This is a genomic window from Streptomyces sp. NPDC056479 (assembly GCF_042795335.1).
In the GTDB taxonomy this organism is placed as follows: domain Bacteria; phylum Actinomycetota; class Actinomycetes; order Streptomycetales; family Streptomycetaceae; genus Streptomyces.
Window position 1 is genome coordinate 23,309 of record NZ_JBHTRZ010000012.1, and the last position, 48,078, is coordinate 71,386.

The 48,078-nt window shown below is 70.2% G+C and carries 38 protein-coding genes; 25 read left to right on the forward strand and 13 right to left on the reverse strand.

Features of this window, described 5'->3' with window-relative positions; genetic code table 11:
- Positions 1-208 precede the first annotated feature (208 nt).
- Positions 209-790 (reverse strand): RBBP9/YdeN family alpha/beta hydrolase, encoded by a 582-nt coding sequence (locus tag ACFQ6S_RS37850; RefSeq protein WP_383419795.1) that lies wholly within the window; start codon positions 788-790, stop codon positions 209-211.
- Positions 791-818: 28 nt separating this feature from the next.
- A complete protein-coding gene (gene aroA / locus ACFQ6S_RS37855) occupies positions 819-2,054 on the reverse strand; it encodes a 3-phosphoshikimate 1-carboxyvinyltransferase (protein WP_383419797.1) in 1,236 nt (411 codons plus the stop codon).
- Between the two features lie 448 nt (positions 2,055-2,502).
- Here aroA and ACFQ6S_RS37860 point away from each other — a divergent pair, with 448 nt between their 5' ends.
- The 9 genes from ACFQ6S_RS37860 to ACFQ6S_RS37900 all read left to right on the forward strand — a co-directional run bounded on the left by ACFQ6S_RS37860 (position 2,503) and on the right by ACFQ6S_RS37900 (position 15,350).
- Entirely contained in the window at positions 2,503-4,371 is a 1,869-nt protein-coding gene (locus tag ACFQ6S_RS37860; RefSeq protein WP_383419799.1) for a glycoside hydrolase family 3 protein, read from the forward strand.
- A 169-nt stretch (positions 4,372-4,540) separates the two neighbouring features.
- Entirely contained in the window at positions 4,541-5,203 is a 663-nt protein-coding gene (locus ACFQ6S_RS37865; protein ID WP_383419801.1) for a hypothetical protein, read from the forward strand.
- A gap of 190 nt (positions 5,204-5,393) precedes the next feature.
- The gene (locus ACFQ6S_RS37870; RefSeq protein WP_383420258.1) at positions 5,394-6,182 is read left to right on the forward strand and encodes a serine hydrolase; all 789 of its coding nucleotides are present in this window, start codon (positions 5,394-5,396) and stop codon (positions 6,180-6,182) included.
- Between the two features lie 68 nt (positions 6,183-6,250).
- Entirely contained in the window at positions 6,251-7,282 is a 1,032-nt protein-coding gene (locus ACFQ6S_RS37875; RefSeq protein ID WP_383419802.1) for an esterase-like activity of phytase family protein, read from the forward strand.
- An 88-nt stretch (positions 7,283-7,370) separates the two neighbouring features.
- Entirely contained in the window at positions 7,371-11,099 is a 3,729-nt protein-coding gene (locus ACFQ6S_RS37880) for an ABC transporter ATP-binding protein (RefSeq protein ID WP_383419803.1), read from the forward strand.
- A gap of 105 nt (positions 11,100-11,204) precedes the next feature.
- Entirely contained in the window at positions 11,205-11,597 is a 393-nt protein-coding gene (locus ACFQ6S_RS37885; protein WP_383419805.1) for a hypothetical protein, read from the forward strand.
- A 109-nt stretch (positions 11,598-11,706) separates the two neighbouring features.
- Complete coding sequence (locus ACFQ6S_RS37890) at positions 11,707-13,959, forward strand: ArnT family glycosyltransferase (protein WP_383419807.1); 2,253 nt, start codon at positions 11,707-11,709, stop codon at positions 13,957-13,959.
- Between the two features lie 208 nt (positions 13,960-14,167).
- A complete protein-coding gene (locus ACFQ6S_RS37895) occupies positions 14,168-14,977 on the forward strand; it encodes an endonuclease I family protein (protein ID WP_383419809.1) in 810 nt (269 codons plus the stop codon).
- A gap of 118 nt (positions 14,978-15,095) precedes the next feature.
- On the forward strand, positions 15,096-15,350 hold the full coding sequence (locus tag ACFQ6S_RS37900; protein ID WP_383419810.1) for a hypothetical protein: 255 nt from the start codon (positions 15,096-15,098) through the stop codon (positions 15,348-15,350).
- Here ACFQ6S_RS37900 and ACFQ6S_RS37905 read toward each other — a convergent pair.
- Genes ACFQ6S_RS37905 through ACFQ6S_RS37915 form a run of 3 tightly spaced genes read right to left on the reverse strand, consistent with a single transcriptional unit; the run spans position 15,340 to position 19,522 of the window.
- Entirely contained in the window at positions 15,340-17,028 is a 1,689-nt protein-coding gene (locus tag ACFQ6S_RS37905) for a thiamine pyrophosphate-binding protein (RefSeq protein ID WP_383419812.1), read from the reverse strand. The genes ACFQ6S_RS37900 and ACFQ6S_RS37905 overlap by 11 nt on opposite strands.
- Entirely contained in the window at positions 17,025-18,005 is a 981-nt protein-coding gene (gene speB, locus ACFQ6S_RS37910) for an agmatinase (RefSeq protein WP_383419813.1), read from the reverse strand. Before speB ends, ACFQ6S_RS37905 begins: the two co-directional genes overlap by 4 nt.
- Positions 18,006-18,061: 56 nt before the next feature.
- Positions 18,062-19,522 (reverse strand): sodium:solute symporter, encoded by a 1,461-nt coding sequence (locus ACFQ6S_RS37915; RefSeq protein WP_383419814.1) that lies wholly within the window; start codon positions 19,520-19,522, stop codon positions 18,062-18,064.
- Positions 19,523-19,712: 190 nt separating this feature from the next.
- Between ACFQ6S_RS37915 and ACFQ6S_RS37920 the strand changes: the two genes are divergently transcribed.
- The 3 genes from ACFQ6S_RS37920 (at position 19,713) to ACFQ6S_RS37930 (ending at position 23,451) form a co-directional block, all read left to right on the forward strand.
- Positions 19,713-21,260 carry a PucR family transcriptional regulator ligand-binding domain-containing protein gene (locus ACFQ6S_RS37920; protein ID WP_383419815.1) on the forward strand — a complete coding sequence of 516 codons (1,548 nt, stop codon included), beginning with the start codon at positions 19,713-19,715 and terminating at the stop codon, positions 21,258-21,260.
- 74 nt (positions 21,261-21,334) lie between these two features.
- Positions 21,335-22,126 carry a phosphatase gene (locus tag ACFQ6S_RS37925; protein WP_383419817.1) on the forward strand — a complete coding sequence of 264 codons (792 nt, stop codon included), beginning with the start codon at positions 21,335-21,337 and terminating at the stop codon, positions 22,124-22,126.
- Between the two features lie 152 nt (positions 22,127-22,278).
- Positions 22,279-23,451, forward strand: a complete 1,173-nt coding sequence (locus ACFQ6S_RS37930) for an acyltransferase family protein (RefSeq protein ID WP_383419819.1) — start codon at positions 22,279-22,281, stop codon at positions 23,449-23,451.
- Between the two features lie 19 nt (positions 23,452-23,470).
- Here ACFQ6S_RS37930 and ACFQ6S_RS37935 read toward each other — a convergent pair whose 3' ends face one another.
- The 5 genes from ACFQ6S_RS37935 to ACFQ6S_RS37955 form a co-directional block, all read right to left on the reverse strand.
- Positions 23,471-24,337, reverse strand: coding sequence for an acyl-CoA thioesterase (locus ACFQ6S_RS37935; RefSeq protein ID WP_383419820.1), 867 nt, complete (start codon positions 24,335-24,337; stop codon positions 23,471-23,473).
- 65 nt (positions 24,338-24,402) lie between these two features.
- Positions 24,403-25,560, reverse strand: coding sequence for an acyl-CoA dehydrogenase family protein (locus ACFQ6S_RS37940; protein ID WP_383419822.1), 1,158 nt, complete (start codon positions 25,558-25,560; stop codon positions 24,403-24,405).
- Between the two features lie 122 nt (positions 25,561-25,682).
- Entirely contained in the window at positions 25,683-26,186 is a 504-nt protein-coding gene (locus ACFQ6S_RS37945; protein ID WP_383419824.1) for a pyridoxamine 5'-phosphate oxidase family protein, read from the reverse strand.
- 31 nt (positions 26,187-26,217) lie between these two features.
- The gene (locus ACFQ6S_RS37950) at positions 26,218-26,898 is read right to left on the reverse strand and encodes a DedA family protein (RefSeq protein WP_383419826.1); all 681 of its coding nucleotides are present in this window, start codon (positions 26,896-26,898) and stop codon (positions 26,218-26,220) included.
- An 89-nt stretch (positions 26,899-26,987) separates the two neighbouring features.
- Positions 26,988-27,605, reverse strand: coding sequence for a TetR/AcrR family transcriptional regulator (locus tag ACFQ6S_RS37955; RefSeq protein WP_383419828.1), 618 nt, complete (start codon positions 27,603-27,605; stop codon positions 26,988-26,990).
- A gap of 95 nt (positions 27,606-27,700) precedes the next feature.
- Here ACFQ6S_RS37955 and ACFQ6S_RS37960 point away from each other — a divergent pair, with 95 nt between their 5' ends.
- Genes ACFQ6S_RS37960 through ACFQ6S_RS37975 form a run of 4 tightly spaced genes read left to right on the forward strand, consistent with a single transcriptional unit; the run spans position 27,701 to position 33,356 of the window.
- The gene (locus tag ACFQ6S_RS37960; RefSeq protein WP_383419830.1) at positions 27,701-29,317 is read left to right on the forward strand and encodes a carboxyl transferase domain-containing protein; all 1,617 of its coding nucleotides are present in this window, start codon (positions 27,701-27,703) and stop codon (positions 29,315-29,317) included.
- Positions 29,318-29,328: 11 nt separating this feature from the next.
- Positions 29,329-31,257 carry an acetyl/propionyl/methylcrotonyl-CoA carboxylase subunit alpha gene (locus tag ACFQ6S_RS37965; RefSeq protein ID WP_383419832.1) on the forward strand — a complete coding sequence of 643 codons (1,929 nt, stop codon included), beginning with the start codon at positions 29,329-29,331 and terminating at the stop codon, positions 31,255-31,257.
- On the forward strand, positions 31,254-32,189 hold the full coding sequence (locus ACFQ6S_RS37970; RefSeq protein ID WP_383419834.1) for a hydroxymethylglutaryl-CoA lyase: 936 nt from the start codon (positions 31,254-31,256) through the stop codon (positions 32,187-32,189). Before ACFQ6S_RS37965 ends, ACFQ6S_RS37970 begins: the two co-directional genes overlap by 4 nt.
- 6 nt (positions 32,190-32,195) lie before the next feature.
- On the forward strand, positions 32,196-33,356 hold the full coding sequence (locus ACFQ6S_RS37975) for an acyl-CoA dehydrogenase family protein (protein ID WP_383419836.1): 1,161 nt from the start codon (positions 32,196-32,198) through the stop codon (positions 33,354-33,356).
- 127 nt (positions 33,357-33,483) lie between these two features.
- On the opposite strand, the gene ACFQ6S_RS37980 is transcribed toward ACFQ6S_RS37975, so the two are convergent.
- Positions 33,484-33,996, reverse strand: coding sequence for a hypothetical protein (locus tag ACFQ6S_RS37980; protein WP_383419838.1), 513 nt, complete (start codon positions 33,994-33,996; stop codon positions 33,484-33,486).
- A 319-nt stretch (positions 33,997-34,315) separates the two neighbouring features.
- On the opposite strand from ACFQ6S_RS37980, the gene ACFQ6S_RS37985 reads away from it, so the two are divergent.
- From ACFQ6S_RS37985 to ACFQ6S_RS38010, 6 genes are all read left to right on the forward strand, one after another.
- A complete protein-coding gene (locus ACFQ6S_RS37985; RefSeq protein WP_383419839.1) occupies positions 34,316-35,362 on the forward strand; it encodes an ABC transporter substrate-binding protein in 1,047 nt (348 codons plus the stop codon).
- A gap of 114 nt (positions 35,363-35,476) precedes the next feature.
- On the forward strand, positions 35,477-36,286 hold the full coding sequence (locus ACFQ6S_RS37990) for a siderophore-interacting protein (protein ID WP_383419841.1): 810 nt from the start codon (positions 35,477-35,479) through the stop codon (positions 36,284-36,286).
- Between the two features lie 141 nt (positions 36,287-36,427).
- A complete protein-coding gene (gene desA / locus ACFQ6S_RS37995; protein WP_383419842.1) occupies positions 36,428-37,870 on the forward strand; it encodes a lysine decarboxylase DesA in 1,443 nt (480 codons plus the stop codon).
- Positions 37,854-39,131 (forward strand): lysine N(6)-hydroxylase/L-ornithine N(5)-oxygenase family protein, encoded by a 1,278-nt coding sequence (locus tag ACFQ6S_RS38000; RefSeq protein ID WP_383419843.1) that lies wholly within the window; start codon positions 37,854-37,856, stop codon positions 39,129-39,131. Before desA ends, ACFQ6S_RS38000 begins: the two co-directional genes overlap by 17 nt.
- The gene (locus ACFQ6S_RS38005; RefSeq protein WP_383419845.1) at positions 39,128-39,682 is read left to right on the forward strand and encodes a GNAT family N-acetyltransferase; all 555 of its coding nucleotides are present in this window, start codon (positions 39,128-39,130) and stop codon (positions 39,680-39,682) included. Before ACFQ6S_RS38000 ends, ACFQ6S_RS38005 begins: the two co-directional genes overlap by 4 nt.
- On the forward strand, positions 39,679-41,451 hold the full coding sequence (locus ACFQ6S_RS38010) for an IucA/IucC family protein (protein ID WP_383419847.1): 1,773 nt from the start codon (positions 39,679-39,681) through the stop codon (positions 41,449-41,451). The genes ACFQ6S_RS38005 and ACFQ6S_RS38010 overlap by 4 nt, the downstream gene beginning before the upstream one ends.
- 127 nt (positions 41,452-41,578) lie before the next feature.
- Here the strand turns inward: ACFQ6S_RS38010 and ACFQ6S_RS38015 are convergent, their stop codons facing one another.
- On the reverse strand, positions 41,579-43,099 hold the full coding sequence (locus tag ACFQ6S_RS38015; RefSeq protein WP_383420260.1) for a beta-N-acetylhexosaminidase: 1,521 nt from the start codon (positions 43,097-43,099) through the stop codon (positions 41,579-41,581).
- Between the two features lie 143 nt (positions 43,100-43,242).
- Here ACFQ6S_RS38015 and ACFQ6S_RS38020 point away from each other — a divergent pair, with 143 nt between their 5' ends.
- Complete coding sequence (locus ACFQ6S_RS38020) at positions 43,243-44,100, forward strand: DUF4429 domain-containing protein (protein ID WP_383419849.1); 858 nt, start codon at positions 43,243-43,245, stop codon at positions 44,098-44,100.
- Between the two features lie 5 nt (positions 44,101-44,105).
- Here ACFQ6S_RS38020 and ACFQ6S_RS38025 read toward each other — a convergent pair whose 3' ends face one another.
- Positions 44,106-45,668 (reverse strand): purple acid phosphatase family protein, encoded by a 1,563-nt coding sequence (locus tag ACFQ6S_RS38025; protein ID WP_383419851.1) that lies wholly within the window; start codon positions 45,666-45,668, stop codon positions 44,106-44,108.
- Positions 45,669-45,843: 175 nt separating this feature from the next.
- On the opposite strand from ACFQ6S_RS38025, the gene ACFQ6S_RS38030 reads away from it, so the two are divergent.
- Together ACFQ6S_RS38030 and glmS are read left to right on the forward strand one after the other, a co-directional pair.
- On the forward strand, positions 45,844-46,101 hold the full coding sequence (locus ACFQ6S_RS38030) for a hypothetical protein (RefSeq protein ID WP_383419853.1): 258 nt from the start codon (positions 45,844-45,846) through the stop codon (positions 46,099-46,101).
- 14 nt (positions 46,102-46,115) lie between these two features.
- Positions 46,116-47,933 (forward strand): glutamine--fructose-6-phosphate transaminase (isomerizing), encoded by a 1,818-nt coding sequence (gene glmS / locus ACFQ6S_RS38035; protein ID WP_383419855.1) that lies wholly within the window; start codon positions 46,116-46,118, stop codon positions 47,931-47,933.
- Positions 47,934-48,078 lie beyond the last annotated feature (145 nt).

Genomic DNA, 48,078 nt, shown 5'->3' on the forward strand with positions numbered 1-48,078 from the left:
GACACGGCCCGGCACCCCGCACCACGCCCCGCACCAGCGCCCAGGCAGGCGCCCCCCGAAGCCACAAGGCCCGACAGTCACACCAGACGCACCACAAGCGGCACCGCCGAATCAAGACGCCAGCCCAGCCCACCGGACCACGCCCCACACCCGGCCCCCAGATCCACCTGAACGGCGCCCCCGAAGCCCCCGCCGCCGCCCCCGAAGATCACACCGGCCGCACCACCAGCGGCGCCGTCGGATCGAGGCACCACCCCAGCACCGCCGGCCACGACCCGTACCCCGCGTCCAGGTCCAGGTGGGCGGCGCCCGGGAGGAGGTCCGTGGGGACGGCGAGCGGTGTGCCGTAGAGGGTGTCGGCGCCTTCGGGGCAGTACGGGTCGTCGTCGCCGGCGACCAGGCGGGTGGGGCCGGGGAGCGTGAACTCCAGGGACTGCGGGGCGAACCGGGCGACCTCCGGGTGCCGGGCCAGCACACTCCCGGACGGCGGAGCGACGAGCAGGACACGGTCCACGGAGTCGAGCCCCGGCATTCCGCGCGCGGCGGCGTGCAGCCACACCACGGCGGACAGGCTGTGCGCGACCACCACCCGCTCGGCCCCCGCGTCGAGCCCGGCCAGGTGGCGCCCCAACTCCGCCAGCCAGACGTCCAGTTCGGGATCGTCGGCGTCCGGAAGCGGCGGATAGACGACCTGGTGGCCGAGTTCGGTGAGCCGGTCGGCGAGCCAGTGCTGCCAGTGGTCCTCGGGGCGGTGGTTCTGCCAGCCGTGGAGGATGAGGTAGGCGGTCATGGCGCCGATGGTGACACGCCCACCCGCCTCACAGCCGCGCCCGCAACGCCGCGAACGCCTCGTGAAAGTCCGGGAAGGTCTTCCGTACGCACCCCGGGTCGTCGAACGAGACACCCGGTGCCCGGAGGCCGGTCACCGCGAAGGACATCACGATGCGGTGATCGCCGTACGACTTGATCTCCGCGTCGTCCGCGACGGGCGTCCCCGGCCGGATCTCGATCCAGTCCGGGCCCGTGGCCACCTCCACCCCCAGCCGCCGCAGGTTCTCCGCGCACGCCTCCAGCCGGTCGCACTCCTTCACCCGGGTGTTCGCCACGTCCTCGATCCGCACGGGGCCGGAGGCGAACGGCGCGATGGCGGCCAGCGTCGGCATGGTGTCGGAGATGTCGCGCATGTTCACCGTGATGCCCCGCAGCTCCCCCGTGCCGCGCACCGTCGTCGCGTCCGGGCCCACGGACACCTGCGCGCCCATCCGCCGCAGTACGTCGACGAAGCCCAGGTCGCCCTGGAGCGCGCCCTCGCCCAGACCCGGGACCGTGACCTCGCCGCCCGTGACGGCCGCCGCCGCGAAGAAGTAGCTCGCGGTCGAGGCGTCGGGCTCGACGGCGTAGGTCGTGGCGCGGTAGCCGCCCGGCGGGACCACGAACACGTCCCCCTCCCTGTGCACCTGCACGCCGAACGCCCGCATCATCGCGATCGTGATCTCGACGTACGGCACCGAGACCAGGTCCGTGACGGTGATCCGCAGGCCCTCGCGGGTCAGCGGGCCGAGCAGCAGCAGCGCCGTCAGGTACTGCGACGACTGGCCCGCGTCCAGCGTCACCGCCCCGCCCTCGACACCGTTCGCCGTCACGGTCAGCGGGTGGTGGCCCTCCTTCTCCCCGTGCCGCAGGTCCACGCCCAGGTCGCACAGTGCCCGGGTCAGCGGGAGCAGGGGGCGGCGGCGCATCTGGGGCGAGGCGTCGAAGCGGTAGGTGCCGTGGCCGGCCGCGGCGAGCGTGGGCAGGAAGCGGGCAGTGGTCGCGCCGTCGCGGCAGTAGACGTCCGCCTCCGCGACCGCGGGGCCCTGCGGGCGGCTGTCGATCCGCCAGGTGTCCGGGGCCCGGCCGACCCGGTAGCCGAGCCGGGTCAGGCCTTCGGCGAAGCCCTCGGTGTCGTCGGAGCGGAGCGGCCGTACGAGGGTCGTGACACCGTCGGCCGCGGCCGCCAGGAACAGGGCGCGGGCGGTGATGGACTTGGAACCGGGGATGTCGACTTCGGGCATGCGGTCATCATCGACCGGACATCGCCCGCCCCGCCGGGACGTCCATGGGATGGACCCGCGCCGGACCTCGCAAAGACCTCACCCCGTCACCTCGGCACCTCCCCGCAGCCCACCCCCGTTGCCCACGCGTCACCCTGAACCCCGCCCTACCAACTTCGCCGGTTCCGGCCATCCCGGGGAACCCAGCCCCACCTCCGCCCGTCCAACCCGCGAGCTGCCGGAGAGTCACCGTGGTGCGGTGTCGGCCCTCGCTGCTGGCTGCGATCGCTGACCACCCTCTCCGCCGTGCCACGGCCGGCAGCACGCCGTCATCGGCGCGCCCCCCTCCAACTGCGCCGATGGCGGCCCCTTTTCGGTTACGGTCCATTCCCTTGACTGGCAGAAACTTCCCGGTTATTGGTGACTTCTGGAAGTTTCCTTCAGCGCACCACCTCCGGAAGGAGCGCACGTGCCCGACACCAGCACGGGAAGCAGGGGAAGCACAGAAAGCACGGAAAGCACGCGAAATACCGCAACACCCTCAAGACGTACGGTCCTCGCGGCCACCGCGGGCGTCAGCACCGCGCTGGCGCTCGGCGGGCAGGCCCAGGCGGCCACCCCCGACGACCGGAAACTGCGCGCCCTCATCGCCCGGATGACCCTGCCGGAGAAGGTCGGCCAGCTCTTCGTGATGCGGGTCTACGGCCACTCCGCGACCGCCCCCGACCAGGCCGACATCGACGCCAACCTCAAGGAGATCGGCGTCCGCACGGCCGCCGAGCTGGTCGCGAAGTACCGCGTGGGCGGCATCATCTACTTCACCTGGGCGCACAACACCCGCGACCCCCACCAGATCGCCGATCTGTCGAACGGCATCCAGCGGGCGTCCCTCACCCAGTCCCGCGGCCTGCCCGTGCTGATCTCCACCGACCAGGAGCACGGCATCGTCTGCCGGGTCGGCGAGCCCGCCACCCTCTTCCCGGGCGCCATGGCCATCGGCGCCGGCGGCTCGCGCGCCGACGCCCGCACCCTCGGCCGGATCGCCGGACAGGAGCTCAAGGCGCTCGGCATCCGGCAGAACTACTCCCCCGTGGCCGACGTCAACGTCAACCCGGCGAACCCGGTCATCGGCGTACGCTCCTTCGGCGCCGAACCGGACGCCGTGGCCGGCATGGTCGCCGCCGAGGTGGCCGGGTACCAGAGCGGGCGGCAGGTCGCCGCCACCGCCAAGCACTTCCCGGGACACGGCGACACCGCCGTCGACAGCCACTACGGCTTCCCGGTCATCACCCACACCCGTGAGCAGTGGGAATCCCTGGACGCGCCGCCCTTCCGGGCCGCCGTCCGCGCCGGCATCGACTCGATCATGACCGCGCACATCATGGTCCCGGCCCTCGACGACTCCGGCGACCCGGCCACCCTCTCCCGCCCTATCCTCACCGGCATCCTGCGCGAGGAACTCGGCTACGACGGACTGGTGGTCACCGACTCGCTCGGCATGGAGGGCGTACGGACGAAGTACGGCGACGACCGCGTCCCCGTTCTCGCGCTGAAGGCCGGCGTGGACCAGCTCCTCAACCCGCCGAACCTCGACGTCGCATGGAACGCGGTCCTCAAGGCCGTCCAGGACGGCGAGTTGACCGAGGCACGCCTCGACGAGTCGATCCTGCGGGTCCTGCGGCTGAAGGCGAAGCTGCGGCTGTTCGAGGAGCCGTACGTCAGCCAGGGCGGTGTCGACCGGAACGTCGGCACCCCGGCCCACCTCAAGGCCGCCGACCGCATCGCCGAGCGCACGACGACCCTGCTGGTCAACGAGGGGTCCCTGCTCCCGCTCTCCCGCCGGACCCACCCCAGGGTGCTGGTCGTCGGCGCCGACCCGGCCTCACCGTCCGGTACGACGGGACCGCCGACCGGTGTGCTCGCCGCCGCCCTCTCCGAACTGGGCTTCGCGGCGACCGCCCTGTCCACCGGCACGGCACCCTCCGCCGCCACCATCGCCCGTGCCGTCGCGGCGGCGGGCGAGGCGGACGCGGTGGTGGTGGGGACGTACAACGTCACGGCGGCCGGCTCCCAGCGGACGCTGGTCGCACAGCTCCTCGCGACGGGCAGGCCGGTGGTGGCGGTGGCGATCCGCAACCCGTACGACGTGGCGCAGCTGCCCGACGTCCGCGCCCTCCTGGCGTCCTACTCCTGGACCGACGTCGAACTGCGGGCGGCCGCACGGGTGATCGCCGGTCGGGCGGCGCCGCGCGGGCGGCTGCCGGTGCCGGTGCAGCGGGCGGACGATCCGACGCGGGTGCTGTATCCGGTCGGCCATGGCCTGTCGTACCGGCGCTGACAGCGCCGGATGACCCATTGGACGTAGCACCCGTATGACTCCGCGGACGTAGCGCGCGTACGCCACACAACGGGCGCACTCACCCCCAACCGACGCAAAGGACCCCGCACGTCTGGCGTGCGCCCACCGCGACGGGCCACGCTGGACGGGGGTACCCGGGGGGAGTGCGATGCGTGAGAGAAGTGCGGTGGGGGCGGCCTGGGCGTTGCTGGTGCTGCTCGTCGCGTTGCTGACGGGGTGCCAGGGCGCGTCGGGGGCGACGGAGGAGGAGGACGGACGGCTCGGGGTGGGCACGAGCGCGAGCGAGGACGGGCGGCAGGTCACCACTCCGCCCCGGCCCGCCGGCTACGGCGAGGTCTTCCTCGGCGTCGACGAGTGCAGTTCCTTCGGTACGACGAGCTTCACCGAGGTGCCCTGTGCCGGCGAGCGGGCGGCGGCACGGGTCGTGGCCCGGCACGACGGCCGGGTGGGTGACGGACCGCTCTGCCCCGGGACCACGGACTTCGTCCTGCACATCAGCGAACAGAGCCGGACCTCCGACGAGGACGGTGACGGCGCGATCCCCCAGGGGTACGCCTGCATGCGCAACCTCACCCCGCCCCACCCGGGCGACCCCGGCGGCGGAGGCGGCCCCCGCACGATCGTCGGCGACTGCGTCTACGACTCCGGCGACGGCCAGGTGCGCGAGACGTCGTGCGACGGCAAGGGCAAGCAGAATCCGGAGTACAAGGTGACGAAGTCCGTAGCCCAGCGCGCCGGCTGCCCGCTGTCGACGGCCCTGTACGTCCAACTGGGCGGGGAGAAGCCGGTCGGGTGCGCACGGCCGCTGTGACCGGCCGAACCGCCCCCGCGCCGGAAGGCCCGACGAGGTCCGCCACGGCCGCACCGGCCCCGGGCCCAGATTCACGGTGTGACGGGTCCGCTCACCTAGCATGTCGTCGATGCCCAAGTCACCCCGGTCAACAGGCGGTTCCAGACGTGCGAGAGCGGTCGTCGCGACAAGCGTGGGCGCCGGTGTCGTCATGGCGTCCATCGCCGCCGTCGTCCCCGCCGCCGCGGCCGCTGCCGACGTCAGCTGTACGTCCGCCAAGGCGGGCCTCGCCGACAAGTTGGAGCGGGACATCACCGCCGCTCTGACCAGACGCAAGGGCACCGTCGCGGTCGGCCTCCACGACCGCGCCACGGACACCGCCTGCGAGCTGAACCCCTCCCGCGCCTATGACTCGGCCAGCATCACCAAGGTCACCGTGCTCGCCACGCTGCTGTGGGACGCGAAGAAGGACGACCGCTATCTGACCGACCGCGAGGTGTCGCTCAGCAGGGCGATGATCGTCAAGTCGGACAACGCCGCGACCAGGACGCTCTGGAAGCAGCTCGGCATGAAGAAGATCAAGGGCTTCCTCGCCGCCGCCGGTATGACCCGGACCAGGGCCGGCGCGAAGGGCTACTGGGGCCTGAGCCAGATCACCGTCACCGACGAGCAGAGGCTGCTGGAGCTCATCACGACCCGCAACGAGGTGCTCAGCGACAACTCCCGCGGCTACCTCCTGAAGCTGATGAGCCAGGTCGTCCCCTCGCAGCGCTGGGGAACACCGCACGGCGTGCCGTCCGGTGTCTCCGTGGCGGTCAAGAACGGCTGGCTGGAGCGTGCCACCAACGGCTGGCGGGTGCACAGCGTCGGCGCCTTCAAGGGGCGCGGCCACGACTACACGATGACGGTGCTCACCCACGGCAACAGCACCATGAACTACGGCATCACGACCATTCAGGGCGTCGCCAGGGCCATTCACAAGGACCTGGCGACGAGCTGACCCGGAAGCGGGCCATGCTTCACGAGCCGGTCTCCCCCGCGTCACCGACCCGCCCTACGGTGACCCCCATGCGCCTGAGAACCGTAATCGCGACCGCCACCGCGGCCCTGGCGGCGGCCACCTGCCTGACCGTCGCCGGCCTCGCGAACGCCCACGCCAACGCGCAGGGCAGCCACGCCTGTTCCCCCTCCGTCTCTCTCGACCGCTTCTCCGACGCGCTCGACAAGACGACGTACGAGGGCACCTTCGTCGGCAACTTCTCCGCGCTCGCCGTGGACCGCGACGGCTCGCTCGCGGCCCTCTCCGACCGCTCCTCCCTCTTCGGCCTGGACGGCAGGACGCTCGCGCCGAAGGCCGTCGTGCCGCTCGCCGACGAGAGCGGCGCCGCCCTCGACTCCGAGGGCCTCGTCATCGACCGGGACGGCACCCGGCTGATCTCCTCCGAGACGGAGCCCTCCGTACGCCGCTACTCCCGCGACGGCAGGATCCTCGACCGTCTGCCCGTGCCGGACGCGCTGAAGGTCGCCCCCGCGGGCCGCGCCGTGTCCAACGGCACCTTCGAGGGCCTGACCCTGCTCCCCGGCGGCCGCACCCTGCTCGCGTCGATGGAGTACGCGCTCTCCGGTGACAGCGCGGGCATCGTCCGCTTCCAGACCTGGCGGCGGACCCTGGGCGGCCACTTCGAGCTCGGCCGCCAGTACGCTTACCGCACCGACACCGGCCTCGGCGTCCCCGAGGTCCAGGCGACCCCCGACGGCCGCCTCCTCGTCCTGGAGCGCGGCTTCACCGCCGGCGTCGGCAACACCGTCCGGCTGTATCTGGCCGACCCGCGCCACGCCACGGACACCAGCGGCGTCGAGAACCTCACGGGCCAGGACGGCGTCCGTCCGGTCAAGAAGACGCTGCTCACCGACATCGTGACCTGCCCGTCACTGGGAGCGACCGCCAAGCAGCCCCAGCCGAACCCGCTGCTCGACAACATCGAGGGCATGGCGGTCACGGGGTACTCGAAGGGCCGCCTGAAGGTGCTGCTGGTCAGCGACGACAACCAGAACGCCGCGCAGACCACGCGCTTCTACCAGCTGCGTGTCCGTATCTGATCGGTCGCCGAGCGCCACGGAGGGATGAAATCCCCCGCCGTCCGCGTTGGTGTCTTCCGGTAGATCAGGACGAACGGAGGGCACCGGCGTGGTGACGCAGCAGGGGTGGGCAAAACGACTGTGGGGCTATGCCTGGCGCTACCCCAAGGACGTCGTCCTTGCCCTCGGCTCCTCCCTCGCCGGCATGGCCGTCATGGCGATCGTCCCGCTGATCACGAAGGTGATCATCGATGACGTCATCGGCGACCACACCCGCGGCATGGCCGTCTGGGCGGGCCTGCTGATAGCGGCCGCGCTCGCGGTCTACGTCCTCACCTACGTCCGCCGCTACTACGGCGGCCGTCTCGCCCTCGACGTCCAGCACGATCTGCGGACCGACATGTTCGCGACGATCACCCGGCTCGACGGGCGACGGCAGGACGAGCTGTCCACCGGGCAGGTCGTCGGCCGGGCCACCAGCGACCTCCAGCTGATCCAGGGCCTGCTCTTCATGCTCCCGATGACCATCGGGAACTTCGCGCTGTTCCTGATCTCCCTGGTCGTCATGGCGTGGCTGTCGCTGCCGTTGACGCTGGTCGCCCTCGCGGTCGCCCCGGCCCTGTGGTGGATCGCCAGGCGCAGCCGGACCAAGCTGCACCCCTCCACGTGGTACGCCCAGGCCCAGGCCGCCGCCGTCGCGGGCGTGGTCGACGGCGCCGTCAGCGGCGTACGCGTGGTGAAGGGGTTCGGGCAGGAGGAGCAGGAGACCGGGAAGCTCCGGGAGGTCGGCCGGCGGCTCTTCGCGGGGCGGTTGCGCACCATCCGGTTCAACTCCAAGTACACCCCGGCGCTCCAGGCGGTCCCGGCCCTCGGCCAGGTCGCGATGCTCGCGCTCGGCGGCTGGCTGGCGGTGCGCGGGCACATCACGCTGGGCACCTTCGTCGCCTTCTCCACCTACCTCGCCCAGCTGGTCGGCCCCGTCCGGATGCTCGCCATGGTCCTCACGGTCGCGCAGCAGGCCCGCGCGGGCAGCGAGCGCGTCCTGGAGCTGATCGACACCGAGCCGTCGATCAAGGACGGCACCAAGACGCTGCCCGCCGACGCGCCCGCGACCGTCGAGTTCGACGACATCTCCTTCGGCTACGCAGATGAGCGCCCTGTTCTCGACGGGCTCAGCTTCGAGATCCGCCCCGGCGAGACCCTCGCGGTCGTCGGCTCCTCCGGCTCCGGGAAGTCCACGGTCTCCCTCCTCCTCCCGCGCTTCTACGACGTCACGCGCGGCGCCGTCCTCATCGGCGGCCACGACGTCCGCGAGCTGACCTCCGACTCGCTGCGGGCCGCGATCGGGCTGGTCCCGGAGGACTCCTTCCTCTTCTCGGACACGGTGCGTGCCAACATCGCGTACGGCCGCCCCGACGCGACCGACGAGCAGATCGAGGACGCCGCCCGCGCCGCCCAGGCCGACCGCTTCATCGCCGAGCTGCCCGACGGCTACGACACCAAGGTCGGCGAGCACGGCCTCACCCTCTCCGGCGGCCAGCGCCAGCGCGTCGCGCTCGCCCGCGCGATCCTCACCGACCCCCGCCTTCTCGTCCTCGACGACGCGACCTCGGCGGTGGACGCACGGGTCGAGCACGAGATCCACGAGGCGCTGAAGCATGTGATGGAGGGCCGCACCACCCTCCTCATCGCCCACCGCCGCTCCACCCTCGGCCTCGCCGACCGCATCGCGGTCCTCGACGCGGGCCGCCTCGCCGACATCGGCACCCATGACGAACTCCAGGAGCGCTCCGCCCTCTACCGCCGTCTCCTCACCGACCCCGACGAACTCGGCGGCGTCTCCCCCGGTCACGCCCAGCCCTCCTGTCCCCGGGAGGACACCTCCGTACGCGACGAACTGGACGCGGAGTTCGACGCCGAGCGCGGCGTGACCCCGCGGCTGTGGACCGGCGACCGCGAGCCCAAGGACCTGGCGCTCGCCGAGTCCCCGGCCACGCCCGAGCTGCTGGCCCAGGTCGAGGCGCTGCCTCCGGCGATGGACGTCCCCGGCATCGACGAGGCGCATGCGGTGCGTCCGGAGGAGTCGTACGGCCTCAAGCGGCTGCTGCGAGGCTTCGGGCGCCCCCTGCTGATCAGTCTCGGCCTGGTCGCCGTGGACGCCGGAATGGGGCTGCTGCTGCCCGTCCTGATCCGGCATGGCATCGACGACGGAGTCACGGCGGCGGCCCTCGGGGCGATCTGGGCGGCGGCCCTGCTCGGCCTGCTCGCGGTGACCGTCCAGTGGGCGGCGCAGATCGGCGAGACACGGATGACCGGACGCACCGGTGAGCGCGTGCTGTACTCCCTGCGCCTGAAGATCTTCGCCCAGCTCCAGCGGCTCGGACTCGACTACTACGAGCGGGAACTGACCGGCCGGATCATGACCCGGATGACGACGGACGTCGACGCGCTGTCGACCTTCCTGCAGACGGGCCTGGTCACCGCCTTCGTCTCCGTCGTCACCTTCTTCGGCATCATGGGCGCCCTGCTGGTGATCGACCTCCAGCTCGCACTCGTCGTCTTCGCGACGCTGCCGCCGCTGATCGTCGCCACCTACTACTTCCGCCGGGCCAGCGTGAAGGCGTACGAACTCGCCCGTGAGCGGGTGTCGCTGGTGAACGCCGATCTCCAGGAGTCGGTGTCCGGGCTGCGGATCGTGCAGGCCTTCCGGCGCGAGCGGGACGGCGGCGCGCGGTTCGCCGAGCGCAGCGACAGCTACCGCCAGGCCCGTATCCGGGGCCAGTGGCTGATCTCGATCTACTTCCCCTTCGTGCAGTTCCTGTCGTCGGCGGCCGTGGCGGCGGTGCTGATCGTCGGCGGCGGCCGGATCGACGACGCGACCCTGACGACCGGCGCGCTGGTGGCGTACCTGCTCTACATCGACCTGTTCTTCGCCCCCGTCCAGCAGCTCTCCCAGGTCTTCGACGGCTACCAGCAGGCCACGGTCTCGCTCGGCCGCATCCAGGAGCTGCTGCGGGAGCCGACGTCGACGAAGGCGGCCGAGGAGCCGCTGGAGGTGCTCTCGCTGCGGGGTGACGTCGCCTTCGAGGACGTGCACTTCAAGTACGGCGGTGCCGATGCGGGGGAAGCGGCGCTCAGCGGCATCGAACTGCGGATCCCGGCAGGTCAGACGGTGGCCTTCGTCGGCGAGACGGGCGCCGGCAAGTCGACGCTGGTCAAGCTGGTGGCGCGCTTCTACGACCCGACGGGCGGCCGGGTCACGGTGGACGGCACGGATCTGCGCTCCCTGGACATCACGTCGTACCGCCATCGTCTCGGGGTCGTCCCGCAGGAGGCGTACCTCTTCCAGGGCACGATCCGCGACGCCATCGCCTACGGCCGCCCCGACGCGACGGACGCCCAGGTCGAGGCCGCGGCCCGCGCGGTCGGCGCCCACGAGATGATCGCCACCCTGGACGGCGGCTACCTCCACGAGGTCGCCGAGCGCGGCCGCAACCTGTCCGCCGGCCAGCGCCAGCTGATCGCGCTGGCCCGCGCCGAGCTGGTCGACCCCGACATCCTGCTCCTGGACGAGGCGACGGCCGCGCTGGACCTGGCCACGGAGGCCCAGGTCAACCAGGCGACCGACCGACTCGCGGGCCGCCGCACCACCCTCGTGGTGGCCCACCGTCTGACGACGGCCGCACGGGCGGACCGCGTGGTCCTCATGAACGACGGACAGGTCGCCGAGGACGGCACCCATGAGGAACTGCTGGCACTGGGCGGGCGGTACGCCGAGCTGTGGCGGACCTTCCTCGGGGAGGCCGAGCCCGAGGAACCCGTCGGGGTGGGCCGGTGAGGGGGTCGGCCGCGGTGCGCGCGTGACGGTCGTGCAACCATCCGCCATACGCCGTGCGTCCGTACACCAGTACGCTCATTGCCGGGGTACGGGGAGGACAAAACAGTGGACAGAGGTGCGATACGCCGACGGCTGGCGGTCGGCCTGGCGTTGCTGACCGCGTCCGGAGTACTCGCGGTCGCGGCCCCGTCACAGGCACAGGCCGCCGCCCCCACCCGCTGCGAGGGGCGCAAGGTCAAGACGTACCCCTTCTCGACGGGCACCCTGTACGTCTACAAGCGGGGCGGCTATGTCTGCGCCATCACCCTGCCCAAGGACCCCGGCCGCAGGCAGTGGATGAAGGTCAGCGTCCAGGCGTACCGGGCCAGGCCGGTCGTGGACGAGGGCCTGCGCACCCGCCGGGCCGGCCCGGTCACCGTCCACGCGGGCCAGCGCTGTGTGTGGGTCAAGGGCCGGGTGGGGCGGGGGACGGTGAGCAAGGGCTGGATCCTGTGCTGAGCTCCTGACGGGAGCGGGCCGCTTGTCTTTGCGTCCTCCTTGGAGAACTCACAGGCAGGCGCAAGGTACGGCACAGCCCGCACCCACTCCCGCCGCACACGATGCTCTGGTGACATCAGCCACCGATCCCCACCCCCACACCACCGTGACCCCCGACGTGCCCCCGCCGGCCCCACCCGTGGCGCCCCCGGACAGGGCACCGGGCTGGTCGCTCCCCGCGCTGATCGCGATCCTGATCCTGGCGGCGGTGCTGTACTCCTGGAACCTCTCCGGATCCGGCCTCAACAGCTTCTACAGCGCGGCCGTACTGAGCGGCACACAGAGCTGGAAGGCGTTCTTCTTCGGCTCGCTGGACGCGGGCAACTTCCTCACCGTCGACAAGCCGCCGTTCGCTCTGATGGTCATGGGCCTGTCCTGCCGCGTCTTCGGCTACGGCACCTGGCAGATGATGCTGCCGATGGTCCTGGTCGCGCTGGCGACGATCTGGATCGTGCACGCCTCGGTGAAGCGGGTGTGGGGCCACGGCGCGGCGACGGTGGCCGCGCTGGTCCTGGCCCTGACGCCGATCACGGTCGCCATCAACCGGGACAACAACCCCGACACCCTGCTGGTCCTCCTGATGGCCGGCGGCGCGGCACTCGCGCTGCGTGCCGTCCACAACGGCAGGCTGCTGCCGCTGGTCGGCTCCGCGGTCTGCTTCGGTCTCGCGTTCAACACGAAGATGCTCCAGGGTTACATCGCCCTGCCCGCCGTCTTCGCGGTCTACCTGTACGCCGCGAAGCCGAAGCTGGTGAAGCGGATCGTCAACCTCCTGATCGCGGCCGTCGCCCTGGCCGTCTCCAGCTTCTGGTGGGCTGCGGCGGTCTCACTCGTGCCGGCCGACGACCGCCCGTACATCGGCGGTTCGACGGACGGCACGGCCTGGGACCTGATCATGGGCTACAACGGCTTCGGCCGGATCCTCGGCGGCGAGGGCAACGGCGGAGGCGGCGGGGGCGGAGGCGGCGGCTTCTCGGGGGCCGCCGGGCTCGGCCGACTGTTCAACGACATCCTCGGCGGCCAGATCTCCTGGCTCATCCCCTTCGCCGCGATCGCGTGCGTCGGCGGCCTCGTCCTGTGCGGCCGCGCCCCGCGCACCGACCTCACCCGCGCCGCGCTGCTGCTGTGGGGCGGCTGGACGGCGCTGCACTATCTGACCTTCGCCATGGCCGAGGGCACGATGCACCCGTACTATACGACCGCCCTCGCCCCGGGCATCGCGGCCCTGTGCGGAGGCGGCGGCGCGATGCTGCTGCGTGCGTTCCGCGCCGACAGGCGGTGGGCGTGGGTGCTGCCGACGGGACTGGCGGTCACGGCCGTCTGGGCCGTCGTACTGCTGAGGCGGGCCTCCGGCTGGAACACCTGGCTGTGGCCGGCGATCGCCGTCGTCATGGCGCTGGCGATCGTGGGGCTGCTGGTCTTCCGCTCCGCGTCGGGGATGCGGATACGGCTCCTTGCGGCATCCGTGGCCGCGGCGGTCGTCGCGGCGGTGGCGGGCCCGGCGGCGTACTCCTGGTCGGTGCCGTCCGGTTCGGGCGGCGGCATGGGCGGTACCAACCCGACGGCCGGGCCCTCGACGGGCAGCGGCTTCGGCGGCGGGCCCGGTGGGGGCGGTGGCCCCGGGGGTGGTGGCCGGGGCGGCTTCGACGGCGGCCAGAACGGCCAGGCCGGCGGTCAGAACGGCCAGGCCGGCGGTCAGAACGGCCAGGCCGGCGGTCAGAACGGCCAGAACGGTCAGCAGGGCGGCGGCTTCCCCGGCGGTCAGCAGCAGGACGGACAGGGCGGGCAGGTTCCCGGCGGCGCCGGTGACATGGGTGACATGGGCGGTACGCCGCCCAACGGCACCGGGAACAGCGGTACGGCCCCCGGCGGCACGGGCACCGACAACGGCGGCCGGCCCGGCGGCATGGGCGGCGGCGCGAGCGGCGAGCTGGTCGCCTATCTCAAGAAGCACCAGGACGGCGCCAAGTGGCTGCTCGCGGTGTCGAGTTCGCAGAGTGCGGCCCAGCTGATCCTCAGCAGCGGTGAGCCGGTGATCTCCATGTGGGGCTGGTCCGGCTCCGACAAGGCGATGACCCTGGCCAGGCTCAAGGAACTGGTGAAGAAGGGCGAGCTGCACTACATCCAGGTCGGCGGCGGGGGCATGGGCGGCGGCCCCGGCGGCGGCAGCGGTGTCAGCACCGAGGTCACCGAGTGGGTGCAGAAGAACGGGACGGCGGTGAAGGACAGCGAGTACGGCGGCACGGCCGGCTCGACCTCGGACTCCTCCTCCCAGAGCAGCCAGTCCACCCTCTACCGCCTGGACCGCTCCGACATCGGCTGACCCCGGCCGACTCCACGCTCAACGGCCTCCGGCACACCACCGGAGGCCGTTTTCGTCGCTTCAACTCGCGTAGACCTGGCCGGATTTGCCGCTTCACGTCACCCAATGGACACGTGCAAGCCCTCGACACCACCGCATGTCCATGCCACGCTCCCGTTTGCCGCCTCCATTCAACCCGCGTAGATCCCCGCGTAGATGGGAACCCCACATGCCGGCGACACATATACGCCACCGCCGCTGGAAGTCGGTGGCGCTGACGACGGCCGCCGTCCTGGTCGGCCTCACCACCCCCGCCCTGACGGCGACTTCGGCCTCCGCCACGACGACCGACTACGACTCGACGTACTACAAGAACGCGGTCGGCAAGACGGGCGCGAGTCTGAAGTCGTCCCTGCACACGATCATCAGCAGCCAGACCAAGATCTCGTACTCCGCGGTCTGGAACGCGCTGAAGGTCACCGACCAGGACCCGAACAACAGCAACAACGTGATCCTGCTGTACAGCGGTGTCTCCCGCAGCAAGTCCCTCAACGGCGGTGACGTCGGCGACTGGAACCGCGAGCACACCTGGGCCAAGTCCCACGGCGACTTCGGCGAGGCGACCGGCCCCGGAACCGACCTGCACCACCTGCGCCCGGCCGATGTCCAGGTCAACAGCATCCGCGGCAACCTGGACTTCGACAACGGCGGCAGCACCGTCACCAACGGCGGCGGCAGCAAGGTCGACTCCGACTCCTTCGAGCCGCGCGCCGCCGACAAGGGCGACGTGGCCCGCATGATCCTCTACATGGCCGTGCGCTACGACGGTGGCGACGGCTTCGCCGACCTGGAGCCCAACGAGAAGGTGGGCAACGGCAGCAACCCGTACATGGGCAAGCTCTCCGTCCTCAAGGCGTGGAACGAGCAGGACCCGCCGAGCGCCTTCGAGGAGAAGCGCAACCAGGCCATCTACGACACCTACCAGCACAACCGCAACCCGTTCATCGACCACCCGGAGTGGGTCGAGGCGATCTGGTAGGCCACCGGGCCCTGTTCAGCCGCCGTGACGCGCCAGAGGCCTCGTCGGCCCCTGGCGCGCTCGGTCACCACCTGTACAGCGGAATGACCTGCGGCGATCTCATGCCGTTGACCCGACCATGAAGAAGATCAGCGCGCTCGCCGCGCTCGCCATGGCAGCCCTCGTACTCGCCGCCCCGGCCCACGCCGACGACGGCGACCGGGGCCGTATCAAGATCGCCGGCTACTCCGCCCCAGGCCTCTGCAGGGAGGCACTCGCACTCATTCCGCTGGCCGCTCCGTGGACCGGCCCCGCGGTGGACGACGCCTGCGACAACCGCGACCACATCTACGTCACGCGTGACCAGGCCCCTGAGCCGGCCGTCACGCCGTGAGGTGCGTCGGCGCGAACATCCGTAGCACCGCCGGGAGGACGACCACCGAAGGCCCAGGCGTCTGAAGCGCCTTCGTCAGGTCGGTCTCCAGTGTCTCCGGGGTCGTACGGACCCCGGGGACGTCGAAGGACTCGGCCAGGGCCACATAGTCCGGCCGGTTCAGCTCGGTGGCCGTCGCCTCGCCGAAGGCGTCGGTCATGTACTCGCGCAGGATGCCGTAGCCGCCATCGTCGACGATGAGCCAGGTGACGTTGAGGTCGTACTGGCGGGCCGTGGCGAGCTCGGCGATCGAGTACAGGGCGCCTCCGTCGCCGGACACCGCGAGGACCGGGCGGGTCGGATCCGCCGCCGCGCCGCCGAGCGCCGCCGGGAAGCCGTAGCCGAGGCCGCCGGCGCCCTGGGCGGAGTGCATGTGGTTGGGGCCCTTGGCGTCGAAGGCCGACCAGGCCCAGTAGGCCAGGATCGTCATGTCCCAGAAGGACGGCGAGTCGGCGGGCAGGGCACGGCGTACGGACGCCAGGACCTGCTGTTCCAGGGTGAGTTCCTGGGCGTTGATGCGGTCGGCGACCTTCGCGAGGACCGTCGCCACGCGCTCGGGCGCGGTGGGATCCGTGCGCTCGGACACCGTCTCCAGCAGCGCCTGCAGCGCGAGCCGCGCGTCCGCGTGGATGCCCAGCGCCGGGTGGTTGGACTCCAGCTTGCCGAGGTCGGCCTCGATCTGGACGACCCGGCCGCGCGGCTTGAACGTGTGGTAATTGGAGGACAGTTCACCCAGTCCCGAACCCACCACCAGCAGGACGTCCGCGTCCTCCAGGAAGTCCGTCGTGTGGCGGTCCTCGATCCATGACTGGAGCGAGAGCGGGTGCTGCCACGGGAACGCCCCCTTGCCGCCGGGGGTGGCGACCACCGGGGCCTGGATCAGCTCCGCGAGCTGCCGCAGCTTGCCGCTCGCGTCCGCCCGTACCACTCCCCCGCCCGCGATGATCGCCGGACGGGCCGCCTTCGACAGCAGGTCGGCGGCCACGGCCGTCAGTTCGGGGCGCGGGGGCAGTTCCTCCGGGAACGCGTCGCCGCCCGTCACGACGGGGATCGAGGTCCCGGCCAGCAGCACGTCCTGCGGGATCTCCACCCACACGGGCCCGTGCGGGGCCGTGAGCGCCGACTTCCAGGCCGCCTCGATCGCGGACGGGATCTGGGACTGGGTGCGGACCGTGTGGACCGACTTCACCACGCCACGGAACGAGGCCGCCTGGTCGGGGAGTTCGTGCAGATAGCCGTGCCGGCCGCCGCCCAGGCCCGCCGTCGGGATCTGGCTGCTGATCGCCAGCACGGGGGCGCTCGCCGCGGCCGCCTCCTGGAGCGCGGCCAGTGAGGTGAGCGCGCCCGGCCCGGTCGACAGCAGCAGCGGGGCCGCCTCGCCGGTCATCCGGCCGTACGCGTCCGCGGCGAACCCGGCGTTGTTCTCCACCCGCAGGCCGATGTAGCGCAGATCGCTGCGGCGCAGGGCGTCGAACATACCCAGGGCGTGCTGGCCGGGGAGACCGAAGACCGTCGTCGTGCCGAGCGCCGCCAGCGTCTCCACGACCAGGTCCCCGCCGTTGCGGCCGGCGGGCGGATTCAGTGCCGCGGCAATCTGCTCCTCCGTCGGGCGGAGCACCAGGTCGTGGTCGTGAGTCACTTGGCTTCCGGGTCCTTCCTGGCCGCCGCGATCTGGCGGGACATGATCGTGGTCAGTTCGTACGCCGTGTGGGACGCGGCCACCGACGTGATCTCGGCGTGATCGTACGCGGGCGCCACCTCGACGACGTCGGCCGAGACCAGGTTGCAGGACGCGAGGCCCCGCAGGATCTCCAGCAGTTCGCGTGAGGTCATGCCGCCGGCCTCGGGGGTGCCGGTGCCGGGCGCGTGGGCCGGGTCGAGGCAGTCGATGTCGATCGAGATGTACAGCGGACGGTCGCCGATGCGCTGGCGCAGCTGGTCGGCGACCTCGTCGGCGCCGCGGCGGTAGACGTCCGCGGAGGTGACGATGCCGAAGCCCATCTTCTCGTCGTCGGTCAGGTCCTGCTTGCCGTACAGCGGGCCGCGGATGCCGACGTGGGAGAGCGCCTCGGTGTCGAGGATGCCCTCCTCCACCGCGCGCCGGAAGGGCGTGCCGTGGGTGTACTCGGCGCCGAAGTAGGTGTCCCAGGTGTCGAGGTGGGCGTCGAAGTGGAGCAGGGCTACGGGGCCGTGCTTCTTGGCGACCGAGCGCAGCAGCGGCAGCGCGATGGTGTGGTCGCCGCCCAGGGTCATCAGACGGGCGCCGGTGCCGAGCAGCTCGTCGGCGGCGGCCTCGACGGTCTCGACGGCCTCGTTGATGTTGAAGGGGTTCACCGCGATGTCGCCGCCGTCCGCGACCTGCGCCAGCGCGAACGGGGACGCGTCCTGCGCCGGGTTGTACGGGCGCAGCAGCCGGGACGCCTCGCGGATGGCGTTGCCGCCGAAGCGGGCGCCCGGCCGGTACGAGACGCCCGAGTCGAACGGCACACCGACCACGGCGACGTCGGTGCGGCCGACCTCGTCGAGGCGCGGGAGCCGGGCGAAGGTCGCGGGGCCCGCGTACCGCGGGATGCGGGAGGAGTCGACGGGGCCGCGGGGCGTCTCGTTGCTGCTCATGAGGAAATGCCTTCTTTCCTACGCTTCATCGCGTATGCGGATATATGCCTACGACTCTACTGGTGAGCCGGCACCGGTTCGGACACGAGTTCGGGATCCCGCCCGGCAAGGCGCTCACGCCAGGCGGCGAGCACGGCCGCGTCGGTGGGCTTCGTCATCAAGGAGACGGCGATGTACGCGGCGAGGGAAGACAGCAGGCCGTAGTAGACCGGTTCGTTGGCCAGGATGCCGTGGGTCGCCATCAGGGTGATCACCGCGACGCCGCCGACCACGACCGAGGCGAGCGCGCCCTGCGCGGTGCCGCGCCGCCACAGCAGACCGCCGAGGATCGGTACGAGCAGTCCGCCGACCAGGAGGTTGTAGGCGACGGTCAGCGCCTCGACGACGTTGTTGAGCGCGATGGCCGTACCGATCACGGCGAGGCCCATGATGAGGATGAAGGCGCGGTTGCCCTTCACCTCGTCGTGCGCTTCCTCGTCCGGGCGGACCGCGCCGCGCAGACGTGACCAGATGTCGTTGTTGGCGACGGTCGCGCAGGCGATGAGCGCGCCGGAGGAGGTGGACATCACGGCGGCGAGCGCGGCGGCCAGCACCAACCCTCTGACTCCGACGGGGAGTTCGTCCTTGACGATGGTCGCGAAGGCGTCGTCCGGGCTGCCGAGCTTGGGGTAGAGCACCTTGGCCGCGGTGCCGATGACGGCGCCGGCGAGGGCGTAGACGAGACAGTAGGTGCCGGCGACGGTGCCGCCCCACTTGGCGGTCTTGTCGCTGCGGGCGGTGAAGACGCGCTGCCAGATGTCCTGCCCGATCAGCATGCCGAAGGTGTAGATCAGCACGTAGGTGAAGATCGTCTCGCCGCCGATGCCCAGCGGGTCGAAGTACTCGGTCGGCAGCTTGGCCTTCATCTCGCTGAACCCGCCGGCCTTGACGACGGCGATGGGCAGCAGCAGAAGCAGCACGCCGATGGTCTTCACCACGAACTGCACCATGTCGGTGAGGGTGATCGACCACATGCCGCCGAGCGTCGAGTAGGCGACGACGATCGAGCCGCCGAGGACGATCGCGACGGTGCGGTTCATGTCGAAGAGGACGTCGAAGATCGTGGCGTACGCGATGGTCGACGTGACGGCGAGCATGAGGGTGTACGCCCACATCACGAGACCCGAGATGACGCCGGCCCGGCCGCCGTAGCGGAGGTCGAGCATCTCGGAGACGGTGTAGACCTTCAGGCGGGCGATGCGGGCGGAGAAGAAGACGGAGAGGGCGAGGAGCCCGAGGCCGATGGTGAACACCATCCAGGCGCCCGAGAGCCCGTACTGGTAGCCGAGCCCGACGCCGCCGATGGTGGACGCGCCGCCGAGGACGATCGCGGCCATGGTGCCGGAGTACATGGTCGGGCCGAGCCGGCGGCCCGCGACCAGGAACTCGCTCTTGGACTTGGCGCGGCGCATGCCCCACCAGCCCATGGCCAGCATGCCGGCCAGATAGACGACGATGACTGTGTAGTCGACGGCCATGTGGGGCCTCCTTTGCGCACATCCCGGTGGCGTGTCGTGCAAATGGGGGGTGGGGACGTTCGGCAGCGGCTCGCGGGGACATCCGCCCGTACCCGCGGCTGCCGGTCTGGAACGACAGTAGGTGGCCGGAAAGTGACTGCGAAGTGTACGTTTCATCCATCTGAAACTGCGCGAGTGTAGGAAACATCCAATGCCGGACCCCGCCGTTCCGCCCACTCCGCCGGTACCGCTCTCGGCGCTGCTGGCCCGCGAGGACCTTGGCCTGCGCCAGATCGCCGGGCCGACGGACACGGACACCGTGATCCACTGGGCCCACACCTCGGAGATGGCCGATCCGTACCCCTATCTGCTGGGCGGCGAGCTGCTGCTGTCGGCCGGGGTGCACATCCCCGAGGCGGCGGGGTCGGGGACCTACTTCGACGACTACGTGTCGCGGATCGTCGCGGCGGGCGGCGCCGCCCTCGGCTTCGGCCTCGCACCCGTGCACGACACCGTGCCGCGCGCCCTGGTGGAGGCATGCGACAGCTACCGGCTGCCCTTGCTGGAGGTCCCGCCGCAGACCACCTTCTCCGGCGTGGCCCGCGCCGTCTGGCAGCTCATGGCCCAGGCCCGCCATGCCGAACTGCGCCGCGTGACGGAGGCCCAGCAGGGCCTGGCGGCGGCGGCCTCCCGCCCGGACCCGGTGCGCGCGGTGCTGCGGCAGCTGGCCCAGCGGGTGGAGGGTTGGGCGGTGCTGTACGGCCCGGAGGGAGCGGAGGTCGCTTCGGCGGGACGAGGTCCACGGGGTGGGCCGGTGGGACGCGGCCCGCAGGACACGGCGAGCGGATCGCCGGGACAGGACCGAGCGGCAGGGCACGGATCACAGGATCCCGTCCGCGCGTCGCTCGCCGCGCTCGCTGAAGTCGTGCGGCCCTCGGGGCCGGGGACGCCCACGTCCGCAGCCGACACGGCCGCAGGCACCCATCTCGCCGCCTACGCCCTCGGAGCCGGTCAGGGTTTCGTACTCGGGGTCGCCGCGCCGCGCCGGGACCCCGGCGACCACACCATCGCCTCCGTCGCCGCCGTACTGCTCTCCCTGCTCACCGGCGAGCATCAGAGCGGCTCGGGCGCGGACCGCTCCTCGGCGCTCGTACGGCTGCTGCTGGGCGCCGAGCCGGAAGCGGTGGCCCCGCTGCTGGGCGGCGGCGGCTGGCTCGTGGTGCACGGCAGCCCCGACGCACAGCCCTGCGACCCCGTGGCCGCCTCCGCGCTGGGCGCCGCGCTCGGCTCCCCGCTGGTCGACCTGGCGCAGGACGTGGTACGCGTCCTCGTCCCGGCGGACCGCGAACCGTCCCCGCAGCCGGGCTGGACCCTGGGCGTCAGCGCCGCCGCGACCGCCCGGGACTGGCCCTCGGCCGACGCCCAGGCGGCCCGTGCCCTGTCCCGGGCGCGAGCGACCCGCACCCCGCTGTACCGGCACGGCACCCATCGGCCCGCCCTCACCGACCTGCTCTCCCCCGACGAGGCCGACACCCACGCCCGCACCCTGCTCGCGCCCCTCGCCACGCCCCTCACGGAGACCCTGCGCAGCTGGCTCTCCCTGCACGGCAGCTGGGACCGCACCGCGGGGGCCCTCTCCGTCCACCGCAACACCGTCCGCCAGCGGATCGCCCGCTGTGCGGCGCTGCTCGGCACGGACCTGGACGACCCGGACGTACGGATGGAGCTGTGGTTCGCCCTGCGCCGCATCGAGTCATGATCCGTACAGTGACCCGCGTCGCACGCGCCCCGGACTCGGTCGTTCCGACAGTTGTCTGCCTCACAATGGGAACCATGCCGATACCCGGGACACCCAGCCGCGCCGAGCTCGTCGACCATCTGGTCAGAACCCGTATCGCGGGTGACGTCGCCACTCCCCGCGAGAACAACCTCTCCCACTACCGCAAGCTGGCGAACGGCGACCGCCACTACTGGCTCGGCCTGGAGCTCGGCGACCGCTGGACCGACGAGCAGGACGTCCTCGCGGTGATGGCGGAACGCGTCGGAGTGAACGACGACGCGGAGCACCGCCACGGCCAGGACACGATCGACCCCGAGCTGACGGTGGCCGCGCTGGAGCGCATGGCGGCCCGGCTGCGCAAGGCGGCGGACGGCGGCCAGCGGGTCCTGTTCGCGACCGGCCACCCGGGCGGTCTGCTCGACGTCCACCGCGCGACGGCGGACGCGCTGCGCACCGCGGGCTGCGAGATCGTCGTGATCCCGGAGGGCCTCCAGACCGACGAGGGTTACGTCATGCAGTTCGCGGACGTCGCGGTCCTCGAACACGGCGCCACCCTCTGGCACACCCATTCCGGGGAGCCGATGAAGGCCATCCTCAGGGGACTCGAGCGCGAGGGACGTCCGCTGCCGGACCTGGTCGTGGCCGACCACGGCTGGGCCGGATACGCCGGGCAGCACGGGATCGACTCCGTCGGCTACGCCGACTGCAACGACCCGGCGCTGTTCCTCGCGGAGGCGGAGGGGACGGTGCAGGTGGTGGTGCCGCTGGACGACCACGTCGTCAGCCCGCGCCACTACGACCCGATGACGGCGTATCTGCTGAGTGAAGCGGGCCTGGTCGAGTAGGGGGTTGTACTCGGCCGCGTTGAAATCTCGGCGAACGCTGCGGGATTTCTTCGTGGAGGTCGCGTCCCTGCACACATCCCCCTGAGACACGTCTCTGTCTGTTCAACCGGAAACAGAAGTGACGGAGTTTCTCAGGGGAACGGATGTTGCTGATGCGCGAACTTGATATCGGACGTACGGCCCTGCTGCGGGCGTCGGGCGCGGTGCGCGTGCCCTCGCAGCCGCTTCCCCCGCTCGCGGAGACGCGACCCGCACGGGAGGGACGCCGGCTGTACGTCATCGACGGCGTCCGATTGCTCGCCGCCGTGCTGGTGGCCGTGCACCACTTCGCCGGCACCGACCGTCTCGACCAGCCGGGCAACCCGGTCTGGGGCCGGCCGGTGTCCGAGATCATGCCCACGGTGTTCCGCTTCTCGGCCTACGGCTGGATCGGCGTCGAGATCTTCTTCGTGATCAGCGGCTTCGTGATCTGCATGTCGTGCTGGGGCCGCACTCCACGGCAGTTCTTCGTCTCCCGGGTGATCCGGCTCTACCCGGCGTACTGGTTCGCCATCGCCTTCACCACGGCCGTCATCGTGGCCCTGCCGGGGGTGTGGGAGCGGCTGCGGCTGCGGGACATCCTGCTCAACCTCACGATGCTGCAGTCCGGTTCGGCCTCGCCGCACGTCGACGGCGTCTACTGGACCCTGTGGACTGAGCTGCGCTTCTACCTGCTCTTCCTGGTGGTCGTCGCGATGGGGCTCACGTACCGAAGGGTCGTGGTGTTCTGCTGTGTGTGGGGCACCGCCGCGATGCTCGCGCCGATCTCCGAGCTCCGCCTGATGATCCTGATCGTCAACCCGGTCGCCGCCTGGTTCTTCATCGCCGGGCTGGTGCTCTACCTGATGTACAGGTTCGGCCAGGACCTGCTGCTGTGGGGCATGCTGACCATGTCGTGGCTGATGGCGCAGGTGGAGATCGGGCGCCGTATCGAGTCCGTCGAGCACGTCTCCGGCTGGCGCGGCAGCGCGCTCATCTACACGGTGTTCCTGCTGTTCATGGTCGCCGTCGCGCTGGGCTTCACGGACCGCGTCCGCTGGAAGTGGCTGGTCACCGCGGGAGCACTGACGTATCCGCTCTATCTGACGCACTACCTCGCCGGTACGACGCTGATCAACCGGCTGCGGGACACCATGGACCCCCGGCTGCTGATCGCCGTGGTGATCGCCGGGTTCCTGGTGCTGAGCTGGCTGGTCCACCGGTGCGTGGAGCGTCCGGCGGCAGGGCTGCTGAAGCGGGGGCTGGACACGTCCTTCGCGCGGCTGCGGAACGCGACCCGCGGGTGATCCGCCGGGTCACCGGCCGTCAGCGCGGGACGCGGACCACGCCCTCCTGGATCACCGACACCGCCAGCCGCCCGTCCTGGGTGTGGATACGGGCCTGTCCGAGCCCGCGTCCGCCGTACGCCGACGGCGACTCCTGGTCGTACAGCAGCCACTCGTCCGCCCGGAAGGGCCGGTGGAACCACATCGCGTGGTCCAGCGAGGCACCGACCACGTCGCCGACGGCCCAGCCGCCCCGGCCGTGCGCGAGCAGGACCGAGTCGAGCAGGGTCATGTCGGAGACGTAGGTGGCGAGTACGACGTGCAGCAACGGGTCGTCGGCGAGCTTGCCGTTGGTGCGGAACCAGACCTGGGAGTGCGGTTCGCGGGGCTCACCGAACCTTCCGTACGGCGGCTCGTCGACATAGCGCAGGTCGACCGCCTGGCGTGCCTCCAGGAACCGTTCGACGACCGCCGGGTCGAGGTGGTCGTAGCCGCGCAGCCGCTCCTCGGAGGTGGGCAGCGACTCCGGGTCGGGCGCGGGCGGCATCGGGGCCTGGTGGTCCAGGCCCTCCTCGTACGTCTGGAAGGACGCCGACAGCGCGAAGATCGGCTTGCCGTGCTGGACGGCGACCACCCGGCGGGTGGTGAAGGAGCGGCCGTCGCGCATCCGGTCGACGTTGTAGACGATGGGCGCGCCCGGGTCCCCCATGCGCAGGAAGTACGCATGGAGGGAGTGGGCGGGCCGGTCCGCGGGCACCGTGCGGCCGGCGGCGACGAGCGCCTGGGCCGCGACCTGACCGCCGAAGACGCGGGGGACGACGGCGGAGCGGGACTGGCCGCGGAAGATGTCCACCTCGATCTGCTCCAGGTCGAGCAGATCGAGGAGACCCTGTAGTGCCTCGTTCATGGCACCTTTTCTACTGGCAGGTGATTGCAGAGGCCTTACCGGCCCATTCCCTACAGAACCATGGCCTACAGACCCATGTCCTTGGCGATGATCGACTTCATGATCTCGCTGGTGCCGCCGTAGATGCGGTTGACGCGGTTGTCCGCGTACAGGCGGGCGATCGGGTACTCGTTCATGAACCCGTAGCCGCCGTGCAGCTGGAGGCAGCGGTCGATCACGCGGTGCGCGACCTCCGTGCAGAAGAGCTTCGCGGAGGCGGCCTCGGCGGGCGTCAGCTCGCCGGCGTCCAGGGCCTCCAGCGTGCGGTCGGCGACGGCCTCGGCCGCGTCGACCTCGGCCTGGCAGGCGGCCAGCTCGAACTTGGTGTTCTGGAAGGAGGCGACGGTCTTGCCGAAGACGGTGCGCTCCTGGACGTACTCCTTGGCGAACCGGACGGCCGCCTTGGCCTGCGCGTAGGCGCCGAAGGCGATGCCCCAGCGCTCGGAGGCGAGGTTGTGGCCGAGGTAGTAGAAGCCCTTGTTCTCCTCGCCGAGGAGGTCCTCGACCGGGACCTTCACATCGACGAACGCCAGCTCGGCGGTGTCGGAGGTCTTCAGGCCGAGCTTGTCGAGCTTGCGGCCTACGGAGTAGCCCTCGGACTTGGTGTCCACGGCGAACAGCGAGATGCCGTGGCGGCGGTCCTCGGCGCTGGGCGCGTCGGTGCGGGCGCAGACGATCACACGGTCGGCGTGCACGCCGCCGGTGATGAAGGTCTTGGCGCCGTTGAGGACGTAGTGCGTGCCGTCCTCGGAGAGCTTGGCGGTGGTCTTCATGCCCGCGAGGTCGGAGCCGGTGCCCGGCTCGGTCATCGCCAGCGCCCACATCTCCTCACCGGAGACGAACTTCGGCAGGAACCGCTTCTTCTGCTCGTCGCTGGCGAGCATCTTGATGTACGGCAGGCCGAGCAGCACGTGCACGCCGGAGCCGCCGAACTGGACGCCCGCGCGGGACGTCTCCTCGTACATCACGGCCTCGAACTTGTACGACTCGATGCCGGCGCCGCCGTACTCCTCGTCGACGCGGATGCCGAAGACGCCGAGCTCGGCGAGCTTGTAGTAGAAGTCGCGGGGCGCCTGGCCCGCCGCGAACCACTCGTCGTAGACCGGGACGACCTCGGCCTCGATGAAGGCGCGGATGGTCTCCCGGAACGCCTCGTGATCCTCGTTGAACACCGTACGGCGCACGCCGTCCACCTCCACCGGTACATGTCTAAGCGCTTGCTCACTCAACCGTACCGGCGAGTACGAAGAACCGTCCAGGGGGTCCACCCCGTAACGCTCGTCACGCTCCTCACTCCCGGGAGCCCTCAGAGCCGTACATCCGCCCGGTGCTCGTGGTCCAGACCGTGCTCGGCGCACGGCCGGCCTCCGTCGCGCGGGCAGATCATCGAGTACGCGGACACCCGCGCCCGGTACACCCGCCAGGGCGCCGGCGGGCGCACCTCGTCCGGAGCGATCGCCCGTCCGCCCCGGCCTGCGGGGGCCGGGATGACCCGCAGCCCCTCCAGCGCCTGCGCCCCGTCCAGCTCCGTCGCGGTGGCGGTCATGTACAGCGCACGCGGGGCGGCCGTGCCGACCGGTGCACGGGAGTCGTGGATGACGATGCCGACGCGGGGCTCATGGGCGAGGTTGCGGGAGTGCGTGACCTCGGGGGACGAGACCCAGTAGAAGTCGCGGCCGTCCTCGGTGGAGTAGAACAGCGGCGCGGCCCAGGGGGCGCCGTCGGCGCCCACGGTGGCCAGCACCATGTACATGTTGCCGTCGATGATCTCCCGCGCCGCGCTGCGGGTGCCGTCGGTCTCCCCGGTCATACGTCCCCCTCGTTCCGCAGGGGTGACCACTCTAGGGGCGCCTCGCGGAACCGGCCCCCGCCGTACGCCGCCGTGTCCCGCGCCCCGCCCGCCGCAGCCGTACACCCACGAAGGCCAGGGCCGCCACGGCCACGACGGCCACGATCACCTTGGAGTAGAGGCCCACCAGGTCGGTGACCTCGTGCCAGCGCGCGCCGAGGGCGTAGCCGCCCGCGATGAACGCGGTGTTCCAGATGAGGCTGCCCGCCGTGGTGAGGGCGAGGAACAGGGGGAGCCGCATGCGTTCGACTCCGGCCGGTATCGAGATCAGGCTGCGGAAGACGGGCACGAAGCGGCCGAAGAACACGGCCTTGGTGCCGTGCCGGACGAACCACGCCTCGGTGCGCTCCACGTCGGCGATCTTCACCAGCGGCAGCCGTGCCGCCACCGCGATCAGCCGCTCCCGGCCGAAGAGCGCGCCGAGCAGATACAGGATCAGCGCACCCACCACCGAGCCCGCCGTCGTCCAGGCCACGGCGGCGACCACGTCCATCCGGCCCTGGCTCGCCGTGAACCCCGCCAGCGGCAGGATCACCTCGCTGGGCAGCGGCGGAAAGAGGTTCTCCAGGGCGATGGCCAGCCCGGCGCCCGGGCCGCCCAGCGTCTCCATGAGGTCGGCGGCCCAGCCGGCGACTCCACCGACCGGCGCTTCGGACGCAGCAGCAATGATCACACTGCCACTTTACGAAGTCTTGACCTAAAGGCGGCATGAGGAAGACCGCAGAACCGGCCGGCCCGACGCGTCGCGGCCCGGCGTACGGCTCACTCCGCCCGGCGTACGGCTCCCTCCGCCCCGGCCGCCGCGAACGCCCCCCGGGCCATCCGGTGCAGCAGCACCGCCGTGACACCCCGCCCCGGCAGCGACCCCGGCCGCCCCAGATGCGGCGTCGAGTTCAGCAGCCCGAACACCGAGTGCACCGCCGAGCGGGCCGTCGGTTCGGTCAGCTCCGGGTACACCTCGCGCACCACCTCCACCCACAGCTCGACGTACTGCCGCTGCAGCTGCCGTACGAGCTTGCGGTCGCTGTCGCGCAGGCGGTCCAGCTCACGGTCGTGCAGGGTGATGAGGGGACGGTCGTCGAGGGCGAAGTCGATGTGGCCCTCGATGAGGGAGTCGAGGACCGCCTCGGCCGGCACCCCGTCGGCCTCAGCGAGGCGCAGCTTCGCGCCCGTCAGCAGCTGTCCGCTGATGCCGACCAGCAGCTCCGCGAGCATCGCGTCCTTGCCGGCGAAGTGCCGGTAGAGACCGGGGCCGCTGATGCCCACGGCGGCGCCTATCTCGTCGACACCGACGCCGTGGAAGCCGCGCTCGGCGAAGAGCCGCGCGGCTTCCTTGAGGATCTGTTCGCGGCGGGTCGGGGCGTCGGTTCTGGTGGCCATGAAAGCAATTCTAGACAGGGAGGTTAGCGGTCGTTAACCTGAAGGAAATGGTTAACGCTCATTAACAGTCGATCACTGGGTGAGGGGACCGCAGGATGCATGAGGCACCGGAGCTTCACAGCGCGGCAGATCCCGCGTCGGAGGCCTTTCGGGCCAACGAGGAGGGCCATCGGGCGCTCGGCGAGGAGCTGCGCGGCAAGCTCGCCGCGGCCCGGCTCGGCGGCGGCGAGAAGGCCCGCGCCCGGCACACCGCGCGCGGCAAGCTGCTGCCGCGCGACCGGGTGGACACCCTCCTCGACCCCGGATCGCCCTTCCTGGAGCTCGCTCCCCTCGCCGCCGACGGGATGTACGACGACCAGGCACCGGCCGCCGGCGTCATCGCCGGGATCGGGCGGGTCAGCGGGCGCGAGTGCGTGATCGTCGCCAATGACGCCACCGTCAAGGGCGGCACGTACTACCCGATGACCGTGAAGAAGCACCTGCGCGCGCAGGAGGTGGCCTTGGAGAACCGGCTGCCGTGTCTGTATCTGGTCGACTCGGGCGGCGCCTTCCTGCCGATGCAGGACGAGGTCTTCCCCGACCGGGAGCACTTCGGGCGGATCTTCTACAACCAGGCCCGTATGTCGGGCGCCGGCATCCCGCAGATCGCCGCCGTCCTCGGCTCCTGCACCGCGGGCGGCGCCTATGTCCCCGCCATGAGCGACGAGGCCGTCATCGTCCGCAACCAGGGCACGATCTTCCTCGGCGGTCCCCCGCTGGTGAAGGCCGCCACGGGCGAGGTCGTCACCGCGGAGGAGCTCGGCGGCGGCGAGGTCCACTCGCGGGTGTCGGGCGTGACAGACCATCTCGCCGAGGACGACGCCCACGCGCTGCGGATCGTCCGGAACATCGTCGCCACCCTCCCCGCGCGCGGAGCGCTCCCGTGGGAGGTCACCGCCGCCGCCGAGCCGAAGGTCGACCCCTACGGCCTCTACGGCGCCGTCCCCGTCGACTCCCGCACCCCCTACGACGTACGCGAGATCATCGCGCGCGTGGCCGACGGCTCCCGTTTCGCGGAGTTCAAGGCCGAGTTCGGGCAGACCCTGGTCACCGGCTTCGCCCGGATCCACGGCCACCCGGTCGGCATCGTCGCCAACAACGGCATCCTGTTCTCCGAGTCCGCCCAGAAGGGCGCCCACTTCATCGAGCTGTGCGACCAGCGCGGGATCCCCCTGGTGTTCCTGCAGAACATCTCCGGGTTCATGGTCGGCAAGGACTACGAGGCCGGCGGCATCGCCAAGCACGGCGCCAAGATGGTGACGGCGGTCGCCTGCACACGCGTGCCGAAGCTGACGGTCGTGGTCGGCGGTTCGTACGGCGCGGGCAACTACTCGATGTGCGGGCGGGCGTACTCGCCCCGCTTCCTGTGGATGTGGCCCAACGCCAAGATCTCCGTCATGGGCGGCGAACAGGCCGCCTCGGTCCTCGCGACCGTCAAGCGGGACCAGTTGGAGGCGCGCGGTGAGGACTGGCCCGCGCAGGACGAAGAAACCTTCAAGGACCCGATCCGCGCGCAGTACGAGCGCCAGGGGAACGCCTACTACGCGACGGCCCGCCTGTGGGACGACGGGGTCATCGACCCCCTGGAGACCCGCCAGGTACTGGGACTGGCCCTGACCGCCTGCGCCAACGCGCCACTGGGCGACCCCCAGTTCGGCGTCTTCCGGATGTGATGAGGGGACCCATGTTCGACACGGTACTTGTGGCCAACCGGGGTGAGATCGCCGTCCGCGTGATCCGGACCCTGCGCACGATGGGCGTGCGCTCGGTGGCCGTCTTCTCGGACGCGGACGCGGACGCACGGCACGTCCGGGAGGCCGACACAGCGGTACGGCTCGGTCCGGCGGCGGCCGCCGAGAGCTATCTGTCGGTCGAGCGCATCCTTCAGGCGGCGGCCCGCTCCGGCGCCCAGGCGGTGCACCCCGGATACGGCTTCCTCGCGGAGAACGCCGCCTTCGCGCGCGCGTGCGCCGACGCGGGGCTCGTCTTCATCGGGCCGCCCGCGGACGCCATTTCCCTCATGGGCGACAAGATCCGCGCCAAGGAGACGGTGAAGGCGGCCGGCGTGCCGGTCGTGCCCGGCTCCAGCGGCAGCGGCCTGACGGACGCCGAACTCGCCGACGCCGCCCGTGAGATCGGCATGCCCGTACTGCTCAAGCCCTCCGCCGGCGGTGGCGGCAAGGGCATGCGGCTGGTGCGGGACGAGACGCAACTGGCGGACGAGATCGCCGCCGCCCGCCGTGAGGCCCGCGCCTCCTTCGGCGACGACACCCTCCTCGTCGAGCGGTGGATCGACCGCCCCCGGCACATCGAGATCCAGGTCCTGGCCGACGGCCACGGCCAGGTGCTGCACCTGGGCGAGCGCGAGTGCTCGTTGCAGCGGCGGCACCAGAAGATCATCGAGGAGGCACCGAGTGTGCTGCTCGATGAGGAGACCCGGGCCGCGATGGGCGAGGCGGCCGTGCAGGCGGCGCGCTCGTGCGGCTACCGGGGCGCGGGCACGGTGGAGTTCATCGTGCCGGGCGGCGATCCGTCGTCGTACTACTTCATGGAGATGAACACCCGCCTCCAGGTGGAGCACCCGGTCACCGAACTCGTCACCGGCCTCGACCTGGTGGAGTGGCAGCTGCGGGTGGCGGCGGGTGAGCGACTGCCGTTCACACAGGACGAGATCCGGCTGACCGGGCACGCCGTCGAGGCCCGTATCTGCGCCGAGGACCCCGCGCGCGGGTTCCTGCCCTCCGGCGGCACCGTCCTCAGGCTCCGCGAGCCACAGGGCGACGGCATCCGTACCGACTCCGGGCTCAGCGAGGGCACGGAGGTCGGCAGCCTGTACGACCCGATGCTGTCCAAGGTGATCGCGTACGGCCCCGACCGCGCGACCGCGCTCAGGAAGCTCCGGGCGGCTCTCGCGGAGACGGTCACGCTGGGCGTGCAGACCAACGCCGGGTTCCTGCGGCGGCTGCTCGCGCATCCGTCGGTCGTGGCGGGCGAGCTGGACACGGGGCTCGTCGAGCGCGCGGTGGACGACCTGGTCCCCACCGACGTACCGGAAGAGGTGTACGAGGCGGCGGCGGCCGTACGGCTGGACGCCCTGCGGCCTCGTGGGGCGGGGTGGACCGATCCGTTCTCCGTGCCGAGCGGCTGGCGGCTGGGCGGCGAGCCCAGGCCCGTCGGCTTCCCGCTGCGGATCGGCGACCCCGTGGAGCACGCCCCGCGCGGCACCCACACCGTCACGGACGACCAGGTGGCCGTCACCCTCGACGGCGTCCGCCACACCTTCCACCGCGCCGCCGACTGGCTGGGCCGCGACGGCGACGCCTGGCACGTACGCGACCACGACCCGGTGGCCGCCTCGCTCACCGGGGCCGCCCACGCGGGCGCCGACTCGCTCACCGCGCCCATGCCGGGGACGGTGACGGTGGTGAAGGTCGCCGTGGGCGACGAAGTGACCGCCGGACAGAGCCTGTTGGTTGTGGAGGCGATGAAGATGGAGCACGTCATCTCCGCCCCGCACGCCGGCACGGTCGCCGAACTCGACGTCACCCCCGGTACGACGGTCGCCATGGACCAGGTCCTGGCGGTCATCACCCCGGAGGAGGAGGACTCATGACGCTGCCCATGACGGTACCGGCCACGGACCTGCCCGCCCGGGTCCGCATCCACGAGGTCGGCGCGCGCGACGGCCTGCAGAACGAGAAGTCGACCGTGCCGACCGAGGTCAAGGCGGAGTTCGTCCGCCGGCTCGCCGACGCGGGGCTGACGACGATCGAGGCGACGAGCTTCGTGCACCCGAAGTGGGTGCCCCAACTCGCCGACGCCGAGCAGCTGTTCCCGCTCGTCGCCGGTCTGCCCGGTGTGCACCTGCCCGTCCTGGTCCCCAACAACCGCGGCCTGGACCGCGCCCTGGCCCTCGGCGCCCGCCGGGTCGCCGTCTTCGCCAGTGCCACGGAGTCCTTCGCGAAGGCCAACCTCAACCGGAGTCTGGACGAGTCACTGGCGGTCTTCGAGCCGGTGGTGAAGCGGGCGAAGGACGAGGACCTTCATGTCCGCGGCTATGTCTCCATGTGCTTCGGCGACCCGTGGGAGGGCGCGGTCCCTCTCCACCAGGTCGTCCGGGTCTGCAAGGCGTTGGTCGCGATGGGCTGTGACGAGCTGAGCCTCGGCGACACCATCGGCGTCGCGACCCCGGGCCACGTCCTCGAGCTCCTCTCCCTCCTCAACGAGGAGGGGGTGCCGACGAACGTCATCGGCGTGCACTTCCACGACACCTACGGCCAGGCACTGGCCAACACCTACGCCGCCCTGGAACACGGCGTCACCACGATCGACGCCTCCGCCGGCGGCCTGGGCGGCTGCCCCTATGCCAAGTCCGCCACCGGAAACCTCGCCACGGAAGACCTCGTGTGGATGCTGCGGGGCCTCGGCATCGACACCGGAGTCGACCTCGACCGTCTCGTCGCCACGAGCGCGTGGATGGCCGAACAACTGGGCCGACCCAGCCCGTCCCGCACCGTACGAGCCCTCTCCCACAAGGAGCAGTGAACAGCCATGGACCACCGTCTCTCCCCCGAACTGGAGGATCTCCGCCGCACGGTGGAGGAGTTCGCCCACGACGTCGTGGCGCCGAAGATCGGCGACTTCTACGAGCGTCACGAGTTCCCGTACGAGATCGTCCGGGAGATGGGCCGCATGGGCCTGTTCGGACTGCCGTTCCCCGAGGAGTACGGCGGCATGGGCGGCGACTATCTGGCGCTCGGCGTGGCGCTGGAGGAGTTGGCGCGCGTCGACTCCTCGGTCGCCATCACGCTGGAGGCCGGTGTCTCCCTGGGCGCGATGCCGATCCATCTCTTCGGCACGGAGGCACAGAAGCGCGAGTGGCTGCCGCGTCTCTGCGCCGGCGAGATCCTGGGCGCCTTCGGCCTGACGGAGCCCGACGGCGGATCGGACGCGGGCGCGACGCGCACCACGGCCCGCCTCGACGAGTCGACGAACGAGTGGGTGATCAACGGCACCAAGTGCTTCATCACCAACTCCGGCACGGACATCACGAGCCTGGTCACGGTCACCGCGGTGACCGGCCGCAAGCCGGACGGCAAGCCGCTCATCTCGTCGATCATCGTCCCGTCCGGCACCCCGGGCTTCACGGTCGCGGCGCCGTACTCCAAGGTCGGCTGGAACGCCTCGGACACGCGTGAGCTGTCCTTCCAGGACGTCCGCGTCCCGGCGGCCAACCTCTTGGGCGAGCAGGGCCGCGGGTACGCGCAGTTCCTGCGCATCCTGGACGAGGGCCGGATCGCCATCGCGGCACTCGCTACTGGTCTTGCGCAGGGCTGTGTGGACGAGTCGGTCAAGTACGCCAAGGAACGCCAGGCCTTCGGCCGCCCCATCGGCGCCAACCAGGCCATCCAGTTCAAGATCGCCGACATGGAGATGAAGGCCCACACGGCCCGCCTCGCCTGGCGCGACGCGGCCTCGCGCCTGGTCTCCGGGGAGCCCTTCAAGAAGGAGGCGGCCCTGGCGAAGCTGTACTCGTCGACCATCGCCGTGGACAACGCCCGAGACGCGACCCAGATCCACGGCGGCTACGGCTTCATGAACGAGTACCCGGTCGCCCGCATGTGGCGCGACTCCAAGATCCTGGAGATCGGGGAGGGGACGAGCGAGGTGCAGCGGATGCTGATTGCCCGGGAATTGGGGTTGGTGGGGTGAGTCTCGCCGTCGGGCGGAAACTCCCGCTGCAGACCGGGTAAGCCCCACAGCCCTGGGTGCCCAAGTCTGCCGAGTCGCCGTCGCCATCGCCGCGAAAGCGACGGCGACTCTTCACGGAGTCACCGCGCTAGGGTCGATCGAATGTCTCGACCTTGGTGCGGAATTCCAGTCCATCCCGGGGAATGAAGACTTCCACGACGAAATCGGGCAGAGCATCCACAGACGGCTCTCCATCCTCTGTCTGGCTACCGGGCTCCGCCTGCCAGTCCACCAGGTGAACGACTGCGGCGTACCTACCACTGTCCAGCGATAGCTCCACCTTTTCGGCGCCGCTGTAATTCCCGACGGCTTCGAGGCCACCGAGCTCAAGCGCTCCGTCCGAGACAAGAAGATACGGCTCGGATGAAACGAGGAGATGTGCCCTTTCCCGCTCACTGAGGCTTCCCGGGGCTGCCACGCCGCGGACGGCGACCTGGAATGCCCCGTTGCCGCCAACATTGATCGGGACAAATACGCCGTCCGAGATCCGTCGTTCGAGGGCAGAATCCTCGGCTACCTCGTCCTCCCATTGATCCAACTCGCTGACGTGACTGAAGGCGCTCGCACGCCATAGGCCGAAGAGACCCGCACCGGTCACCACGGGGTGAGAGGAGTCCAAGTCACCCAATTGCATGGCCCTGCCCCACCTAACATCTTCTGACTGTGATCGAGACGCTGCAAACCACCTCGCCCGGCTTCAACCCTGAGCACCCAGACTTCGGTTCACCGAGCTATCGAGTGGCCGTCAACAAGCGCCCATTGCAAGGGAGTTGCGACCAGCCACCCCCACCAGCCCAACCCACAGCAGCCTCTAAGCCTTCGATCACAGGGCCCCCACCCCTGGACATCAGCTCAGGTTAGGCTAACCTACCTTCGAATTGTCCGGCGGGCGATCCGCCCTGTTCGAAAGCAGCGTACTCATGCCCAACGCCAGAGCCACCCACCTCACCCGCCGCGGCATCCTCGCCGCCGGCGGTGCCCTCGGACTCGGCGCCGTGCTCGCCGCGTGCGGGGACGATGACGCGAAAAGCGGTGGCTCCGGCGAGGCCACGACTGCCGGCAAGTCCGGCCCCTGGACGTTCAAGGACGACCGCGGCACCACCGTGAAGCTCGACAAGGTCCCGACGAAGATCGTCGCCTTCGTCGGCGTCGCGGCCGCCCTGTACGACTACGGCATCGAGGTCAAGGGCGTCTTCGGCCCGACCAAGACGCAGGACGGCAAGGCCGACGTCCAGGCCGGCGACATGGACGTCAGCAAGCTGACCGTCTTCGGCAACGTCTGGGACCAGTTCAACGTCGAGCAGTACGCGGCGTTCGCCCCCGAGGTCCTCATCTCCACGACCTTCGACAGCGCCGGCACCCTCTGGTACGTCCCGGAGGCCTCCAAGGACAAGATCGCCAAGCTCGCCCCGAGCGCGGCCGTCTCCGTCTACGACCGTCAGCTGACCCAGCCGCTGGAGCGGGTGTGGGAGCTGGCCGAGTCCCTCGGCGCCGACCTGAAGGCCGACAAGGTCGCCCAGTCCAAGAAGGAGTTCGAGGCCGCCGCCGAGCGCCTGCGCAAGGCCGCCAAGGCCCGCCCCGAGATCAAGGTGATGGCCGGTTCCGCCAGCCAGGACATCTTCTACGTCTCCGGCACCAACCTCTCCATCGACCTTGAGTACTTCAAGGCCCTCGGCGTGAACTTCGTCGAGCCGCCGGAGAGCGCCAAGAAGGAGGGCGGCGGCTGGTTCGAGAGCCTCAGCTGGGAGAACGTCGACAAGTACCCGGCCGACATCATCATGATGGACGACCGCACCTCGACGATCCAGCCGGCCGACATCACCGAGGCGACCTGGAAGAAGCTGCCGGCGGTCAAGGCCGGTCAGGTCATCGCTCGTTCGCCCGAGCCGATTCTTTCCTACGCCAAGTGCACGCCGCTGCTGACCAGCCTGGCCGAGGCCATCGAGAAGGCCAAGAAGGTCGCCTAGACAAGGGCCCCTTGAGGTTGCGGGGCGACTGCGGGTCCGTTGTGGCTGGTCGCGCAGTTCCCCGCGCCCCTAAAAGCAGGTCGGATCCCTGACGTCGATTCAGGAGTTACCCCCATGACCACCGCCGTCGCCGCCCCCTTCCGCTTCTTCTCCCTCCAGGTCGTACGGACGAGGCGGCTCGGGCCGTCCATGGTCCGGGTCACCTTCGCGGGCGCCGACCTGCACGCCTTTCACTCCGACGGGCGTGACCAGTCCCTGTCGTTGTTCCTGCCGCACCCCGGCCAGACCGAGCCGCAGGTCCCCATCGAACTCGGCGACGGCTGGTGGCAGGGCTGGCGTGAACTCCCGGACGACGTACGGGCCGTGATGCGCTCCTACACGCTCCGCGCCCTGCGCCGGAACCCCGACGAGATCGACATCGACTTCGTCCTGCACACCCCGGCGGGCCCCGCCTCCCGCTGGGCCTCCGGTGCCGCCGCCGGTGACCGGGTGCTGCTGCTCGGGCCGGCCATCGCCGAGAACCGGGCGATCCGGTTCCGGCCGCCGGAGGACACCGACCTCGTGGTGATCTGGGGCGACGACACCGCCGTACCCGCCGTCTCCGCCATCCTCGAATCCCTGCCGGCCGGCACTCGCGCACAGGTCTGGCTGGAGGTGCACGATGCCGGGGACATCCAGGACCTGGTGACGGTGGCCGACGCCGGGATCACCTGGCTGGTCGAGGAGGACGGCCTCGACGCCGTCCGCGCCACCGAACTCCCGCCCGCCGAGCGTCCGTACGTCTGGATCGCCGGCGAGTCCGGCCGGGTGAAGGCGTTGCGCCGGCACTTCGTCGGTGAGCGCGGGATCGACCGGCGCCGGGTGACGTTCGTCGGTTACTGGCGCCAGGGGATGACCGAGGAACAGCTGCGCGCCGCCGAGTAGTTACCGCTGGGAGCCACGTGATCACAGTCACGGTCGAGGCTACCCTGCATTCGCGTTACTTAGGTTAGGCTAACCTAAGTTCACGCACGAACTCCCCGCACCCCCGCACCACACGGCCCGTCCCCACCGGAGGACCTCCCCATGCGCTCGCACCTGCTCAATGACACGACCGCGGAGCAGTACCGCCGCTCCGTGACCGAAGGTATAGAGCGGGTGGCAGCCAAACTCGCCGCCACCGACCGTCCGTTCACCGGTGTCACCGTCGACGCCCTCGCGCCGGCCATCGACGCGATCGACCTCGACCAGCCGCTGCACGACACAGCCGCGGTGCTCGACGAACTGGAGGACGTCTACCTCCGGGACGCCATCTACTTCCACCACCCCCGCTACCTCGCCCACCTCAACTGCCCGGTGGTCATCCCCGCGGTGCTCGGCGAGGCGGTCCTCTCCGCCGTCAACTCCTCCCTGGACACCTGGGACCAGTCGGCCGGCGGCACGCTCATCGAGCGCAAGCTCATCTACTGGACGACCGCCCGAATAGGCCTCGGCGAGAACGCCGACGGTGTCTTCACCTCCGGCGGCACGCAGTCCAACCTCCAGGCGCTGCTGCTGGCCCGCGAGGAGGCCAAGAGCGACAGCCTGGCCAAACTGCGCATCTTCGCCTCCGAGGTCAGCCACTTCAGCGTAAAGAAGTCCGCGAAGCTCCTCGGGCTCGGCCAGGACGCCGTCGTCTCCATCCCCGTCGACCACGACAAGCGCATGCAGACCGTCGCCCTCGCCCATGAGCTGGAGCGCTGCAGGAAGGACGGTCTGGTGCCGATGGCCGTCGTAGCCACCGGCGGCACCACCGACTTCGGCTCCATCGACCCGCTGCCCGAGATCGCCGAGCTGTGCGAGCAGTTCGGCACCTGGATGCACGTCGACGCCGCCTACGGCTGCGGCCTGCTGGCCTCCCTGAAGTACCGGGACCGCATCGACGGCATCGAGCGCGCCGACTCGGTCACGGTCGACTACCACAAGTCCTTCTTCCAGCCGGTGAGTTCATCCGCCGTGCTGGTCCGCGACGCCTCGACGCTGCGCCACGCGACCTACCACGCGGAGTACCTCAACCCGCGCCGCATGGTCACCGAGCGCATCCCCAACCAGGTCGACAAGTCCCTGCAGACCACCCGCCGTTTCGACGCCCTCAAGCTGTGGATGACCCTGCGCACGATGGGCGCCGACGGCATCGGGCAGCTCTTCGACGAGGTCTGCGACCTGGCCGTGGAGGGCTGGAAGCTGCTGGCCGCCGACCCGCGCTTCGACGTGGTCGTGCAGCCGTCCCTGTCCACCCTGGTCTACCGCTACATTCCGGCGGCCGTCACCGACCCCGCCGAGATCGACCGCGCCAACCTGTACGCCCGCAAGGCCCTGTTCGCCTCCGGCGACGCGGTGGTCGCGGGCACGAAGGTCCAAGGCCGCCACTATCTGAAGTTCACCCTGCTCAACCCCGAGACGACGACCGAAGACATCGCCGCCGTCCTCGACCTGATCGCCGGCCACGCCGAGCAGTACCTGGGAGAGTCCCTTGACCGCGCGTCCTGAAAACCCGACCAGAACCCATGACTTCGTGGGGATCGGGCTCGGCCCGTTCAACCTCGGTCTCGCCTGTCTGACCGAGCCGATCGACGAGCTCGACGGCGTCTTCCTGGAGTCGAAGCCGGACTTCGAGTGGCACGCGGGCATGTTCCTGGACGGCGCCCACCTCCAGACCCCGTTCATGTCGGACCTGGTCACCCTGGCCGACCCGACCTCGCCGTACTCCTTCCTGAACTACCTGAAGGAGAAGGGCCGGCTGTACTCGTTCTACATCCGCGAGAACTTCTACCCGCTGCGGATCGAGTACGACGACTACTGCCGCTGGGCCGCGAACAAGCTGAGCAGCGTCCGCTTCAGCACGACGGTGACGGAGGTGACGTACGAGGACGACGTCTACGTCGTGAAGACCGCCGACGGCGCCGAGTTCCGCGCCCGTCACCTCGTCCTCGGCACGGGCACCCCGCCCTACATACCCGAGGCCTGCCAGGGCCTGGGCGGCGACTTCCTCCACAACTCCCGCTATCTGCAGCACAAGCAGGAGCTGCAGAAGAAGGAGTCGATCACCCTGGTCGGCTCCGGGCAGTCCGCGGCCGAGATCTACTACGACCTGCTCAGCGAGATCGACGTCCACGGCTACCGGCTGAACTGGGTCACCCGCTCGCCGCGCTTCTTCCCGCTGGAGTACACCAAGCTCACGCTGGAGATGACGTCGCCGGAGTACGTCGACTACTTCCGTGAGCTTCCGGAGGCCACCCGCTACCGGCTCACCGCCGAGCAGAAGGGCCTGTTCAAGGGTATCGACGGCGACCTGATCAACGAGATCTTCGACCTGCTCTACCAGAAGAACCTCGGCGGTCCCGTGCCCACGCGCCTGCTGACCAACTCCTCGCTGAACAGCGCACGGTACGAGAACGGCACGTACACCCTGTCCTTCCGCCAGGAGGAACAGGGCAGGGACTTCGAGCTCGACTCGCAGGGCCTGGTGCTGGCCACCGGCTACAAGTACGCCGAGCCGGAGTTCCTCAAGCCCGTGCGGGACCGTCTGGTCTACGACTCCCGGGGCAACTTCGACGTCGCCCGCAACTACGCCATCGATGTCACCGGCCGCGGAGTGTTCCTCCAGAACGCCGGCGTCCACACGCACAGCATCACCAGCCCCGACCTGGGCATGGGCCCGTACCGGAACGCGTACATCATCCGCGAGCTGCTCGGCACCGAGTACTACCCGGTCGAGAAGACGATCGCGTTCCAGGAGTTCTCCGTATGAGCATCGGCACGTTCACCATCCGCGCGCTCGACCCGCTCAAGGACGCCGAGCTGCTGCACCGCTGGGTCACCGACCCCAAGGCGGCGTTCTGGATGATGCAGGACGCGAAACTCCAGGACGTCGAGCGCGAGTACATGCGCATCGCGGCCCACGAGCACCACCACGCCTACCTGGGTCTGCACGACGGCGAACCGGCCTTCCTCATGGAGAGCTACGACCCCCGGTACGTCGAACTGGTCGGCCTGTACGAGCCCGAGCCCGGCGACGTCGGCATGCACTTCCTGGTCGCCCCCACCGACCGCCCGATCAGCGGCTTCACCAGGGCCGTCATCACCGCCGTGATGGACGAGCTGTTCGCCGACCCGCGCACCCGCCGGGTCGTCGTGGAGCCCGACGTGGGCAACAAGGCCGTGCACGCGCTGAACGAGGCCGTCGGCTTCGTGCCCGAACGTGAGATCGACAAGCCGGAGAAGCGCGCGCTGCTGAGCTTCTGCACGCGCGAACGCTTCTTCAATAGGCACAGTCTGGCCGCCCGAGGAGTAGCTGTATGACCCTGTCCGACGCCGTGGCGCATCTGTCCCCCCACCGCTGGGCGCGGGCCAACCGCCTCCTGATCCGCAAGGCACTCGCCGAGTTCGCGCACGAGCGGCTCATCACGCCGGAGGCATCCGGCGCCGGCGAGTACGTCGTCCGCAGCGACGACGGTCTGACGCGGTACACCTTCAAGGCGGTGATCCGGGCCCTCGACCACTGGCAGGTCGACGCCGACTCGATCACCCGCCACCGGGACGGCGGCGAACTCCCGCTCGCCGCCCTGGACTTCTTCATCGAGCTGCAGAAGTCCCTGGGCCTGAGCGACGAGGTCCTGCCGGTCTATCTGGAGGAGATCTCCTCCACCCTCTCCGGCACCTGCTACAAGCTCACCAAGCCGCAGGTCACGGTCGCCGAACTGGTCGGATCCGGCTTCCAGGCCATCGAGACCGGCATGACCGAGGGCCACCCCTGCTTCGTCGCCAACAACGGACGGCTCGGCTTCGGCATCCACGAGTACCTGTCGTACGCCCCCGAGACCGCGAGCCCGGTCCGGCTGGTCTGGCTCGCGGCCCACCGCTCGCGCGCCGCGTTCACGGCCGGTGTCGGCATCGAGTACGAGGCCTTCGTACGCGACGAGCTGGGCGCGGAGATCGTCGAGCGCTTCGACGGCGTCCTGCGCGAGCAGAACCTCGACCCGGCCGACTACCTCCTGATCCCCGTCCACCCCTGGCAGTGGTGGAACAAGCTCAGCGTCACCTTCGCCGCCGAGGTCGCCCGGCAGCACCTGGTCTGCCTCGGCGAGGGCGACGACGAGTACTTGGCCCAGCAGTCCATCCGGACCTTCTTCAACAGCTCCAGCCCCGAGAAGCACTATGTGAAGACGGCCCTGTCCGTCATCAACATGGGCTTCATGCGCGGACTCTCGGCCGCCTACATGGAGGCCACGCCCGCCATCAACGACTGGCTGGCCCAGCTCATCGACAACGACCCGGTCCTGCGGGAGACCGGCCTGTCGATCATCCGCGAGCGCGCGGCTGTCGGCTACCGGCACCTGGAGTACGAGGCGGCGACCGACCGCTACTCGCCGTACCGCAAGATGCTGGCGGCCCTGTGGCGGGAGAGCCCGGTCGCGTCTCTGAAGGAGGGCGAGTCGCTGGCCACGATGGCCTCGCTCGTCCACGTCGACCACGAGGGCGCGTCCTTCGCGGGTGCGCTGATCGAGCAGTCGGGTCTGACGCCGACGGAGTGGCTGCGCCGCTATCTGAAGGCCTACTTCACCCCGCTCCTGCACAGCTTCTACGCCTACGACCTCGTCTACATGCCGCACGGCGAGAACGTCATCCTGGCCCTCAAGGACGGTGTCGTCGAGCGCGCGATCTACAAGGACATCGCCGAGGAGATCGCCGTCATGGACCCGGACGCGGTGCTGCCGCCGACGGTCGAGCGGCTGCGTGTGGACGTGCCGGAGGACAAGAAGCTCCTGTCCATCTTCACGGACGTCTTCGACTGCTTCTTCCGCTTCCTCGCCGCCAACCTCGCGGCCGAGGGGATCCTGGAGGAGGACGACTTCTGGCGCACGGTCGCCGAGGTCACCCGGGACTACCAGCACTCGGTGCCCGAACTCGCCGACAAGTTCAAGCAGTACGACATGTTCGCCCCCGAGTTCGCCCTGTCCTGCCTCAACCGCCTCCAACTGCGCAACAACAAGCAGATGGTGGACCTGTCGGACCCGGCGGGCGCCCTCCAGCTGGTCGGCAACCTGAAGAACCCCATCGCAGGGCTGTAGCCACGGCCCCATGAGACAGACGGGCACCCCGGGGTACGGTCCCCCGGGGTGCCCGTCGGCTTTGGCTTTTAGGTTTTTTTGGGGCGCGGGGAACTGCGCGATCAACCCCCACCGGCCCGCAGACGAATCACCAAGGAACCTGCGGCGACCGATAGAAGTTGATCCCCAACGCCTCCCACCGCCCAGCCTGCGCAGCAAGCCGCACCTTGTAGGCATCCCAGTCATGCGTAGCAGCCGGCGACCACCCCAGCTCGGCCACCCCCGCCAGCCTCGGGAACGCCATGTACTCGATGTCCGCGGACTTGGTGAGCGTCTCCGTCCACATGGGAGCCTCCACACCCCGGATCGCCGAAGCAGGCGCCCCCGGAAGGTAGTTGCCCGGATCCCAGTCGTACGACCGCTTCACCTCCACGAGCCCGGCCCAGTCCAGCCCGAGCGGCGTGTCGGCCGTGTACTTCATGTCGAGGTAGATCCGGTCGGCCGGGGACAGGACAACCCCCGTCCCGTTCTGCGCGGCCTTGGCAACCTGCGCCTTCTCCTCGGCACTCGTATCGTCCAGCCCCCAGTACTGGGCGAGCGCACCCTTCGCCGGGGTGGCTCCGGTCAGCTGGTGCCAACCGACGACCGTCTTGCCGTACTTGGCGACGAGCGGCTGCACGCGGTCCATGAACTTCACATAGTCCTCGTGGCTGGTCGAGTGCGCCTCGTCGCCGCCGATGTGGAGGTACTTGCCCGGCGTGAGCGCGGCGAGCTCCCGGATCACGTCGTCCACGAAGTCGTACGTGATGTCCTTGCCGACGCACAGCGAGCTGAAGCCGACCTCGGTGCCGGTGTAGAGCGGGGGCGCGACGCCGTCGCAGTTCAGCTCGGCGTAGGAGGCCAGCGCCGCGTTCGTGTGGCCGGGCATGTCGATCTCGGGGACGACCTCCAGATAGCGGGAGGAGGCGTACCGCACGATCTCCTTGTAGTCGGCCTTGGTGTAGTGGCCGCCGGGGCCGCCGCCGACCTGGGTCGAGCCGCCGTAGGCCGCGAAGCGCGGCCAGGAGTCGATGGCGATGCGCCAGCCCTGGTCGTCACTGAGGTGCAGATGCAGCTTGTTGATCTTGTACAGGGCGAGCTGGTCGATGTAGCGCTTGATCTGGTCGACGGTGAAGAAGTGCCGGGAGACGTCGAGCATCGCGCCGCGCCAGCCGTAGCGCGGAGTGTCCTGGACCGTGCCGCCCGCCACCTGCCAGGGGCCGGGCTGGACGGAGTCCTTCTCGACGGCCGCCGGGAGCAGCTGGCGCAGGGTCTGCACGCCGTGGAAGAGGCCGGCGGGCGCCGCGGCGGTGATGGTGACGCCGCCCCGGCCGCTGTCGAGGCGATAGCCCTCGGCGCCGAACGAGCCCTTGGCCAGGTGCAGTCGGATACCACCGCTGCCATGGGCGGTGACGGGGAGGCGGTAGCCGGTGGAGGGGCGCAGGACGGACGCGAGGTACTCGCCGATGCGGCGGGTCTCACGGGAGTCGTCCACGCGTATATGGGTACCGCGGGTGATCTTGTACGCCGATCCGCCCGGGGTGATCGAGGCGGGCGCGGGTACCACCCGGTCGAACGGGGTCGGCGATGCGGCCTGTGCCGGCGCGGCCCCGGTGACGGAGACTCCCATCGCGACCAGCAGCAGGGAACCGAGAAGGCGCAGCGTTCCGTGTCTCACCAAACCGTGTCTCACAAAACCGTCCCTTCCATGAGCCGTTGAGCTCCAAGAGGTCTGGACCACTCTCTCGTGAGACTGGTGGAACAATCCACCCCATGGCGGAAATCATCCAGAAGGACGGCACGTGGGTCTTCGACGGCGACGCACTGCGACTGACTCCCGGACGGGACAAGAACGTCAGCCTGTTCCGTAAGACACTGGGTGAACTGGTCGTCCCTCTGGGGGCGTTGGCGGGGGTCTCCTTCGAGCAGGGCAAGAAGGCCGGGCGGCTCAGGCTGCGTCTGCGCGACGGCGCCGACCCGCTGCTGCACGCCACCGGCGGCCGGCTCACCGAACCGCACGACCCGTACCAGCTGATCGTGGAGTCCGACCGCTACGGCGTCGCCGAGTACTTCACGGACGAGGTGCGCAACGGCCTGCTGCTGGACGAGGTGCCCGCCGAGCCGGTCGACGCGTATCTGCTGCCGGGGCCCTCGGTCCCCCTGTCGGTCTCCGCCGGGGACGCCACCGCGAGCTTCGACGGGGAACACGTACGCCTGGAATGGAACTGGAAGACGGAGGACGCCAAGGCCGCCGCCGGCACCCGCTCCCTCACGCTCACCGATATCTCGGCCGTGGAGTGGCATCCGGCGGCGGGCCTGGAGAACGGGCACCTCCGCTTCACCGTCAGGAACGCGCCCACCAAGGCCCCGCCCAAGTACGACCCCAACTCCGTGGAGCTGTGGGGCTTCAAGAAGGACCCGCTGATGGCCCTGATCGCGGCGGCCGTCCAGGCGCGTCTGCCGCATCCGGCGGCGCCCGCCCCGGCCGCCGTGCCGCAGGAGGACACCGTGGTGCAGGACCACGACGCCCTCCTGCGCCGCCTGCGCGAACTCGGCGAGCTCCATCGCACCGGGGTGCTGACGGACGAGGAGTTCACGATGGCCAAGCAGGCGGTTCTGAAGCGGCTGTAGCGGGCCTACTTGGCCTTGCGGGCCACCGTGAAGTGGTCGATCCGGTCACCCGTCTCCGCGATGCCCTGCACCTTCAGGGTGGCGTAGCGGCCGCGCGGGGCGGGGTTCACGTCCACGCGCAGGAACGAGTAGTTCAGGTAGCGCACACGCGACCAGGCGACCGTCTCGTTCTTCTTGCCGTCCTTGAGGTTGACGAAGGAGGCCACGGAGTCGACCTCGTTCTCGTGTCCCTCGTAGGAGTCCGGCGCGGTGAACGCGTACAGACTGCGGCCGGCCGCACCCGCCGTGACGTAGACGACGCCCTCGGTCTCGGGGTAGGCCGTGCCGCCGATCTCCAGCTTCTTGGCGACCTTGTCGCCCTTGATGACGTCGGTGCGCTCGTACTGGTGGTTGTGACCGTTGATCACGAGATCCACCTGGTACTTCTCGAACAGCGGCACCCACTCCTGGCGCACGCCCCCCTCCGAGGCGTGCGCGGTGGAGGTGCAGTACGCGCAGTGGTGGAAGAACACGATGACGAAGTCGATGTCGTGGGCCGCGCGGAACTTCTTCAGCTGCCCCTCGAACCACTTGGTCTGCGTGCCCCCGGAGATGCCGAGGTTGGCGGGGATCTCGTACGACACGTCGTTGGGGTCGAGCGAGATGACCGCGGTGTTGCCATAGACGAAGGAGTAGACGCCCGGCAGGTTCTTCTTGTCCGGCCCGTTGTCGGGGAGCGTGAAGCGGGCCTCCTCGCCCCCGTAGCCGTTGGGCGAGTACCAGGCCTCCATGTCGTGGTTGCCGTACGACACCATCCACGGCACGGACTTGGCGACCGACTCGGTCTGGTACAGGAACTGGTCCCACACGCGCGAGTCGAAGCCGGTGTCGGCGGTCTTGCCGGCGCCGGACGGGTCGGCGTAGGCGATGTCGCCCGCATGCAGATGGAAGGCCGGGTTCTGGCCCAGGAGCAGACTGTCGTTGGCGAGGCCGTGGTAGCTGACGCCCTGGTCGCCGAAGGCCGTGAAGGTGAACGGCTCCTTGTGGGCGGGGGCGGTGGTGAAGGTGCCGAGGGTGCCGAGCAGGTGCGCCTCGGCGGGGTCGAAGCCCTGGTGGCCGACGCCGTAGTAGTACGTCCGGCCGGGGCGCAGGTGGGTCAGCTCGGCGTGGACGTAGTACTGGGTGTGGTCGGCGCTGGCGCCGACGCCGGCCGGGGTGTAGAGGGTGCGGACCTCGGCCTCGATCTTGCGGGAGAGGTCCCAGGGGTGGGCGCCGATCCGGACGAACGGCTTCTTCACGGCGACCGGCACCTGCCACGAGACGGTCATCTCGGTGCGCGGGTCGTTGCCGTAGGCGAGGTGGCGGCCGAAGGGGGCGACGACGGCGCCGTCGACGGTCTCGGTCTGCGCCAGGGGCTGCGTCCTGGTGGCGGCCTGGGCGGTGACGCCCGGTACGAACGCGCCACCCGCGACGGCGCCGAGGGTGACGGCACCGCCTCTGATCATCGTGCGCCGCGAGAACTTGGTGCGCAGGTACTCGTGCTGTTCGGCCATGCTCATGCGCTCGGCCAGCTGCTGGGGTACACCCATGCGGGGAATGTCCATGGCGACACAAGTTGGCCGAGGCACACATCTCCCCGCGGAACAACCACCCAACGAACACCCATGGGCGTTCCATAACTGTCCCAAAGCCCCCTGACACCCTCTTGCCCGAAATCGGGCAGGATTCTTGCGAACCGGCCCCCCATACTCCAGGATCTACCGAGTGCACGACGACCTTGTTGATCACCTGACCCGCAGCACGCCCCTCAGCCGGGGCGAGGCTTCGCGGGTGATCCAGGACGTGCTCGCCTACTTCGACGAGACGACCGATGAGTTCGTCCGTCGCCGCCATCGCGAGCTCCAGGCCCAGGGCCTGGTGAACGCGACGATCTTCGAACGGATCGAGGCGGACCTGAAATACCGGACGGTGGCACCGCCGGAGCTCACGCTCCGCCAGCTGCGCCGGATCGTCTACGGCTAGGGATACCTATATATATGTGCGGAATCGTCGGATACATCGGGAAGCGTGACGTGGCGCCCCTCCTGCTGGAGGGCCTGCAGCGGCTGGAGTACCGCGGCTACGACTCGGCCGGCGTGGTCGTCTCCTCCCCGAAGGCACCCGCTCTGAAGATGGTCAAGGCCAAGGGCCGGGTGCGCGACCTGGAGGCCAAGGTCCCGGCGCGCTTCAAGGGCACGACCGGCATCGCCCACACCCGCTGGGCCACCCACGGCGCCCCTTCCGACGTGAACGCCCACCCGCACCTGGACGCCGAGGGCAAGGTCGCCGTCGTCCACAACGGCATCATCGACAACGCCTCCGACCTGCGCCGCAAGCTGGAGGCTGACGGCGTCGAGTTCCTCTCCGAGACCGACACCGAGGTCCTCGTCCACCTCATCTCCCGCTCGCAGGCGGAGAAGCTGGAGGACAAGGTCCGCGAGACGCTCCGGCTCATCGAGGGCACGTACGGCATCGCCGTGCTGCACGCCGACTTCCCCGACCGCATCGTCGTCGCCCGCAACGGCTCCCCGGTCGTCCTCGGCATCGGCGAGAAGGAGATGTTCGTCGCCTCGGACATCGCCGCGCTGGTCACCCACACCCGGCAGATAGTGACGCTGGACGACGGCGAGATGGCGACGCTGAAGGCCGACGACTTCCGCACCTACACCACGGAGGGCACGCGTACGACCGCCGAGCCCACCACCGTGGAGTGGGAGGCGGCGTCGTACGACATGGGCGGCCACGACACCTACATGCACAAGGAGATCCACGAGCAGGCCGACGCCGTGGACCGTGTGCTGCGCGGCCGCATCGACGACCGCTTCTCCACCGTGCACCTCGGCGGCCTCAACCTGGACGCCCGCGAGGCCCGCAAGATCCGCCGCGTGAAGATCCTCGGCTGCGGCACCTCGTACCACGCGGGCATGATCGGCGCCCAGATGATCGAGGAGCTGGCCCGTATCCCCGCGGACGCCGAGCCGGCCTCCGAGTTCCGCTACCGCAACGCGGTCGTGGACCCCGACACCCTCTACATCGCGGTCTCCCAGTCCGGTGAGACCTACGACGTCCTCGCGGCCGTGCAGGAGCTGAAGCGCAAGGGCGCACGGGTGCTGGGCGTGGTCAACGTGGTCGGTTCCGCCATCGCCCGCGAGGCCGACGGCGGCATCTACGTGCACGCCGGCCCCGAGGTCTGCGTGGTCTCGACGAAGTGCTTCACCAACACGACGGTGGCCTTCGCGCTTCTCGCCCTGCACCTCGGCCGCACTCGCGACCTCTCCGTCCGTGACGGCAAGCGGATCATCGAGGGCCTGCGCAAGCTCCCCGCCCAGATCGCCGAGATGCTGGAGCAGGAGGAGGAGATCAAGAAGCTGGCCCAGGAGTACGCCGAGGCCCGCTCGATGCTCTTCATCGGCCGCGTCCGGGGCTACCCGGTCGCCCGTGAGGCCTCCCTGAAGCTCAAGGAGGTCTCCTACATCCACGCCGAGGCCTACCCCGCCTCCGAGCTCAAGCACGGCCCGCTGGCCCTGATCGAGCCGGCCCTCCCCACGGTCGCGATCGTCCCCGACGACGACCTCCTGGAGAAGAACCGCGCCGCCATGGAGGAGATCAAGGCCCGCAGCGGCAAGATCCTCGCGGTGGCCCACCAGCACCAGGAGAAGGCGGACCAGACGATCGTGGTCCCGAAGAACGAGGACGAACTCGACCCCATCCTGATGGGTATCCCGCTCCAACTCCTGGCGTACCACACGGCGCTGGCCCTCGGCCGGGACATCGACAAGCCGCGGAACCTCGCGAAGTCGGTGACGGTGGAGTAGCCGGCCCGACGGTCGAGCAGTCGAACCAAGGAGCGGGGGGGGGGGGGGGGGGAGAGAGAAAGAAACCAGGAAGGGGGAAAGGGGTCTCCCTCCCCCCCCCCCCGCCCCCAAACAACAAGATGTTGAGCTTCATTGTTGGCCCCTT

Bases quoted from the DNA above. Each gene is read 5' to 3' on its own strand.
- ACFQ6S_RS37935 (WP_383419820.1), bottom strand. From the start codon at position 24,337: ATGAACGAGGCACTACAGGGTCTCCTCGATCTGCTCGACCTGGAGCAG.
- ACFQ6S_RS37975 (WP_383419836.1), top strand. From the start codon at position 32,196: ATGGACCACCGTCTCTCCCCCGAACTGGAGGATCTCCGCCGCACGGTG.
- ACFQ6S_RS37960 (WP_383419830.1), top strand. From the start codon at position 27,701: ATGCATGAGGCACCGGAGCTTCACAGCGCGGCAGATCCCGCGTCGGAG.
- ACFQ6S_RS37870 (WP_383420258.1), top strand. From the start codon at position 5,394: ATGGCGTCCATCGCCGCCGTCGTCCCCGCCGCCGCGGCCGCTGCCGAC.
- ACFQ6S_RS37850 (WP_383419795.1), bottom strand. From the start codon at position 790: ATGACCGCCTACCTCATCCTCCACGGCTGGCAGAACCACCGCCCCGAG.
- desA (WP_383419842.1), top strand. From the start codon at position 36,428: ATGCGCTCGCACCTGCTCAATGACACGACCGCGGAGCAGTACCGCCGC.
- ACFQ6S_RS37930 (WP_383419819.1), top strand. From the start codon at position 22,279: ATGCGCGAACTTGATATCGGACGTACGGCCCTGCTGCGGGCGTCGGGC.
- ACFQ6S_RS37875 (WP_383419802.1), top strand. From the start codon at position 6,251: ATGCGCCTGAGAACCGTAATCGCGACCGCCACCGCGGCCCTGGCGGCG.
- aroA (WP_383419797.1), bottom strand. From the start codon at position 2,054: ATGCCCGAAGTCGACATCCCCGGTTCCAAGTCCATCACCGCCCGCGCC.
- ACFQ6S_RS37895 (WP_383419809.1), top strand. From the start codon at position 14,168: ATGCCGGCGACACATATACGCCACCGCCGCTGGAAGTCGGTGGCGCTG.
- ACFQ6S_RS37915 (WP_383419814.1), bottom strand. From the start codon at position 19,522: ATGGCCGTCGACTACACAGTCATCGTCGTCTATCTGGCCGGCATGCTG.
- ACFQ6S_RS38015 (WP_383420260.1), bottom strand. From the start codon at position 43,099: ATGGGAGTCTCCGTCACCGGGGCCGCGCCGGCACAGGCCGCATCGCCG.
- ACFQ6S_RS37985 (WP_383419839.1), top strand. From the start codon at position 34,316: ATGCCCAACGCCAGAGCCACCCACCTCACCCGCCGCGGCATCCTCGCC.
- ACFQ6S_RS37970 (WP_383419834.1), top strand. From the start codon at position 31,254: ATGACGCTGCCCATGACGGTACCGGCCACGGACCTGCCCGCCCGGGTC.
- ACFQ6S_RS37965 (WP_383419832.1), top strand. From the start codon at position 29,329: ATGTTCGACACGGTACTTGTGGCCAACCGGGGTGAGATCGCCGTCCGC.
- ACFQ6S_RS38020 (WP_383419849.1), top strand. From the start codon at position 43,243: ATGGCGGAAATCATCCAGAAGGACGGCACGTGGGTCTTCGACGGCGAC.
- ACFQ6S_RS37865 (WP_383419801.1), top strand. From the start codon at position 4,541: ATGCGTGAGAGAAGTGCGGTGGGGGCGGCCTGGGCGTTGCTGGTGCTG.
- ACFQ6S_RS38005 (WP_383419845.1), top strand. From the start codon at position 39,128: ATGAGCATCGGCACGTTCACCATCCGCGCGCTCGACCCGCTCAAGGAC.
- ACFQ6S_RS37900 (WP_383419810.1), top strand. From the start codon at position 15,096: ATGAAGAAGATCAGCGCGCTCGCCGCGCTCGCCATGGCAGCCCTCGTA.
- ACFQ6S_RS38025 (WP_383419851.1), bottom strand. From the start codon at position 45,668: ATGGGTGTACCCCAGCAGCTGGCCGAGCGCATGAGCATGGCCGAACAG.
- speB (WP_383419813.1), bottom strand. From the start codon at position 18,005: ATGAGCAGCAACGAGACGCCCCGCGGCCCCGTCGACTCCTCCCGCATC.
- glmS (WP_383419855.1), top strand. From the start codon at position 46,116: ATGTGCGGAATCGTCGGATACATCGGGAAGCGTGACGTGGCGCCCCTC.
- ACFQ6S_RS37945 (WP_383419824.1), bottom strand. From the start codon at position 26,186: ATGACCGGGGAGACCGACGGCACCCGCAGCGCGGCGCGGGAGATCATC.
- ACFQ6S_RS37990 (WP_383419841.1), top strand. From the start codon at position 35,477: ATGACCACCGCCGTCGCCGCCCCCTTCCGCTTCTTCTCCCTCCAGGTC.
- ACFQ6S_RS37920 (WP_383419815.1), top strand. From the start codon at position 19,713: ATGCCGGACCCCGCCGTTCCGCCCACTCCGCCGGTACCGCTCTCGGCG.
- ACFQ6S_RS37925 (WP_383419817.1), top strand. From the start codon at position 21,335: ATGCCGATACCCGGGACACCCAGCCGCGCCGAGCTCGTCGACCATCTG.
- ACFQ6S_RS38010 (WP_383419847.1), top strand. From the start codon at position 39,679: ATGACCCTGTCCGACGCCGTGGCGCATCTGTCCCCCCACCGCTGGGCG.
- ACFQ6S_RS37955 (WP_383419828.1), bottom strand. From the start codon at position 27,605: ATGGCCACCAGAACCGACGCCCCGACCCGCCGCGAACAGATCCTCAAG.